This is a genomic window from Exiguobacterium sp. HSB13 (assembly GCF_056764755.1).
Genome location: NZ_JBUZOM010000003.1, coordinates 111,724 through 168,638, shown reverse-complemented (window position 1 = coordinate 168,638; position 56,915 = coordinate 111,724). Strand labels below are relative to the sequence as shown.

The window sequence follows — 56,915 nt, the reverse complement described above, 5'->3', positions numbered from 1 at the left end:
GTGTCGGCGTTCGCTTCGATGCGTTGAATCATCTCAGCTAACGTCCGTTGTTCTTCAGCAGAGAATCCTTCGAGTAGGTTCTCGAGGAACTCATCTTTTTGTTCGCGTAATCGTGCAATGCGCGTCGCCCCTTGCTCCGTCAAGGAAACAAGAATCACCCGATTGTCAGCAGCTGAACGTTCACGAGCAATCATCCCGGTCGATTCCAGGTGCTTCAGGTGACGGGTCACTGCCGCATGATCGACATTGACGCGTTTTTGCAGTTCCTTTTGACTGATCGTTTGGTCGACTTGCAGTTGAGCAAGTAAGTCCATTCGAGTCTGACTGAATCCATCCGTACAGAGATCGAATTTTTGAGCAATCGTCTTATTGACGGAGACGAGTGCATAGATCAAACGTCCTTTTTCGTTGCAGGAAATACTCAATCCATCACATCCTTCCCTTCGTTCGAAGAAACCTTTGACGTATCAAAGATTGATATGTAAACGAATATAACGTGTTTATTTTGGTGACGCAACTTATCTGCTTCTGACATAAAAAAAGATATCATTCACGCAGAATGATATCGAGTCAGGCGACTTAACTAATTTGGCGTTCAGACGCTGAAAGTCCTTTTGCATCAATCGCTGCAATGATCCGGCGGAAATAGAACAACCAAAATTGCAGGAACGGTCCGATTAAGAAAATCGAGAGGATCGTACCGAAGAAAACAGGTCCCCCAAGCAACCAGCCAATGCCGCATGCCGTAACTTCCATGATCGTCCGCATCAGACGAATCGACGTTCCAAAGCGCTCTGCAAGCGTCAGCGTCAACCCATCACGTGGACCAGCCCCGTATCCGACAGCGACATACAGACCAGCGCCCATTCCAATGATAAAGATCCCGAAAACGAGCCAGAGTGTATTCAACCAGATCGATTCAAAAGACGGTAAGAGATGAGAACCAAGAACAAGATTCATGAAGACACCGACGAAAATCGCGTTGACGAGCGTTCCGATTTGCGGTGTGACACGGTCTAACGCGTATTTAACGAACACGAGTAAGAGACCAACAAGCAAGATGATCGTTCCGACGGATAGTGGTGTCTTCTTTTGAAGACCGAGATGCAACACGTCCCACGTCGAGACACCGAGTTCAGCCGTGATCATCATCGATGAGCCGAGAGCGAGTAAAAATAAACCGAGTAGGAAGAGTCCCCACTTTAACGTAGCGCGTAACAACCAGGAAGCGCGATGACGCGTCATGTCTGGCACCTCATTTCTTAAAAATAATTGATTCGTTAACTGTATCATGAGGAAAGTGGAAGAAGAAAGACGAAATTTTCCGTTTTTTCCATCTTAAGAAGGAGGGGAAGGTCAAAAGAGAAACGTATACTGAAGAAAAAGGAGGGATAGAATGAAAGCGATCCGGCACCTGATTCGTTTTACATATATAGAAGCCGTCTGTTGCGTCTTTCCCGTGATGATTTTCGCAGCGCTTGCTCTTTCACGTTATCTTCCTACTGAACCGGTTGCTCGATACGATCTCCTGTTGCTCTGGTGTATTCTCGTCCAAATCGTCTTACTCGTCACGCGTTATGAAACGATGGAAGAATTCAAACTGATCTTATTGTTTCACGTCATCGGTCTAGCACTTGAACTGTTCAAGGTGAACGTCGGGTCTTGGAGTTATCCGGAAGACGCTTTGACGAAAGTGGCTGGTGTTCCCTTATATGCAGGATTCATGTATGCAAGCGTCGCGAGCTATGTCTGCCAGGCGTTTCGGCGATTTCAATTACGATTCATAGCATTTCCTCCCCCGTGGCTTGCGATCAGCGTCGGCAGTCTCGTCTATCTCAACTTCTTCACCCACCACTGGATCTTCGATGCACGCTGGCTATTGATGGTCCTCGTCGTCCTTGTCTTCTATAAGTCTTGGGTTCATTTTACGATCGAGCAGACGATCTACCGGATGCCGCTCGTCCTGTCCTTTTTACTGATCGCCTTTTTCATTTGGATTGCAGAGAATATCGTGACGTTCTTTAAAGGCTGGGTCTATCCGCATCAAGAAGGAGGCTGGGCAGTCGTTGATCTTGGAAAATTGTCTTCTTGGTTCCTGCTTGTGATCATCACGGTTTTAATTGTCATCGTTGCAAAATATAAGCGTCAGGATCCGGCTGTGGAAATTCAGCAACGTACCTAAATAAAAAAACAACCCGGTTATTTTTTTGAACTACTTCCACGTTTTTTCGTTGCTATAGTGAAAAAAACGCAAAGGAAGTGGTTACGGATGATGCAACAGGTGTTGGAACGAGCAACTGAATTGGTACAGATGAAATTAGCAGTCGTGGAGCGGTATGAAGATTGGCAACTCTGGCTCGACGAAGTGAACGGAATCGACGAATGGGTCAAGATGTCAGCGTATTATGCACCGCGCGACGTTCAAGAAACACTAGTCATCGACGAAGTGAAACGAGAGAAACAGACCATCGTAATGCCACCACAAGTACCTGTCGAGCCAGTACGCACGCAACGTTATGCCTATACGTTTCAGCGGGGGTTAAAAGGCGGTACTTTACTAGAATGGTCCGGCAGTCATATTTCAGAACGAGACGTCCGCGATTGGAATCTCGAGCACGGCATGGAAGTCCGGGTCCGTGTCGATCGTCAGGATGATCAAAAAACGATGTGCCGTGTTGAAGCCGTCGTCTCGACGGAGCGAATGAGAGAAAATCCGGAACGTGTCGTGTTTGAACAAGCTATCGTCAAGGCACATGGAATCATTGAGGAAACGGTGAATGGTCCACTGCAAGATGAGTCGGGCAGACCGTTTTATTATGTCGTACCGGTAGAAGACATGCGCTATTTCCGACTAGAAGCAGGACAACTCGTCGATCTCGTCATGTGGCGCGGACGGAAAGATACACTAACGATTGCTTGGAAACATCCGTTCACGTATGAAGAGCCGATCGTCAACACATCATCAAACCGTCCATCTGAGGTCAAGCAACCGGTAGTGAAGACGCCTGTGACAACGAAAAAGTCAAATCGGTATGCACGAAAAATGAAACGACAAACGGTGCCGAAAGCTAAAAAAGCGCAGCGTCGCATTCGCATTCAAAAAGAGCAAAAGATTGAACCCATCGTGACGACAGCCGTCCCTGGACAATTGATGGACTTCATCGATAAGACACCGCTAGATTTCACGCGCTTCACAGGAATGCGTCTCATCATCGTTGGAAACGAACAACAGACCGCTGTCTATCGTGAGTTCTTTGCGCCGACGGGGATCGAATTGATTCATCTAGCAGGGGACGCACAGTCCGCGAAAAAGATTGCCTGTCTCGCCAAAAAGACGGATGCGATCGTCGTCGTAACGAGTCGCGTTTCTCATGCGGCGAGTGCACATGTCATCGCGCAGGCGAAAAAGCATGGTATTCCATTCGCGATGGAACGGCTCGACGGTCGACGCTCGTTATACACGGCGTGTGAACGACAGCTTAAGCGTGCCTGGCTCAACCAGCAACGAGACGGGAAATTATTGAAAAAAGAGTGAAACATTAGAAGAATTCGACCGTAAAGTAAGGTGAGAACTTATTTTTCAAGGAGGACCTTACTCATGTCATCTCAATTAAAAAAAGCAGCGAAGGAGTCGCTTAGCGGTCGTTGGGGATTTGCCATCCTCATGTTCGTACTGTTTTCTATCATCCAGAGCGTTCCGACGTTCATCGGACCAGATCCTAACGAAGATCTAAATGCGATGAGTGCGGTCAGTATCATTCTTTCGATTTTATTGATCCCAATCGCAGCGGGTTGGACGTGGGTCGCGATGTCGCTCGCACGCAATGAAGAAGTCAAAGTAGCTGATTTGTTCGAGCCGTATAAAATCTTCGGAAAAGTCATCGGCGTCTCGATTGTGCAAGCGGTCTTCTTATTCCTATGGACACTACTTTTGATCATTCCAGGGATCATCAAGTCGTTCTCTTACCTGTTGACGTTCTACATCCTTCGAGATGAACCATCGGTCGGTATCCTCGAGGCGATCACGCGTTCACGCCAACTCATGGATGGTCATAAGATGGAAGCATTCTTACTCTTCCTATCATTCATTGGTTGGGCATTACTTGTGATCGTTACACTTGGTCTTGCTGTCTTATGGGTTGGACCATACTTCAGCGTCACAATGGCAAAATTCTATGATCGTGTTCGTGGTGAACAAGCACCAGAACCAACATCAGATTTCGTCGCACCATATTAATACCGAATCCCGACATTGCGTCGGGATTTTTCTTTTGGAATAAATCCGATAGGAAAAGACGGTTTAATGGTTGCTTTAGTTCACTGAATTCTGTACGATGAATGCAACACATCTTATCTAGAGAAGTCGAGGGACTGGCCCGAAGACACTTCAGCAACCCCGCTACGGCGGAAGGTGCTACTTCCAGGAAGGGATACCTTCCGAAGATAAGAGCGGACAGGACAAGATACCGTCGCTCTTTTCGAACTTCGAAAAGAGCGTTTTTTTATGATAAGGGGGACGATGGAGTGGAGTATGGTTTTTGGTTACCGATTTTTGGGGGATGGTTACGTAACGTCGAAGATGAACAGATGCCACCGACATTCGATTATGCAAAACAAGTCGCACAAACAGCAGAACGGATCGGCTTCTCGACGACGTTGATCGCGGAATTGAACTTGAACGACATCAAAGGTATCAAGGAACCGAGTCTTGAGGCATGGACGACGGCAGCTGCGATTGCTGCAACGACAGAACGCTTAGAAATCATGACAGCGGTTCGCCCTGGGTTCCATAATCCAGCGACGACGGCGAAGATGGCGGCAAACATCGATCAGTTGAGTGGTGGACGCTTTACGCTCAACGTCGTTTCGGCGTGGTGGGCAGAGGAAGCCAAACAATACAACGGTATCTTCACAGCACACGATGAACGCTATGCTCGGACGAAAGAATTCGTTACGGTCATGAAAGGACTATGGGCAGATGCGTCACCGTATAGTTTCTCCGGTAATCACTACACGATCGAGCAGGCGGAACTTCATCCGAAGCCCGTCCAGCGTCCAGGCATCAAGCTCTACGCTGGTGGAGAGAGTGAAGCTGGAAAGCGGACAATCGTCGAACACTGTGACGCTTATGTTATGCATGGGGGCACTGTTGAAGAAGTAGCCCATAAAATCAACGATATGAAAGTACGCCGTGAAGCGACGGGACACGAACCGCTCGAGAGTTTCGGTCTTGCTGCCTACATCATTTGCCGGGATACGGAAGAAGAAGCACTGCTTGAGTGGCAACGCATTACGGACGTCAAGGAAGACAGTGCCGGTTATGCCGGTTATCAGGATTTCATTAGTAAATCGCAACTGGAGCAACAGGTCGAGCGAAACGATTATTCCGTCTCGAACCGTGGTCTACGACCGAATTTGATCGGAACACCAGAACAAATTGCAGAGCGCATTCTAGCGTTCGAAGCCGTTGGTGTCACGTTACTCTTATTACAATTCTCACCACAACTCGAAGAAATGGAACGCTTTGCTCGTGACGTAATGCCACTGGTCGAAGCGAAACGAAAGGTAGGTCAACAATCATGACAAAAATTCATATTCTCCACGAAAACCAAGAATGGACGGACCATCTCATCAAACGTCTCGAAGAACTCGAGTTACCGTATGAAGAGTGGCATCTAAATGAAGGAATCGTTCCACTCGATGAACTGCCGCCAGAAGGTGTCTTTTACAGCCGTATGAGTGCCTCTTCGCATACACGCGGGCACCGTTACGCGCCGGAGTTGACGGAAGGGGTCCTTGCTTGGTTAGAAGAACACGACCGGACTGTCTTTAACGGAACGCGTGCGCTTCGTCTAGAAGTCAGCAAAATCAATCAGTATACGGCACTACGTAAAGCAGGCATTCGTGTACCGAAGACGACGGCTGCCGTCGGACGCGATCAAATCGTACAAGCAGCAAAAGAGATCGGCGTTTCGTCATTCATCACGAAACACAACCGTGCCGGAAAAGGTCTCGGCGTCCAGTTATTCCACTCGATTGAAGCACTTGAAGCTTATCTCGATGGTCCGACATTCGACGAACCAGTTGATGGCATCACATTGATTCAAGAGTATATTCAAGCACCAGAACCGTACATCACGCGTTGTGAGTTCGTAGGTGGAAAGTTTGTCTACGCGGTCCGAGTCGATACGTCAGAAGGTTTTGAGCTTTGCCCAGCAGATGCATGTGTGATCGACGACTTGTTCTGCCCAGTCGGAGAAGAAGCACCGCAAACTCCAATGAAGTTCCAAATCGTTGAAGGCTTCGATGACCCAATCATTGAAAAGTACGAAGCGTTCCTCCAAGCGAACCAGATCGCGGTCGCAGGCATCGAGTTCATCAAGGATGCGTCAGGTACGATCTATACGTACGACGTCAATACAAATACAAACTACAACTCGGACGCTGAAGCAGCTGCAGGACGCTACGGTATGCTTGAACTAGCGAAGTTCCTCGGTGCAGCCCTTGAAACAAGCACAGTAAAATAAGAATCTGCTCCTACCCTGTTACCGGACGTTACAAGACCGGATGACAGGGTATTTCTATTAAAAAAGGGGGCAGGTGTATGATTACGTGGAGAGAAGAACGACAGCTCGATATTCCGATTGAGGAAGCATGGCACTTGTTTGATCACACGCGACTGCAACGTCTGATTCCGAACGTCGTCCAGCATGAGGTGATTGAACGAAAACCGGGTGTCGTCGGTTCGACATATCGTCAAACGTACATGCAGGGCAACCGACTCGAAACCTATATCGTGACTGATTTAGCCTATACGAACGAACCCGACTTCAAACAAAATACGATTGGATTCACATTAGCACGGATCTTCAAAATCGAAATGACCTTTACGCTCAAACCGCTCGGACCCGATCGGTGCCTGTTGATCTATACGGGAAAAAACGAAGGAGCCAACTTTGTTGGAAAGAGTCTGTTGTCGCTTGGAGGCGAGCGAGAAAACGAGAAAATCGTTCACGGTCTATTGCAACGTGTAGAAGAAGAAGCGGCGAAACAAAAGAAGAACAATGCATGAAAAAACGGATTCCCGCACTTGGGAATCCGTTTTTAGTATCTTATCGATTCGTATACGATTTATGACCGCTCGGTAAACCAGATAGGTAACCGACACCACCTGTTTTTTGAATCCCGATGCCGTCTTTCATCGCTTGTTCGAGCGCTTTTGGATCGACGGCTGTGATTTGTTTCCCTGTCAATGCCTCACCTGGGTGCTGGTAGTTGCTCAAGAGATAGCTATACTTCCCAACGTGGTCAAGTGAACGAAGACCAGTCGCTTCAGCTCCGACTGGGACCGAAAGGATACGCGATAACTTTTTCGTCTTCAGATTATAAGCCCAAACGAAATTGTTCGTGTGCAAGGAGCTGTCTTCACCGATGAAGAGCGTATCAGATGTCGCGGAGTAGGCGAGGTTATCTGGATTCGCGACGAGGTCCGGATTCGCTGTGTTGCCGTAAGCATCCGGCTTCTTCAGATCTTCACCAATGACAAGTGCTTGCATATTCGTTGGTACGTAACGGCTATTGATGCCTTTTGCACGACCCAGATCGATTTCGAATGTCGCACCCGATTCGCGTTTTTCAAGCTGGATGTCGTCTTGGACAGCACCTTCTTGTTTTTCGGTGCTACCTGACACATATGACAAGGCGATGTAGGCTTTTTTGTCTTGTTCGTTGACCGTGATGCCTTCCATTTTGTTGAACTCTGACGTCGCACCAAGCAACGCACCGTAACGACGTGATTCGAGGAAGGCAGCTTCTTTTTCCTTACCAGGCTTCAGCTTCAAGTATTCGACTTTTTTGCTAGCAGCTGTTTTGACCGCTTTAAAGCCCGGTGTCGGCGCATCGGCTGTCTCGAAAATGTCGCTGAATTTCGTTCCTTTATCAATCAAGCGTTTGACTTCTTTATCGGAAGCATGACCGAGTTTGATCCACTCGAGATCACCAGCCCCGCCTTCTGTCGCGCGAGTTTGATTGAACTTCGCAGCGTAAAGTGTTCCTTTTGAGAAATCGCGCTTTTTATCCGCGACGTACATGAACATCATCGTGTTATTGCCGTCGTCACCAAAAATCGCTGTCTTTTGATCCGGTAGAATCTGCATCATCTCGTGCGAGAAGCGACCTGTGCTGTAGTGTTTGATCGCTGTCGCTTTCCCTTTTCGGTCGACCGAGATTTCAGGCGTATACCCGTAGAAGTACGGATTCGCTTTTTCGGTCGTTCCGAAATAACGCTCAGCGAAGGCATTTACTTCTTTATAAGCAGCTGACGTTTTGTCTGACTCAAACGCACGGGCATCTGGTTCATATTCCTCTGACCCAAGGTGCGTTCCCCATGGCGTCGTCGAACCGTTACATGGTGTCCAGAGTCCATTGACGTTCTCAAAATCAATCTTGCTCGCTTTTTTAACGGCAAGTTTTCCTGTCTTTTTATCTTGTACGACTTCCGTTAATGTCATCGATGCCGGAAGACCTTTGACTTCGTTTCCAGCATTGTCGATTGAATCATACTCGAAGTGAGAGACCATGTATTTTTTTCCGTGGACTTCAAGCAGACTGTTCGAGTCCGGTGCATCTGAGACGAAAGCTTCCGGTTTGTCCGGTACACTGCGGTCGATGATCGGATTACCTTTGGCATCGATCGGTGTACCTGCTGCAATCATCTCGCCTTTGTTTTCGACGATTTTATCTTGCGACAGGAATAATTGATTATAGTTCAACGGCTTCACTTCTGTTTTGCCGTTCGTATAGGTGACTTTGACTTTTGCTTCTGTATAAGTTTTTACCATCTGATCGATTTTCGTCGGTGCATCCATCGACAAGAATTCGACCTTTTTGATGTTGCGTGTTGTATGAGAAGAGCTATGGGCATCCGCGAACATCGGGACCATACTTGATGACAAGACCGCTGCTGATAGACCAACCATGAGTGTTCGTTTCATTTTCGTTTCCCCCAAATGAGTTTGTGTTGTTGCTACATTTCCATTTAATCAATCGATTATGTAGGGAGTGTAAAGAAACCTGGTCAGTTTTATCTCAGTTAGTTAATTTTACCTTTACAGTAAGGTCAGTAAACGAGCAATCTGTGGATCATCTTGAAGCTCCCTTAACGGTCGGAAACGGACGGTTCGTAATTCTTGTTGATCAAGTGGGAGTTCGGGATCGATCCCGAGTCGAGGTACAGAACTGCCTAAGGCACGTCGAACGAGAAAACACGTCTCCGTTCCTTGATTGATTGAAATCTCATAGAGTTGACGTTCGATTGTGATGTGAAGATGCGTTTCCTCTAATACTTCGCGCACGACGGCTTGTTCTTTTGTTTCACCACGCTCGACACCTCCGCCCGGTAACGTCCAAAATGTCCGGGAAGGCGTGTGTAATTCAACCATTAAGATCTGTTGCTCTTCGATCAACGCAGCGCATACGCGGTGCCGCATGTCGCATTCCTCCTTTAATGTATTCAAAAAAGAGACCGAAACGACAGTTCCGGTCTCTTTTGACATCATTGTGCGTATAACGCTGTTAATTGCTGTTGGATCGTATCATTGTTCAAGTACTCATCGTATGTCGTTTCTTTATCGACGATACCGTTTGGCGTCAACTCGATGATCCGGTTCGCGATTGTTTCGACGAACTGATGGTCATGCGAGCTGAAGAGCATTGCGCCTTTATAAGCGATCAAGCCATCGTTGAGTGCCGTAATTGATTCGAGATCCAAGTGGTTCGTTGGATCGTCGAGTACGAGGACGTTAGCACCGCTGAGCATTGCTTTTGAAAGCATACAACGGACTTTTTCGCCCCCAGATAAGACAGATGCTTTTTTCATGACTTCTTCTCCTGAGAAGAGCATCCGTCCGAGGAATCCACGTAGGAACGTATCGCTCTCATCTGCCGGTGAATACTGACGGAGCCAATCGAGGATCGTCTTATCCGAGCCTTCGAAGAATTCCGAGTTATCTTTTGGCAAGTACGACTGCGAAGTCGTAACGCCCCATTTGAACGTACCGCTGTCCGGTTCCATCTCACCCATAAGGATCTTGAAGAGAGTCGTGATGGCGATGTCGCTCTGGCTGATGAACGCGACTTTATCTGTCTTGTTCAACGAGAAGCGGACGTTATCAAGGACTTTGACACCATCGATTGTCTTCGAGATACCGTCGACCATCAAGAGATCATTTCCAATTTCACGTTCTGGTGTGAAACCAACGAACGGATAACGGCGTGACGATGGGCGAATGTCATCGAGTGTGATTTTATCAAGCAATTTCTTCCGCGACGTTGCTTGTTTCGCTTTTGAAGCGTTTGAGCTGAAACGTGCGATGAAGGCTTGAAGTTCTTTGATCTTCTCTTCTTTTTTCTTGTTTTGGTCATTTGCCATACGTGAAGCAAGCTGACTTGATTCATACCAGAAATCGTAGTTTCCGATGTACAGTTGAATTTTACCGTAATCGAGATCCGCCATGTGCGTACAGACGTTGTTCAAGAAGTGACGGTCGTGGGAAATGACGATGACCGTATTTTCGAATCCGATCAGGAATTCTTCGAGCCATTTGACGGCTTTCAAATCAAGTCCGTTCGTCGGCTCATCAAGTAAGAGAATGTCTGGTTTACCGAACAATGCTTGCGCAAGCAAGACTTTAACCTTTTCCGATCCTGTCAGCTCAGCCATCGTCTTCGAATGAAGGTTTTCTTTGATGCCGAGTCCTTGAAGAAGCATTGCAGCTTCCGACTCTGCTTCCCAACCGTTCATCTCAGCGAATTCACCTTCGAGTTCAGCGGCACGCATGCCGTCCTCGTCTGAGAAGTCTTCTTTCATATAGATCGCATCTTTTTCTTTCATGACTTCATACAGACGTTTGTGTCCCATCATGACAGCTTCGATGACTTGGAATTCTTCGTATTCGTAATGGTTCTGACGGAGGACGCCTAAGCGTTCGCCTGGTGTGATGATGACATCGCCTTGTTGTGCTTCGATGTCACCAGCGAGAATTTTCAAGAACGTTGACTTACCGGCACCATTCGCACCGATTAGACCGTAACAGTTACCTGGTGTGAACTTGATGTTGACGTCTTCGAATAATTTTCGGTCTGCAAAGCGAAGACCGACGTTTTGTACTGTAATCATATAGAGATGAACCCTCGTTTCTAGTAAGTGATGTGCTCATTCGAGTGTACCACAAATCGTGATCTGTCGTAGAGCAGGCAAAGTTCCCTCCATATTAGGACAGAAATTAAAAATAAGCAACCAGACATTTAAAAAAATGAAACATTTTCCAGATAGATACGTAGAAGAAAGTAAGGAATTCGTTAGAGGAGGGGTTAGATGGCCATCTTTTTCACATTATTGTTTTTCGCCCTCATCGTTTTGCTTGGCATGGAACTCTACCGCTATATCCAAGAAAAGATCGATAAAGGAGATTCAGAATGAGAGAAATCAAACCAAAGAAAAAAATTCGCCCATCGATGATCATCGCTGGTGTGCTCGTACTAGCGTTGCTCGCAACAACGCCGTTCATCGTCGAACAAATCGAACCTGGACAAGTTGGTGTCGTCTATACACCATCAAGTGGTGTCAAAGATGAGACATTATCGCAAGGCTGGCATGTCGTTTCACCAATCACACGTGTGACGGAGTATCCGATTCGGACACAGACAAAAGCACTTGAAAACATGACGCTTGCGACGAAAGACGGGAAGAACATCGTCGTTGACTTTACATACAGCTTCTCCGTCTCACCGGATAAGGTGACGAAAGTCTTCAACAAGTTCGGACCGATCGAAATCGATGAGATTGCAAAAGGTTATCTGAAACAACGTCTCTATGATGCATCGCGTGAGCAAATCTCAAAAGTCACCGTCCTTGAACTGTTCGGTGAAAAATCAGGGAATGTCTCGACGAGCATTCAGACGCAGTTTGCAGAAGACGTCAAGGAGATTGGTTTCATCATCGAAGATGTCGCACTCGGTGCGCCGAAACCAGATGAAAAGACACAGGAAGCGATTGACGCACGTGTCAAAGCGTCGCAAGAACTTGATAAAAAGAAAACAGATCTTGAAATCGCTAAAGCAGAAGCGGAACGTCTTCGCGTAGAAGCAAAAGGAGCAGCAGATGCCCGTTTGATTGAAGCCCAAGGTTTGGCAAAAGCTCAAAAAGAACTACAGAAGACATTGACAGAAGAAATGATTCAATACGAAGCTGTCAAGAAGTGGGACGGGAAATCACCACTCGTCAGTGGGTCAGGTAGTATGGTTCAATTACCGATTCCAGATGCTACAACAGAAGAAAAGAATTAAAAACTCGATGTGCTTGGAGACAAGCACATTTTTTTATTTCGTCATAATAAAATGACTGTACTAATGCTCTTATGGCATTAAATTTTAATATACCAATAAATAATGATATATTTTATATCTTTTAAATCCCAAATTAATGGTTTATTTACCTTATTTAGAAGGTAGATAGAGATACAGGTCAATGGAAATAGGTCATAAGGATGGGAGGGGTGTATTTGTATCGAAATCGATCACCGAATCTTTTTATCATCTTAATGATTCTACTGGCAACAAGCTTTCCGATTCCGCACAGTCATGCGACGACTGAGGAATTCGAGATTCCAGAGCCTTTGACGTCATCGTTTTGTGAAGAGACGTTGAATGATCCAAAGAAAAAGGACTTGTTGGAAAAAGAAGAAATTGAAAAATGCGAAGAAGTCATAGAATTAGAGAAGATGCCTCCAGCTGAGAATGAAAATCCACCAACACCCGAGACATCTCCAACCGAGAGTGAAGACCCACCGACACCCGAGACATCTCCAACCGAGAGTGAAGACCCACCGACACCAGAGACACCCCCAACTGAGAGTGAAGACCCACCGACACCAGAGACACCCCCAACTGAGAGCGAAGACCCACCGACACCAGAGACACCCCCAACTGAGAGTGAAGACCCACCAACACCCGAGACACCTCCAACCGAGAGCGAAGACCTACCGACACCAGAGACACCTCCAACTGAGAATGAAGACTCACCAACACCAGAGACACTTCCAACCGAGAATGAAGACCCACCGACACCAGAGACAGCTCCAGATGAAGAGGACAATGAAGTTTCCGAGCAGCCTGATTCTGAAGAAGAATCATCGAGCGAAATTGAAGCACCTGTCTTAAAGGCAATTAAATCAAGACAAGAGAAGCAACAAGCGGTTGCACCGATGCTTGCTGGAGTAGCACTTCTCGGAACATCAAGCTTAGATGCTTCCTATAATGGAACGACTAAAACGATCACATTAGAAAATACTGTTTCTGGATTGTTGAGCTTAAATCTATCAAGTGGATATATTATTTTTCGACTACCACCAGAAGTGATACAAAGTATTGAAACGAGTTCCGTCCAACTGCAATATCGCTATAGTGGATTACTTGGGGTTGGATCACAAACGAGAGATGTGACAGCAATAATTGATCGAACAAATAACCAAATCTATGCAGATGTTAGCTCTTTATTAAAGCTATCTCTTCTAAGTAACGATCGATTCACCTTATCTTTTAAAGTTGGAAATTTACCAGTCGGAGTCGATAAAGTCTACACATTTCGAAGTGTTTTAGCAGATGGGTTAGTTGATTTGAATGTTTTAAGTAGTGGTACGGCGGCAGCAACACTTGGAATCGGACCTACATTCAACTTAATTGTTCCGAACACACTAGACTTTGGAAGTCATGAAGTGACAGGACGTGAGAAAATCATCCCTCGCTTATCACCAATGACGATTTCTATTTCGCATGAAAATGCAACAGGTTACAACTGGAAGCTACAAGCAAGTCTCAGTCGTCCTTTGACGAGTACAGAGAATGATGTATTGAAAGATGTTCTTTATTTCAAAACAGCTTCGAAAACCCAACTATTGCAATCGACTGCTATTGAAATCGCAACGGGAACGATGTCGACAAGTTCGAATCAGACACCATTAACCTATGCAGAAAGTGAAGGAATCATTCTCGATTTAACCGGAAAATATCCAAAACCTTTATCGTATAGCGCAGATATTCAATGGAGTCTAATCAATGCACCATGAAAAAGGAGAGAACAGAGATGAAAAAACGATTCGCTGTTTCGACGGTATTGATGAGTACGGCTTTGGTTTTAGGCACAACAACTGCATGGGCGGCGACTTCGACTGGCGAGTCGACAGCAAAAATCACATTCACGACGAATGAAGCTCCGGTCATCGTGGATCCAGATGATCGAGATCCGAATAATCCATATGAACCAGACAAAAACGGTGGAAATACACCTACGGGAAAGACAGGACCATTGACACTCGACTATGCGCCTAACTTTGATTTTGGATCAAACGAATTGCTTTCTAACAAAGCAGAATTTAATGCGACCGATCAAAAACCATTTCTCCAAGTAACGGATCGACGGGTCAATCGGACAGAATGGGAAGTAACCGTGAAGTTGGGAGACTTTATAGATGAAGGTGGAAAACCCTCGTTAATAGGTTCGACGTTATCGATCGATGCCGGTACTGTTCAAACATTAGTGAATGTTTCAGGATTCACGGCACCTACGACAGGAGACATAACATTGACACCAGGAAATGCAGGGGATGCGCAAACGATATTAACATCCCCAGAAGGAACGTTCTCAACTTGGCAAATTTACTGGAAAGGTAACGGAACCGATAACGATTATATCAAACTCAATGTACCCATTAACGTTCAAGTGGAAGGAACACATACCGCGACACTGGACTGGACACTTACAGATGTCGTGAATTGATTTGAAAGTAGGTGGAGATAAAGATGAAACGATGGGGAATCGGTTGTCTTGTAGCATTATTTTATGGGCTGCTCGTTTGGACAATACCGTCTGCTAGCTTCGCGAAAGATCGCGTCAACTTTTCGATTGAAACCGTTCCGAATGCCTACCAAGTCGATTCGGGTGTCTCGTACTTTGACTTACGTATGACGGCAAAACAAAAGACGAACATTCAAGTTCGGATTTTCAATCACGGACCTGATGATCATACGTTTTTGACATCAATCCGGAATGCAACGACGAACGATAATGGTTTGATCGTTTACGATCAAAAGAAACCGGTCCCGTTAGCTCCGACTTCGTTGACGGATCTCATTCAACCGAACGCGACATCGACGTTCATCAAGGGTGGCGAATCGAAAGTCGTTTCTTTACCACTTGAGATCGTGAACGATTTAGACGGTACCTTGTTAGCTGGTGTTCGGGTCGAGAAGAAACCAGAAAAAGAAACAGCTGAAAAAAATACAATCGGTATTCAAAATCGTCACTCTTACATCATCGGTTTGAAAGTCCGATCTTCGATTAAAGATCTGGCGCCCGAGATTACGTACGAAGGGGTAGAGGCAAAGTCGTCTTTTTCTAGACCGACCGTCTTTGTTAAGCTAGCCAATCAGGTACCGACGATCAGTCAGCCCATGAAGTTCGAAGCCGTCGTCACGCAAGGCAAAAAAGTCGTCGTTCGTAAAGAGATGGAAGTTCGATTTGCTCCGTCGATTTATATGAAAACACCGATTGAAACGACGGGAATCTTAGAACCAGGTACGTATCACATTAATATCCGTGTTGAAGGAGAAGAAAAAACGTGGAAGTGGAAAGACAACTTTAAAATCACGAAGCGCCAAGCAGACCGGATGAAAGAACAGATGCCTGAGCGAGAGATTGAGGAAAATTCCAACTCCTTCGTCGGTGAATGGTCGAAGGAACTCATGATTGCCTCGACGTTGATTATCTTTTTGCTGATTGGTTACATCTATCGCTTGAAAAAACAACAACGCCAGACATGAAAAAAAGCAGATTCTCAGCGCTGAGAATCTGCTTTTTAATTAGCGCGAAGCTTGTTCAAATCCTTGAGCGATGGCAATGATCACTTGTGTTGCTTTGACCATATTATCGACCGAAATGAATTCAAACTTGCCATGGTAGTTCTCGCCACCGGTAAAGATGTTCGGTGTCGGAAGACCCATGTATGAAAGTTGTGATCCATCCGTTCCACCACGAATTGGCTTAATAATTGGTGTGATGTCAAGCGACTCCATCGCTGCATGAGCGATATCGACGATGTGCATATGGGGTTCGATTTTTTCGCGCATGTTGTAGTACTGATCGTGTAAATCGATTTCGACACTGCCGGCGCCATACTTTTTGTTCCACTCATCGACAAGGGCAGACAAGAAATGTTTCCGTCCTTCGAACGCCTCACGATCGAAATCACGAATGATGTAGTCGAGCGTCGTTTTTTCGACAGAACCATCAAACGAAATCAGGTGGAAGAATCCTTCGAAACCATCCGTGAATTCAGGAGACTCTTCTCCAGGAAGACGATCGTGGAATGCCATCGCATGTTTCTGTGAATTGACCATCTTATCTTTTGCTGTTCCCGGATGGACATTTGTTCCGTGGAAGACGATTTTGGCCGCCGCCGCATTAAAGCTTTCGTATTCGAGTTCACCCAACGGACCGCCGTCGACCGTATAAGCATACGTGGCATCGAACGCTTCGACATTAAAGTGATGCGGTCCACGACCGATTTCTTCGTCTGGTGTAAAGGCAACACGAATGCGACCATGTTTGATTTCCGGATGTGAAATCAGATAATGCATCGCTGTCATGATTTCTGCGATTCCGGCTTTATTATCGGCACCAAGTAATGTCGTACCATCTGTTGTCATTAAGGTATGACCAACATAGTTGTGTAGTGCCGGAAAATCAGTTGGCGACAGGATGACGGACGGTACTTCACTTAACGTGATTGGATTTCCGTCATATGCTTCCACGAGTTGCGGACGGACATTCGTACCTGTGAAATCCGTCGCTGTATCCAGGTGAGCAAGGAAACCAATTGTCGGAATGTCCGCATCTGTATTGGCAGGTAACGTCGCCATGACATACCCATTGTCATCGACCGTGACCTCTTCCATGCCAATTGTCTTTAATTCTTCTACGAGCAAACGAGCTAGTGTCCATTGCCCTTCAGTTGTTGGAACCGTCGTACTCTCATAGTTCGACTGTGTATCGACTTTCACGTATGTAGTTAGACGATCAATCAATTCTTGTTTCAAATCAAAAACGTCCCTTCTCGTCATAAGATACCTTCATCATAGCATGAACGCCTAATGTGAGAGAATTCTGAATCATGGTAGACTGATAATGAAAAAGGGGGAATTCTTCATGAGAGCATTCGTAGTCGATCAATACGGAAAAGACGCATCACTTATAGAAAAAGACGTCACACCTGAAAAAGCGGGGAAACACGAATTACGGGTTCAAATCGAGGGGTCAAGCATCAATCCACTTGATACGAAGATGTTCTTCGGACATGTGGCGGCGGCTTCGACGACTGGAATTCTCCAGGGGGATGTAACGGGGAAAGTCATTGGGATTGGGGATGGTGTGACGTCTTTTTCTATCGGCGATCGCATCGTCGCATTCGGCGGTGGACTTGGAACACGTGCCGGTGCGCTAGCGGAAGAAATGCTTGTGCCTGAACAGATGGCAGTCTTACGACCGGAAGGGGTCTCGGCTAAGGTGGCTGGTTGTTTACCGGTGATTGGGTTGACGGCGATGGAAATATTAAAAGAGCGAATTGCGATTACTCCAGGCATTCGTGTATATGTAGCAGGTGGAACGGGTGGAGTAGGACATCTTACCGTTCAACTCGCGCGTCATTATGGGTGTGACGTCACAGCGAGCGCCTCTTCTGACGAGAAGGCAGCTTGGTTAGAAGCGAAAGGGATTCGCGTTCATCAGTATAAGGAAGAATCAGCTGAAGCGTTGCTAAACCGACTAGATCTGGACGGATTCGACGTCATTATTGATACAGTCGGTGGTGACCATTTACAAGAATCGTTCATACTCGCAAAAGAGCGAGGACGCATCATTTCGATCGCGACACGGACGACACAAGATTTAACGATGATGCATAGTAAAGCCTTGTCACTTGAAGCTGTGTTCGTCGCACTTCCATTGCTGAAAGGAAAAGTAGATGAGATGAAACAACAGCAACGTCACTTATCAGAACTCATTCGTTTAGTGGAAGAGGGAACGATTGAAATTCGGATTGAAGAGCAGATTCCTTATGAACGCGATGCGTTAAATGATCTCTATCAACGATTTGATCAAACATCACACTTTGGTAAGGTAAGTGTCTATCCAACTCATAAAAAATGATTCTCCATTCATTTTACATTTCCTGTTAAAAATATAAAAAAATCCGTTACTGAAAAATTCAGTAGCGGATTTTTTAGATAACAGGTCATTTACGACGAACGAGAATGCTTTTTGGGGCGAGTTGTGGCATGGAAGGAGGAGTCGGGAAATCTTTCTGCTCCGGTTGCTCCCACACGACTTCGAATTTTTGACGCAATTTGTTGAAAGCCTGCTCGACAGCTTTTTTCAATTGTGACGCATCAAGAGCAGGACTATCTGTCGTAATCGCAAGCAGTCCTCCACGATTCGTCAGATGAATGACTTTTTGGATCCAAAGGGCGAGATCCTGTTCGGTCCGAAACTGACGTGTCCGTGTATTGACTTGTACGGGAGGATGGAACAAGACGACGTCAAAACGAGTCTTTTTATCCGCCTGTTCGATGTAGTCGAACGCATCCTGAACTAAAATCTTCTGTTTCTCAGGAGAAAAACTATTCAACATCAGATTATCTTTTGTCTTATTTCGACTGCGTGTCGAGAAATCAACGCTTGTCGTTCGGGCAGCTTCACCATAAAGGGCAGCTACCGTTAACGTTCCTGTATCGGAAAAGAGGTTAAGTACGGTCTTTCGTTCGACGGAATCGAGAAGGATTCGGCGAAGTTCACGTTGGGCAATGTCAAAACCAGTCCGCATACCAGCGTCCAAGTCATATTCATACAACACACCATATTCTTGTGCGACTTCAGGAAAATCGCCTCGTTCCCCCTTCAAGAAGTCGTCACCTTTGACCGGTTGAAGATCGACGAGGAAGTCTCGTTTTTCATAAATGCTTCTATAATTCAGTAGTGATTCAAGAGCTTCAAGAATCAGTGGACGGAATGTATAGATGCCTTCATTTTCGAATGTAATGAGGTAATGATGATCATAACAATCAATCGTCAATCCACCGATACCATCTCCAGCGCCGTTAAAAATACGGAAGGCTTCTGAGTACTCTTCAAAAAATTCATTTCGTTTGTCTAACGCTTTTTCAAAAAGTTGCTTGAAGAAGGCGACATCGATTGGTTCTTGCTCGTCCATTGAGAGAGTCCAACCGACACCTTTTTCCTGCTTGCCAAAATAACCAGTTGCAAGGTATTCTTTATGTTCTGTCATTAGATGCAGCAGTCCGCCTGCCTCTTTTACATGTTGCAGAGCTTCGAACATCTCCTTACGTAAAGCGGGATAATCGCTTCGAATCGATTCAATCCATTCTGGTTTGACGACGATCGGATAGAGTTCACGAGACATGTTAGTTTCCTCATTTCTACTTGTGGATAAGTGCCATAAGTATACCATAAATGGAGTTATCCACATGTGGATAACTGGTATATAAAAAAGACGACGTCTTTAAAATCAATTATTCTACGATTTAATCAGAACGCTGGCCTTTTAACGGATGCTCGCTTATAATAAAGGCAAGAGGATGTTGCCAGGAGGTAAACCTATGAAATTAAATGAACGAGGACGAGCAAAGTACCGTCCTTTGACTGAATATGAAGAAATCGATGTAAAAAATGTACTGTTCGAAAAAATCCAGGAAGAAACAAATCGTATTTTCGAAACAGACGATACCGCTTTTTTTTCTGATATCAAACGCTCAACAAAAGCACATAGTGTGATTAGTCTGTTTTCTGGAGCAGGAGGATTAGATTTAGGATTAGAGCTAGCTGGTCTTATCAGTCTGCATGGAGAAGATGTTATCGAACGAGTCTTTCAATCAAAAGAAGCTTTTGAGGAGTTAATATCAAAAGGAAACGTAACAGAGACGATTTTTTCGAATGATATGTTTCGAGAATCCGCTATCACATATAAAATGAACTTTTCGACAGAGGTCTTTCAAGACGGTCGAGACATACGGAAAATCAAACACTTTCCTGAATGTGATGTCATACTTGGGGGATTTCCTTGTCCTGGATTCAGTTCAGCAGGTCCACGCTTGATTGATGATGAACGAAACTTTTTGTATATCCATTTCATTCGAGCGATTATGCAAGCACGACCTAAAGTATTCGTCGCTGAAAACGTAAAAGGGTTATTAACCTTAGGGAAAGGGGAAGTAGCGCGCCAAATCATTGAAGACTTTGCTGCAGCGGGATATGAAGTGAATTACCAACTGGTCAATGCTCGAGACTATGGGGTGCCACAACTTCGGGAACGTGTCTTTATCATCGGTGTACGAAAAGATGTTTCATTCAGATATACATTTCCAGAGCCTACGCATGGTCCTTTAGGAAAATATCCTTACGTGACTTTAGAAGAGACGATTTCAGATTTACCGAAGGAACCAGCTGATGTGTATAGTGGTGGCTTTTCTCCGATGTATTTATCTCGCAATCGTAAAAAGAAGTGGACAGAACAAGCCTTTACGATTCAAGCATCTGGTAGACAAGCACAATTGTGGCCAGGCGGAGAAGCAATGCAAAAAATAGGAAAAGATGAATGGAGCTTAGTGGGTTCTAATCGTCGTATGAGTGTTCGGGAATCGGCCCGTATCCAGACGTTTCCGGATTGGTTCGAATTTTATGATGGTGGTAATATGAAAACGCAATTAAATAACCGGTTAGATAAGCAGTATAAGCAAATTGGAAATGCTGTGCCTGTACTCTTAGCGTTGCGTATTCTGCAACCCATCACAGACTGGTTGAAATCAGAGGAGTTAGTTGCAGAGCAATCAGAACAACAATTGAAACTTTTTTAAACGTGAAACGGACCTGCTCTTTGATGAGTAGGTCCGTTTTTTTAGTATTATGTGACGGAGCGTTCGCACGATAATTTAAGGGACGACCATCCATGAGAGGCACCAGCACTGAACTTGACTCGAAAGTTTAAGTATTCGTTACCGTTAGACCAAGTCAAGCGTGTCGTAGTCGATGAATGTTGAGATACACGAATATGCCCTCCGACTTCAATCGGTGGATGAATGGAGCACGTTAAATTTTGATAAAAAGAGACAATCGATAAGTTCGTTCCAATCATTTTTTTCAATCCAGAAACAAGAGACGTTTGTGAAGCGATGGAAAGGTGTTTTGTGATTTCGTTTGATACTTCAGAGAGTACTTCCTGACGTGAAATCAAACCAATCAAATATTTTTCTTTTATCTTTGCAATGAACTCCTGCATTTCGTCGAAAACATCAAAATATTGATAGGAAAGAATCGTACCAGCACCTGGATTTTTAATTGTCATGACAGAATTATGAGCTTTTAGTGCTTTTAAGGACAAGGGAAGCTCAATCAAGTTTTGTTCGTATCGAAGAGTGAGTAAGATGTCTGCTGTTTCTAATTTATTCGCGACATAGCTATCTGATACGAGTTGAACTTGTTCAATTTGAGACTGACCATATACATTTTTTAAGTAATCAAGTAACACGGAAGTTGTAACGTGAGCACTATCAATAAGCTGTTGCAATACGTTTGGTTCAAGATACGAATAGTAAGCTGTTAATGTCTGATGAACTTGAGTAGAATCGACTAAATGAATCGTTGGATCGTGTTTGATGAATTGATATAGCGTAAGGACTTCATGACAGCGACCGATTGCATTACTTTTATTTGAATGAGTAAGTAATGTATGGGTATGTAGAGAATCTTCAAAAGCATTTAACCACTTTGCATTAAGTTGCTTCGTTTTTTGTTGAAATTGGTTCGTTAGTTCACGAGTATGCGATAGTTTCGTCGCTAATTTAATGGAAGATGTTAAAGAAGACTCGAATTTGAATCGAAGTTCGAGCTCATAATCATCCACTAAGATATGAATCGATGAATTGTTCTTTTTCAATAGATGTACGGATTCGAATGTTTGGATCATCTGTTGTTCTAGTTTGATCTCAGAGGTTTCTTCGATGAATATAACTTTATATTCTTCAATCATCGATAGATGCTTGAAACCTTTGAAAAAATCAGATTGATGCTCATTTAGACTCTTAAGAAGGAGCGAATAACAATGATCCCGAATACCTTCTAAGAATCTTCTACGATAGGCTTTAAGTATGGTCTCATCTAACTGCAATGCATGAATTGATTTTTTTAACGTTGCCTCCGATACATATAAATCGGTGATCCCATGGTGAAACGCAATATCTTGAAAAAGGTTAGAGCGCATTTGATCCAGTAATGCATTAAATGTATGTTGGGATTCCGTTAAACCAAAATACTTATGTAAGAAGGATTTAGCACCAGGATTTTTAGGTTGAATCGTTGTATTTTTCTTAAGGGAAAATAAATGAATCGGATAAATGTGTTCGTCTTGATAAATATATAAATCAGCATGATGATCAGCACGTTTAAAATCGAATTTAGTTTTGACTTCACTCGTTTTTGGAAATTGGGTGAATAGAAATTGAGCAACGATTGCTGCGGGATGTTGTTCTTGTGAAAGAGATGATTGCTCTTGAATCAATTGTTCAAAATACATCGCAACATCTTTCGTATGCTGGTCTCCTGATTTTTTCTGTTTTTTAATCATAAATGCAATCCTCCAAATGAAACGAGAGTAGGGATAGATCTTGCAAAAAGACATTGTAAGTGTAATGAAAAAGTTAACAAAAGAGTGGTTAAAATCGTTGTCTGATCAATATAATGTATCATTTAAATCAGAAAAGAATAAGCAAATTTTAGATGGGAAACGTATCGGAATAAGAGGGGCAACAGGTGGAATGTATGGCATCCGAGATACGAAAGTAACCGAATATGATTACCTAATTTTTTGTGTTACCAATGAGGAAGAATTAGTCAGAATAAACGATATACAATTTGTATGGCTGAATCAAAATGAAGTAATCAACTTAAAAAAAGATCTGAACGGATCAGATAAATCATTTAAACTGGAAAAATTTCATCCTTTTATGACCTTTGATACTTTCGAAAGCAAATTTAAAGAATACTTTGCTTTTCCAACAGAGTACTATACAGACGAGAGTGAAGTACTTAACTCGCATATTGCTGAAAGTCTACTGGAAGATGGGCGATATACAGAAGGCGAAAAGCGACTCGCCACGCATTACATAACAGAACGAAATACAAAAGTAGTTAAAAAAGCAAAAGAACAGTTTGCAATTGGACATGCTGGGCAATTATTCTGTGATATTTGTGAGATGAATTATGAGGAAGTTTATGGAGTTATCGGGAAAGGTTACATTGAAGCTCATCATAAAAATCAATTAAGTATAAGTGGCATAACAGATACTCAGACTGAAGACTTAGCTTTATTATGTGCAAGTTGCCATCGAATAATTCATAAATTAATGAGACAAGATGAGAATGCCTCTTACGAGATGCTAAAAAGAAAGATACAAGGTTCATTGAAAACTCCTTATCGTTATTGAATTCAGTAAAAAATACTCCTTTAACTGTGATTTAAAAAATACATAGTTAAAGGAGTATTTGATTTCTAATTGTTGAAAATTAACTTACACACGCTCCACAACAGCCTCAAGCGATACTTTTACATTACCAGCTAGTGCCCGCGTAATCATACACGAACCTTCCGCTTTTTCAGCAAGACGTTGCGCCTTCTCCAGATCACGATCCGACAGATCAGATGGTAATAAAAGTTTCGGACGATGAATGATCGCGTCGTACGTAAAGACACCGTTCGTGACATCCACGATGCCTTCAGATTCCATCGTTAACGAGACCTTTGGAATGTGGCTACGCTCAAGCATCGCGGCAAGCGTGATGATATAGCACGTAGCAGCTGCCCCAAGTAACATCTCATCTGGATTCGTACCAACTCCTGGACCATCCATGGCGTCCGGAATTGAGATTTTTGTTTTTAGTTCACCCGTCTCGATCTGACCAACATCATTGCGATTGCCCGGCCAGTTTGCGGTTAAATGAAAATGGTGCTTCATGATCAATCGCCTCCATGCCTCCATCATACGAAGTTCAGCATGATTTTTCGCCTATTCTGCTCATGTGCATAAAAAGAGAACGATTAGCTAAAAATTTGGTCGATCTTTTCGATATCCTCTTGCGACAACTGAACGTCTAATGTACGCAACGTATCCGTCACCTGATCTGGTCGTTTTGCACCAGGAATGATGGCGTCGATACCGTCCTGTGCCAAATACCACGCGAGTACGATGTGTGCGACTTCTGCATCGTGTGCTTCTGCAATCGGGCGCAGTTGATCGACTTTTGCGAGGTTTTGTTCGAAGACATCTTTTTGGAACAAGGGATCGTTTTTTCGTAAATCGTCAAATGTCGTCTCTTTCGTATATTTCCCTGCCAATAATCCAGCAGCGAGTGGGAAGTACGGGACGAAGGACATACCGTTCTCAACGATGTACGGGAGTAACTCTTCTTCCGCATCCCGTTTGAATAGGTTGTATTCCCCTTGATAGACGTCGACGTGTCCGTCTTTGTTCGCTTCCTTCAGTTGTTCGAGTGAGAAATTCGAGACACCGATTGCGCGAATCTTTCCTTCTTTTTTCAGTTCAGCGAGTGCGGCGACGGCTTCGTCCTTTGGTGTCGATTCATCCGGAAAATGAATGTAATACAAATCGATATAGTCTGTCTGAAGACGTTTTAAACTCTCTTCGACCGATTGACGGAGAAAGTCTGGTGAATTGTTCATGACGACGTTTCCGTCAACGAACTGATGCGCACCTTTCGTCGCGAGCACGACATCTTCTCGAGCGACTGTGTCGTTCCAGACCTCACCGACGAGTTCCTCCGAACGTTCTGGTCCGTAGATGAAAGCTGTGTCGAGGAAATTGATTCCTTGCTTCAAAGCGACACGGACGAGATCGCGTCCGGCTTGCTCATCGAGATTTGGATACAAGTTGTGTCCACCGACAGCATTCGTACCGAGACCGATGGGGTGAACGAATAAGTTAGATTGACCGAGTTGAACATGTTTTGTCATGAAAATGACCTCCTTAAACGATATCGAGTGGTTCTTTTTTTGTTGGTGCTGGGAATGCTTGATCAAGTGCAACCAACTCTTCCTCTGTCAAATTCAGGAGCGCGGCGCGACCGTTGGCTTCGACATGATGTGCTTGTCCGGCCTTAGGAATCGCGATGACATCACCTTCACGAATCGCCCATGCAAGTAGAATCTGTGCCGGTTCAACGCCATGTGTCTCAGCGAGTTCCTCGACGGTCGGATGATTCAGAAGTTGATCACGTAATGAACCACCTTCTGCTAGTGGGCAATACGCCATCACTGGTATACCATGCTTACGTAGTAACGGTAATAGTTCATACTCGATTCCGCGTGATCCAAGGTGATAGAGTACCTGATTGACAGCGCATTGATCACCATTTGGCAGTGCCAACAGTTCTTTCATGTCTGATACGTCAAAGTTAGACACACCCCAACGGCGAATCTTTCCTTCTTGTTTTAAAGCTTCCAGTCCTTCGACGGTTTCTTTCAGTGGAATGTCGCCACGCCAGTGCAGAAGGTACAAATCAAGGTAATCGGTACCAAGACGTTCAAGTGTGTTGGAACAAGCCTGCTTCAATGCTTCCCCACCAGCATGATGCGGATAGACTTTCGAAACGAGAAAGACTTCCTCTCGTCGATCTGCGATCGCGTCGCGAATCAATTCTTCAGAAGCACCTTCCCCGTACATCTCTGCCGTATCGATGAGTTCCATTCCGCTATCAAGACCGACACGGAGTGCTTCGATTTCTGCTGCGTGCTTCTCCGACTCTTCTCCCATCCGCCACGTACCTTGTCCGAGTGCCCGAACATGCGTCTGATCGGGAAACGTCACCGTTTTTTGCTTTAATGCAGCAAGTATCAACGTCTTTTCTGTTGCGTTCATCGTTCTTCCTCCTTTAGTAGAGAGACAATAGTAGGGTTTACCACGTGAACTCCGAACAAAAACGTCTTCTTCAATAGAAGGAGACGTCACCAATGCTCAAACAAAGGACCGTGATCACCGAATACAGGATCTTGAGTTGGGCGCATCACCTGACGAATACGTTGAAGATTTTCCGGTCGTTCACTTGTTTGACCTGTCAGCGTATCGTAGTCTTGACCATCCGGATAGGCACCGATCACTCGAAAGTGTCGACTTGTATCAAGTGCTTTATGTCCCGTACCTGCAGGAAGTAAAAGAATATCTCCGCTCGTCAAAGTGAAGGTCTTACCGAGCGGACCACCCAGCTGAACGGTTGCATGCCCTTCAAGAATCCCGATCACTTCATGAGCGATACTATGATAATGATGAAAGTCAAAAATCCCATCCACCCAGCTGTTACGCCAGTCATGTGCATGGAAGGTCTGTTCGATGTGTGATGGCTCTGCAAATGCGTGCCGATAAATCAACACGGGGAATGTCGGATTGTTCGGAATGTGCCCGTCATCCTCAAAATAAAATACCTCAACGCGCATCTTCGTTGCTCCTTTCTCTGATGTGGCACAAAGTAATAATTACATCTGTAATTACCCGTAATTAAATATCATCAATCGTCCGAGCATCTTTATGGCGTAACGAATTCGGAGGTGCTAAGATGCTTAAGTTAACGAAATTACAAAGGAGGCTTTCCGATGATCGCCATCGAAGCAAAATTAGAAGTACAACCCGCAAAACGAGAAGAATTTTTAGAAGCAACTAAAACACTATTGGCAGGATCACGTGCTGAAGCAGGTAACATCAGCTATGACTTGTTCCAAAGCACAGAAGACGAAAATGTCTTCATGATGATTGAAAAATGGGAAGACCAAGCTGCAATTGAAGCACACAACACGAGTGCCCATTTCGGACAATTCGTTGCGTTTGCTCAAACGGCTCTTGCTAAACCATTAGACGTTCAATCGTTCCAAGCATAATCATAAGAGATTGACGTAACACATAAGGAAGGTATTCTAGGTTCATGGCCTAGAATACCTTCCTTTTTTGTTTCATGCGACACGGTCGATCTATTTTTAACGAAACTTTAAGTTAGCAGTATTCCACTTTTCTTTTACAATCATATGACATTTCATTGAAACTGTTAGTTTTTCCCTGATTAGGGCATTATCCTTATAAAGACACAAAAAGGAGGCTTTTATCATGAATGAACGAACGAATGCACCAGGGTCGAAGCGATCATTCTTCAAGATGCCTCATACATATGCCATTATCATGGCAATTCTCATCATCTCAGTCATCTTGACGTATACACTTCCAGCAGGACAATTCGATCGTGAAAAGCAAGACGGACAGACTGTCGTCATCGATGGTACATATCGCGCGGTAGAGTCTGCGCCTGTCAATCTCTTTGGTTTATTTGAAGCAATCCCAAAAGGCATGGAAGCAGGCGCCGCAATCATCTTTTATATTTTCTTAGTCGGTGGTGTTTTCGGAATCATTCGTCAAACAGGCGCCATTGAAGCAGGAATCAATCAATTGATACGCCGGTTCGGTCAAAAAGGACACATTATGATTCCGATGACGATGTTCGTCTTTTCGATTGCCGGGGCGACGATCGGCATGGCAGAAGAAACGATCATCTTCGTACCGATTGGGATCATGCTCGCGCGTGCGCTCGGTTATGACGCGATGACAGGAGCCGCGATCGTCAGCTTAGGGGCGGCCGTTGGTTTTGCCGGTGGGATGTTGAATCCATTTACGGTAGGTGTTGCTCAATCGATTGCTGAAGTTCCACTCTTTAGCGGTCTCGGTTATCGAACCGCCGTCTATGTCGTCTTTTTAATCGTAACGATTCTTTATGTCATGAACTACGCACGGAAAGTCAAACATGATCCGGCGCGCAGTCTTGTTTATGATCTAGAACAACGTCGTTCGGAAGAAGCAGCGACGACGATTTCGCGCTTTTCGAAACGTCATGCTTTCGTCTTACTGGTTTTAATCGGTGGGATCACGCTCAATGTGATCGGAATCTTTGAGTGGGGCTGGTATTTGACGGAATTAACCGCATCCTTCTTGATCATCGGGATGATTGCGGGAATCGTTACGCTTGGTGTGAACGGTACGTTCGAGAGTTTGATTGACGGCGCAAAAGCCGTAACGTTCGGCGCGTTGATTGTTGGATTTGCTCGTGCGATTGTTGTCATTCTCGAAGAAGGACGTGTTATCGATACGGTCATTTACGGCTTATCGAATGCCGTAGGACATTTACCGACGTTCTTTGCCGTCATCGGGATGTACGCCGTGCAATTGATTACGAATTTCTTCATTCCATCGGGAAGTGGACAAGCGGCGACGACGATGCCCATCATGGCACCATTGTCGGATTTACTGGGAATCGAGCGTCAAGTGGCTGTCTTAGCATTCCAATATGGAGATGGACTGACGAACATGATTTTCCCGACGAGTGCTCATTTGATGGCATTTCTCGCAATCGCAGGCATTCCGTACGAAAAATGGCTTCGTTTCGTCTGGAAGCTTTTCGCGATCTGGATTGCCTTGGCATGTGCCGCCTTACTACTTGCCGTGACACTTGGCATTCAATGAAGTCTACCTTCCGGACAGATGTTCGGAAGGTTTTTCAGTTGCAGGAATCGGGAAGCGTTATCACGAACGGAATAGGTAATGACTAAAGGGGGAACTGAAGTGACATATTCAATCGTTGGGTATTGTGAAAAAGAACAAGCATGGGGCGTTGCCGTTCAGTCGAAGTTTTTAGCCGTCGGGAGCGCTGTTCCGTTTGCGAAGGCGGGAGTAGGTGCTGTAGCGACACAATCGTTTGCAAATACGACGTATGGTCCTGAAGGATTACGGATGATCGAACAAGGGGCTTCAGCAGACGAAGTACTGCGTCGATTGACGGAAGCAGATGAAGGACGAGCGGATCGTCAGGTCGGAATCATTGATGCGAATGGCAAGAGTGCGACATTCACGGGAGAGGGATGTAACGACTGGGCAGGCGGTATTGCCGGGAAACACTTTGCAGCGCAAGGGAATATTCTTGTAGACGGTAATACAGTGAAAGAGATGGCACGTGTCTTTGAATCAACGCAAGGTCCGCTTGCAGAACGTTTATTGCGTGCGTTAGCAGCAGGTCAAGCAGCAGGTGGGGACTCACGCGGAATGCAGTCAGCAGCACTTCTCGTCGTCAAGGAGGGTGGCGGATACGGTGGATTCAACGACCGCTATATTGATTTACGCGTTGACGATCATCCGAGTCCGATTGAAGAACTCGAACGCATCTATCAACTGCATACCCTTTATCTACAACCGAGTAAGCCGGAAGAAATCAAGCCGATTGATGACGCATTAGAGTCAGAGTTGATGGATAAGTTGTTATCGCTTGGTTACCGCGGTGATTTCGAAGACGCGTTCCGAACGTATCTGCATACGGAAAACTTCGAGATGCGCGAACAAGCGGATCGTGCGATTGATACACGTGTTCTCGCATATATTCGATCTCAATGAAAAAATGACAGGATGGACCGCAGTCCATCCTGTCATTTTGTTCATACTTGTGTCGACTGGGCGCGAATCGGTACTTTGAATCCGGTCGCGATGAATCGTTCCATTTCCGGTTCCGATTTAGCGTTCAAACCGACTGTTCCGTCTCCTTTTAGTGCTACGTTCGTCAGCTTGACGTGAGTGATGTCTGGACCGATCGTAATCCCATGTTTGGCGGAATCTTCAATGCGGATATCACGAAGGCGCACGTCTTCAGCCCCGTTTTCTCCACCAAAGATTTGGATGTCTGTTTTCGCGTGACGGAATCCGCTCATCTTCAACTGACTGATCGTGACGTTCCGTGCCTTATATTGAATCCCAATCATCGGTTGTTCTTGATAGTCATAATACGGATCACCGAGCACCGTGAAATCATGAATGACGACATTACGATAAGCAGAAACGACGAGTGCGCGCGGTTTTGAATTCGCATATAGCTCCGTATATTGAGGTGTCTGAGCGATCAAACGCGTTGCGATGATATTATAAGCCGTCTGAGACGTCGGATCAGTTGCTTGATGATGTCCGATGTGTCGGAAGTTAAAGGCGCGATGATCATCAATCGATAGGTGTCCGACGATTTTGACGGTCGAGGCAGCAGAAGAGGTCGCATGTGCCTTAATCTCAAGTCCACCGAAACAACGACTTGTTGCGTTGTTGAACAACCAGACGTCGCGTGATCCATCATCGATCTCGATTCCATTTGAATTGGAGAAGCCTTCTGCATGGGCACGTCCACTTGGATCATGCATGAAACAGTTCGAGATGAAGAGGTGATCACTATGATGCGTCGTAATCCCGTCATCTCCGAATCCAGAACCGGTCAATCCATCGAACCAGATGAATGAACTACTTAAATTTGCTCGAGCTCCGTCTCCATTGTAATTGTAATACGGTGTCGAGATATCAAAACAGTGAAGTCCCGGGTTGACGGCCTCGACATCAAAGACCCAGCCATAGGTGACATGCGCATACGTAAGACAACTGGAGTGATTGCCCCATGTGCTACTTTTTTTCGCGTCACCGATGCGCTTAATGTTCCAGTCAAGTGTCATTTTCTCGACGAGTAGGTGATGATTGCCGAGAAGATAATTTTGGTTCGTCACGAGACGACGGCCTTTTGGTGCGTCATCGTGCATCTTTAAAATCGTTTTCCCTTTGCCGGCTCCTGTTAAGATCGTATAACTAGGCAAACGAATTCCCCGAACGATGTACGTACCAGCTGGGATATGGACTTGTCGATGTCCATCACCGAGTGCGTCGATGAATGCTTGTGTATCATCCGTTTGTCCATCACCGACTGCTCCAAAGTCAGTGACATCGACGGTTTCGACATCGCTGATCAAACGTTCGAACTCATGATTGAGCCGGCCGAACCAACTTGGTCGAATCTCATCGCGTGGCGTTACGAAAGCCGGTGTCAGCGGTAGAATATGTTTATCACGGTTCGTCAAAAATAACGGTGAGATCATCGAACGAAGTGTCCGACTAAGATTAGGATCACGTCGTGGTGCGACGAATGCACTATCATGTAGCAGTTGTTCTGCTTGCCGAACAGCTTGTTCATTGGTTGACGTTTCAACGTATTCCTGAATCAACGCCGCATTTTGATACGGATCATGCGTGTGATCGAGTTTTAACATGAAATGGTTCCCCTCTCTGAATAGGTCTGTCTACCTTTTCCCCTCTCCTTACACAATCATTCCTCGTTTCGAGACATCCATAAAAATACACGGAAAATTCTTAAATGGATTATAATGGATGTTAAAAGGGGGTCTTCTGATGTCACTTCGCAAACGACTCATAACGGGTATCGGACTGATTTTGCTAATCTTAGGGATTGGTAAGCCACTGACAGAAGCGGCTGTTCAAGCACTGAAGCCAAAAGCGGTTCAGACGTCTGTGGTCGAAACGAATGGATCGTGTAAACCGAACTGCAACAAAAACGGCAAGCTGTTAAATATTCCGTTTCTTTCGTGGTTGCCTAAAAAGCAAATGAAGAACGATGAAGATCTACGTGTTTGGGATACGAAGGAAAAGCCAAAGAAACAGAAAGACCTCAAACCGAAAAAGAAAAAGAATAAGCTCATCGTTGTAGGGGTTGAAAATGCTAAGCGAGGTACGAACGAAAAAGGAGGATCGTCCTCATCGATGTTACTGATGAGCCTGCTTGTTTTACCTCTAGTCATAATAGGTTATATCGTTTGGCGAAAACGTCGAAAGACCAAGAAGCAGGACGAGGAATCGATAAGAGCCGACATCCCGTTACAGCCCTTATCCAACGACTTTGGTTTAACTGAGAATCCAGTCGAGCTACCAGATGCCTGGATTCGCAAACAACTCATTCAGTTCAATCACATACTCCCGGCCCGCTCACGACGACATGATACAGAAACACTTCAGGAATGGTGCCTGCGGATCGGATTCAAACCGTCACATATCCTAATAAAAGCCTACCTCTTAGAACGCTACACAGAACGAACTGCTACGATATCGGAGATGGACAAGCAAACGATTCAGGGAGAATTTGGTGCCTTTGTCCATCAGTTTGATTGAAACCTTTTGAAAGGAATGACGTAAATGGAACAGGAAAGGGGAGATGATGATGTACCTAGCAGATGCCGTGAAACTAAAGAGTATTTTGAGGAAGCAACTCGATCAGCTAATCGAAGAAATGGATCGCGTCGCGTTCATTGATTTAGAAAAGGGAGAAGCACTCCCCGCGCAACAAGGACGGACTTTAATCGACGTCGAAGCCGCGATGGACATCGTGCGTCACGATATGCGAGTCTTGGATCGTCTCGTCTATTCAGCGAATCTAAACACTGTGATCGTGACAGATGAAGGAGAAATGCCGCTCGTCGAAGCAATCGAATGGGCTACCCAATTACGAGCGAAAGCACAAAATTACCAGATGCTTGCAAGTCGACCGAAACGCGAGTTCCAATATGGATTCGAAGGGACGACGGTCATTCGCCATGCCTTATTCGATCCCGATACTTATCGCCTAAAGGCGGAGGAAGTGGAGCGACAAGCGCACAAAGTATCAAATGCGATTAATGCCGCGAACTACCAGACGACGATCGATTTTGATGGTGGACGTTACATGTAGCTCCTTGGCGTGGTGAGACTCCGCGTCAAGGGGAGGGGACGGACCTCAATTTTCCTCTGTGGAGAAGAAATGGCGACGGCAAACCGATGACCACGAACCATTGACAGATTGACCTGTTACCTTTGACCACCTATGGAACCCTGATGCTTTTTCCGTCCCCGATCCCTGCCGTTTCTTTGAGAAACGGCAGGGATTTTTAGTGTGTCGATGGAAACAACAGGGTATAGAGAAGCACAAGCGAAAGGAGAGAGATCATGGAACACACTTTTTCAGCCTTCGTCGTCCGCGAAGTGGACGGATCGTATGAGGGGAAAATCGAGATGAAACACATCGATGAGTTACCGGAAGGAGACGTCCTGATTCGTGTCACGCACTCATGCGTCAATTATAAGGATGCTTTATCGATGACGGGTAATCGAGGGGTGACGAAATCCTATCCGCATACACCAGGCGTTGATGCAGCAGGATACATCGAACAGACAACAGATGAGCGTTTTCAAACGGGTCAAGCGGTCGTCGTTAATGGCTTTGATTTTGGAATGAACACCTCGGGAGGTTTTCAAGAATACATACGTGTGCCGGCCGATTGGGTAACGCCACTCCCGGAAACAATCCGTCCGTTAGAAGCGATGCAATACGGAACGGCTGGATTGACGGCAGCACAATCGGTTGATGAATTGTCACGAATCGTCTCGAAGGATGCAGGACCAATCCTTGTGACGGGAGCGACGGGTGGTGTTGGTACGATTGCGATCGCCTTACTCATTCGCTTAGGCTATACGGTACATGCCGTGACCGGTAAACGCGCAGAACAAGAACGGCTGCTAAAAAAGGGTGTGGCTGAGGTGATAGACCGCACTACGTTCTTAGACGAAACGGACCGTCCATTAAAAAAAGGAACATATGCTGGTGTCATAGATACGGTAGGAGGACCATTGCTCGCGTCCGTCATTCGCTTCGTACAATATAGTGGTGTCGTCACGACGTGTGGGAACGTCGGTGGGGCAGAAATGACGTTGACAGTCTATCCGTTCATCCTACGTGGCGTCCGCTTGATTGGAATCGATGCGGTACAAACACCAATTGCCTATCGCGAAGAGCTATGGCAACGTTTAGCGAGTGACTGGCAGGTCGATCTTGCGTCAGAAGTCGATGTCAAAACACTAAACGATTTATCTGAAATCGCAGAAGCCTTGCTGACTTCACGTCATCGTGGTCGAACTGTCATCGAAATTTAAATCTTTCGAGTAAACATTGGTGGTATAGTGGGGAAAAACTGTGTCGACTTTTTCAGGAGGAACCATACATGAGTGAACACCAACAAGAACAAGAACGACAGTCTCGACAAGAAAGACGGAAACAAAAACGAAATCGTCGAGGGATTGCCTTTGGTGGTATTCTCGCGACATTATTCATCGTCGGTGGTTGGTTGTATATGTTGACGAATAACGATGCTTCTCAAGCAACATCAACACTCGAGAAGCCGAAAACGACGGATCAAGCAACGAAAAATGATGAGTCGAAAAAAGAAACAGCAACAACGGATGATAAAAAAGAAGCGAAAAAAGAAAAGAAGAAATCAAAGAAAAAAGCAGCAGAGTATGCGCAAGCGGCTTGGGTAACGCGTCCGTTTGCGAACGTCTACGGCGATGCGAGTCGTAGTAGTGTCATCTACAAAGCAGATTTAGGTGATGTCTATGAGGTACTGGATGCGAAGGACGGTATGGTCCATCTCAAACTTAATGACAGCATCGAAGGATACTTACCGGAAAGTGATGTTCGTTTGGAAGCACCAAAAGGGACGTCAGACGAAGCCGTTCTTGCGGCGCTCTCGCAAGCAGTCGCCAACCAACCGATCGACAAGCCGGAGCAATATCTCGGAAAACCGATCGCTGAATTCGAAGCGAAGTATGGTGCTGTCGGTAATACACAACAGGATGCTGTCAATACGTATTACTTCTCGAATGCTGGATATCTGCTCGTCGTTTCGGATGGAATCATTGAAGCGATCGACTGGACGAATGCTTCGACTGGTGGATTATCGACACTGGGTGAACCCGTCGTCGATACGAGCTACGGTACGTGGTACGAAGGAGAATCCTTACAACTAAAAGTGTTCCCGGATAACGGAAAGATGCGTTTACGTCTTGCGCGTGATCCTGGACAAGAATGAATGAAAACGGCGGATTCGCTTCAAGCGAATTCGTCTTTTTTTGCGCAAAAAACCTCCCGAGTCCGACACTCGGGAGGAAATATGAAAATCCTTTGGGAGGAGATTTTCTTAGTAGACGCCTACTGCATCAAATGATTTCGCTGCAGCTGTTGCTTCTGCACTTGTTGAACCGTAAAGGTCTTTCGCCGATTGAACGACTGCTGCACGGAGTGAGCTGAAGTTCGAGTTCGGAGTCAAGTACACGTTAAGGGCACGGTAGTAGATCGCACCGAGTTTCGGTACGCCGATTCCTGTGACAGATACGTTGTAGAATGTTCCACCGTTACCGAGGAGGTAAGCGGCTTTGTTGATGATACCAGAGTTGATGTGGACACCACCGTTATCTTGTGTGCCTGTGTAACGTTTAGAGTAGTGATCAGGATCGCCGTATGCAGCTGGGTTCGACATCGAACGGAGTGCGTCACCGCTGACTCCAGGTGTGTAGATGTCTTCTCCTACGAGCCAGTCGAAGTTCGATCCGACTGAGTATTCAGCAACCGTACCCATGATATCTGAAACCGCTTCGTTGATTGCTCCAGATTCGTTTTGGTATACGAGACCAGCTGTGTATTCTGTGACAGCGTGCGTCAATTCGTGTGCAACGACGTCGAGTGCGCCTGAAAGTGCGACGAATGTCGTGCCATCTCCGTCACCGTAGACCATCTTCGTGCCATCCCAGAATGCGTTGTTGTAGCTCGTTGAATAGTGGACCGTTGAGTTTAAGGCAGCACCTGCATTGTCATAGCTGTTGCGACCAAAAGTGTTTTTATAGAAATCATATGTTTTTGTAGCGTTGACGTGTGCGCTGACAGCAGCGCGATCGTATGTCGCATTGAAGACGTTATCAAGGTCAGCCCAGAGTGTTCCTGGGAGTGACGTGCGGTTCTTAGCGTCATATGTGTAGATGCCTTTACCACGTGTAGAATCTTGGAGATAGTAGTACGAGCCACTCTTCACTGTATTGAATGATGCGCTTGTGCCAAGAACCGTTGTTCCTGTACCGACCGCATTTGTTCCCGTAACTGTGTTGACCGGCTTCGCATGTGCAAGTTGGTCAAACTTGTTAAGTACTTTACCTGAGTTTGCATCGATGAAGTATGTCCAGCGTGATGGCTCTTTACCAGCAAGGACCGTCGATGTTACTTTGTACGCATAGACAGCATCATCTTTTACTGGATAGATGACGAGTTCTGCTTTTGGAGCGACTTCGAATTCAGAAGCCTTGATTGCTTTTTGATAAAGTTTGATGGCTTTCTTTTCAGAGAGCGTTGCTTTTTTCGCGAGACCTGGTTTTCCTTTGACGTTGATCGCATCGTTTACGACTGCTTTCAAAGTACCGTCTTTCGCGACGTTCCCGACGACGACACTACCAAAGACAGGGACGCCATCCACTTCTTGTTGGAGACGTACGATCTGTGAAGATCCGTCTTTTTCGACGTTCTGAACAGCAAAGTCACCTTTTTTGTTCACGAAATCTTTAACGATCGTTGCAGCTGGTTCTGACGAAGCTTTCGTGAGCTTACCAGACTGAAGACCTTCTGCACCTACTACCGTAGGAACGACAAGTACACTTGCGACAAGCGATGTAGCGAGAAACTTTTTCAAAATAAATCGCCTCCTTGTTTGGGTTGAGTCTAACTATGCCAAAGAATGAGGAAAGCGAGAATAAGTCATTCGAATTAAATCGAATTTTCTGAATATAGTCCGTAGTACCTGGACTGAATTATTAAGTGTGAAAGATATTTCAACGCAAAAAAAGAACCATTCAAGAGAATGGTTCATCGAATCCGTTGATAGAGATGATGCACATCATCTCGTGTCTCATCAATCTTAAAGTCATGAGGATCAAGTTCAATCCCTTGCTTTGAGGCAAAGCGTTGAATCTTTTCGAATGACTTCCAAATTTCGATATCGGGTCCTTCATGTTTCCAAAAGACATAACGCGCAGCAGGGATCCGGTGACCTTTCATTCCTTTTGGAATACCGTCGAGTGATGAGACGGGGTACCCGACACATTGCGAGTATTTGGTTCCGTTTCGTTCGAGTGAGATATCGAGCGGATAGCTATCTGGTTTTGCGGGAATCTCATGTGAACGTCTTGAAAATTCACGCCAGAGTTCCGGCATCAACGTATGCAGTTCGTTTTCTTCACATGTCAGTCCAAGACCGACAAAATAAAATTCATGACGTTCCACGATTTTAGGATGCATGAGAAACTCCTTTCCGTACTTATGACACGTCTTCGATCGGCGAACGTTTCAAGTCTAGAAAAAGACGCGTAAAGGTGGCGTCCCACTGTGTACCCATGCCCTCTTCCAAGATGGATAAAGCTTTTTCCACTGGCATTCCTTTTCGATAAGGACGATCGGATGTCATCGCATCATAGGCATCAGCAATCGCCATGATCCGACCAAAGAGTGGAATGTCCTCTCCTGCGAGACCTTCCGGATACCCCTTTCCGTCATAGCGTTCGTGATGGTACTTTACCCCAGGAAGAATCGGTTGTAACGTCTTTGGAAGCTGAACTTGCGATAGAATGTGCACACCGATGACAGGATGTTGCTGAATGATTTGGAATTCTTCGTCAGTCAAGCGACCTTCTTTTAATAACACATCGTCACGAATACCGATTTTTCCGATATCGTGCAGCAAAGCTGACTTGCGCAATAACTCGATTTGTTCGTATGGCAGGTTGGCAGCCGTGGCGATTTCAACTGAATAAGCAGCGACACGTAGCGAGTGGCCTGCCGTGTAAGGATCGCGGGCATCTAGTGTCGCAGCGAACAAGGTAAACAAACTATCAAGTAACTGTTCGTTTTCCGCATCACGCTTTTTGATACCTTCCATCATCAAGTTGAAACCAGAAACGAGGTGGGAGAACTCGTCTGAATACGGATTCGGTAACGAGACGAGTCGATTGCTTTCGACATCTTGAATCCCTTGTTGCAGGGTAGCGATTGGTTTACGGATGTTTTCATAGAGAAGAAGACTACAAAACGTCGCAACGGATAAGATGACGATTAAAATGAGTGTCGCCCAACTCCAGTAAGAGCGAAGGCTTTCATTTTCCGTTAACTGGACAGCTGAGGCGAGAACGAACAGCATGACGGGAAAAACACCGATGATCAGTGTACTGATCAGCATTTTTTGCTTTAGTGTGACGACCGTCGTTTTTTTAGGAAAATCAAATCCATGTTCAAACGCATAGTTTTCTAAAGTGAGTAGCATGCGTTCGGTAACACGATAAGTGAGAAAAAACTCAATCAAAGCATGAAGGATGGCGACGAGGACCGCACCAAAACAAGCAAGACCAATTAAATAGTACGGCATCTGTAACCACCCTTGAGAGATCGCCAGGGCTGTCAGAAGTGAAGCGGGAACGGAAAGACCTAAAAAGTGTGGTCCCATGATGCGCTGGACAGTCAGTACCGGAAAACGATGTGTCGTTTGATAGGCCTTTTGAAACGAGACGAGAGAAGGAATATCGTTTTCGAAAAAGCGACGTAAGGAAGCGACATGTCGGGAGTAGAGCATGTATTCCAGTGAAAACATCAGGCTGACGGACGCAGCCATGATGCCGATTAAAATCAATTGTTCTATTCCGGTGAAGGTAAGCGTCTCAAAAATAAATAGGCAACCGACGCCGAAGACAGCAACGAATGAACCAATCAGGTAATTTCTAAGTAAATGACGTTCAAAATGTTGTAAAGCGCTCATTGGATCCTCCTTATGGTAATCAGAGTGCCTTCAGCGTACCGTTTTCTAAAATGAGAGAAGCGTATTTTTTTGAAAAAGAGGTGAAAGAATCCTTTGAAAATCATTTAAAACTACTACTCAAAAATAGGTATGGTTAGAAAGCACTAATTGTCTTAAAAGCAATTGATTAACGAAATAAAATAATCTATGATTTGAATATTCAGAAAAGTATAGTAATCACATGCTTTTCACTACTACATAGGGGGTCAATTCACGTGGGAAAAAAGAAACAGCTTAGCCTAGCCGTTCTATCTGGAATTACGGCAGCTGCATTTGCTGTTGGTCCGGTCTTACCTGGTGGGCAGGTAACATCCGTACAAGCAGCAGAAAAAGTAGCACCTGGTGCACCGATGGATTTAAATACGGTCGATCAGGATCGATTAGCAAAAGTGCTTGAAAAACGTGGGGTCATCTCAAAAGCCGCTTCAGCAGAAGCAAAACAAAAAGCGGTTCAAAAGTATTTGGACAAAAAAGCGAACGGAAAACCGGCTGTCGATCATGACCATGATCACGATCACGAATCAAGTAAAGAAGCTGCATTTGATAAAAAAACAAAGGACTTCCTAACGAAGCAAAAGGAACAACTTGCTAAGCAATTGAAGAAAAAACATGACAACTATAAAAAAGGCAACCCGAATGGCTTCGTCAAAGTGGATAAAGCAAAACAGGCAGCCTATAACGGCGCAACACGGACGGATAAAGTCCTCGTCCTTCTCGTTGAGTACAGCGACTTCAAGCACAACAATGTCGTTCAAGAGCCTGGATATATGTATTCAGATGACTTCAACCAAAAACATTATCAAGATTTAATGTTTGGTGATCAAGAGTTCGAACTCTTCAACGGAGACAAAGTAAAAACGTTCAAACAGTTCTATGAAGAACAATCAGGTGGTAGTTACTCGGTAGATGGTACGGTGTCCAATTGGTTGACTGTTCCAGGAACAGCTAAAGATTATGGTGCTGACAGTCCTGTGAGTGGGAATGATAACCTTCCTGGCGCAAAAGGCCCACGCGGTCTCGTCAAGGATTCCTTGAATGCAGCTGTTAAAGCCGGCATCAACTTAGCAGATTACGATAAGTTCGACCAGTACGATATGGACGGCGATGGCGACTTGAATGAGCCAGATGGTCTCGTCGATCACTTGATGATCATTCATGCTGGTACAGGACAAGAAGCAGGCGGCGGTAAGCTCGGTGACGACGCGATCTGGTCACACCGCTGGACACTTGGTAGCGTGTATCCTGTAGCGGATACGACAGCAAGCGTCAACTACTGGGGCGGAAAAATGGCTGCTTATGATTACACAGTTCAACCAGAAGATGGCGCGGTCGGTGTCTTCGCGCACGAATTTGGTCATGATCTAGGACTTCCTGATGAGTACGATACACAGTATACAGGTCAAGGTGAACCGGTCGCTTCATGGTCGATCATGAGTGGTGGTAGCTGGAATGGTAACATCGCCGGAACAGAGCCGACAAGTTTCTCGCCACAAAACAAAGAGTTCTTCCAAAATGTAATGGGTGGAAACTGGGCGAACATCCAACAGATTGATTTTGATTCACTCACTAAGGCAGGAACGGCATCGTACCTCGACCAAAGTGTTACGAAATCAAAAAATCCAGGAATCATTAAAGTCAACTTACCGAAAAAACCGGTAAAAGGCATCACACCGGCTTACGGTAAAAAGTATTACTACAGTACGAAAGGTGACGATCTTCATACGTCGATGACATCACCAGAGTTTGATTTGACGAATGCAAAAGAAGCGAAGTTCGACTTCAAAGCTTACTATGATGTTGAATTTGATTACGATTACTTGACAGTCACAGCTACTGCTGACGGTCAATCGAAAGTCATCGATAAAATTGGTGATCAAGATACAGATGGCGATCAGCGTGCCGAATCAACAAAAGGAGCATGGGTCGATAAATCATATGACCTGAGCGAATTTGCGGGTAAAAAAGTCACGTTGAAATTTGAATACGTGACAGATGGTGGACTTGCACTAGACGGATTTGCACTTGATAACGCGAAGTTGACAGTTGACGGTAAAGTCGTCTTTGAAGATGATGCAGAGGGTACTCCTAAGTTCACTCTAGATGGTTTCGTTGCTTCAGACGGTTTCTCTTATGCAGATAACGCGTACTACCTCGAATGGCGTAACTATGCAGGCTCGGATAAAGCACTCGAGCATGCACGAGGCGTTAAGTACAACACAGGTCTTGTCGTCTGGTATGGCGATTCAAGCTTCAACGATAACTGGGTTGGCGTACACCCAGGTGAAGGATTCCTCGGAGTCGTCGACTCACATCCTGAAGCAATCGTTGGAACACTCAACGGTAAGCCGGTCACGACAGGAAGCACACGTTACCAGATCGCAGATGCTGCTTTCAGTTATGATAAAGCACCTGCATGGCTCATCGATTCGCCATCACGTGGACTCTATGACTACAAAGGTCTCCCTGGTGTGACGAAGTTTGATGATTCGAAATCGTACATCAACCAGTTGATTCCGGACGCAGGGAAATTGCTTCCGAACAACGGGCTGAAGATTCAAGTCATCGGTGAAGCGAAAGATAACTCTGCTGGAGCAGTCTGGATCCACCGTTAAAAACAGAAGAACAGGTTCAGTTTCGGCTGAACCTGTTTTTTATTTTGATTATGTATAAGAAGTGGAATCAATTGGAAAAAACATTGGTCTGACAACTTGACTTTTAAAGCGCATCCATTCTATACTTACGTTAGCTTAATATTGTTATTGTCATTACGGATTCACATCGTGTCACGAACAATCTTTTCGTTGCTCCATGTATTTCGGGACAATAATGAATTCTTTTCATATGCCCAGCATATGTATTAAGTAATTTATTTTTGGAGGTTGTTCCCATGAACACAGGTAAAGTAAAATGGTTTAACGCAGAAAAAGGTTTCGGTTTCATCGAAGTTGAAGGCGGAGAAGACGTATTCGTACATTTCTCAGCAATCACTGGTGAAGGCTTCAAAACTCTTGACGAAGGTCAAGAAGTTGAGTTCGAAATCACTGAAGGCGCACGTGGAGCACAAGCTGCTAACGTCGTAAAACTTTAATTTCAACTATTCAATCGTCCCTTTTCGGAGGGGCGGTTTTTTATTAGACTAATATCTTGAATTCAAGATAAATATGAGATATACTCCAATTACCAAATCATTGACAAGGAGTGAGGAAAATGGAATTACTCGGAATTCATCATGTATCGATCTTAACAGGCATGGCGGAACGCAATTATCAATTCTACACACAAATACTTGGCATGCGTCTGATCAAAAAGACTGTCAATCAAGATGACACGACATCGTATCATTTGTTTTATGGAGATGCGGAAGGGAATCCAGGAACAGACTTGACGTTTTTTGATATTCCGCATCTTGGAACGGGCGTACCGGGGGCATCGAGTATCTCTTCGACATCGCTTCGTGTCAGAACAACGGCTGCACTTCATTTTTGGAAACAACGTTTTGAAGCGAAAAATGTGGATCACGATGAAATCGTCGAACGAGCAGGGCGTCGAACACTCGCCTTTCGCGATCAGGAAGGAACACGTTTGATTCTTGTTGCGGAAGATGGTGAGGTAGGTGTCGCAGGTGGTGTACCGTGGCCGCAAAAAGAGATTCCATCGGATTATGCCATCGTTGGACTGGGAGCCGTCACATTGACGGTCAACGATCCGACATTGACGATTCGTGTACTGACGGAAGTCATGGGATTCCGAAAAGTAGGTTCTTATCCATCTTTAGCAGGTGACTTTGCACCGATTGAAGTCTATGCAACGGGAGAAGGTGGTATCGGAGCAGAGGTTCATGTCGAGGCACGGCCAGATCTCGATCGAGAACGTCTTGGTCGTGGTGGCGTGCATCACGTCGCATTCCGAGTGCCGAACAGTGATGAATATGAAAAGTGGGTCGAACGCTTGAATGCCTATCACTTACCGAACTCCGGTAAAGTCGATCGTCACTATTTCCAAGCTCTTTACTTCCGGGAACCGAACCATATCTTATTCGAACTCTCGACGGATACACCGGGGTTCGCGACGGATGAGTCCGTTGAAACGTTAGGGGAGACGCTTGCGTTACCACCGTTTCTTGAACCAAAGCGAGCTGCCATCGAAGCGCGGTTACGTCCACTCGAAATCTGACAATCCTGTGACACAGGTCACAGAAGGATCGTCCATCCCGTATACTAAGAACAGGAATCAAGAAAAAGGAGTGACGGGATGTTAAGAACTACGCTTGGGCAATTCCGGATGATTGCGATACTAGAAGGAATCTCGTTTTTAGTCTTACTGTTGATTGCAATGCCGTTGAAGTATATGGCGGATATTCCGCAAGCTGTTTCGGTCGTGGGTGCACTTCACGGTGTCTTGTTCGTCATGTATGCACTCTGGCTCGCGGTCGTGAAATTCAAATACGATTGGTCGATCGTCAAAGCGGGGATTGCGTTCATCGCATCATTCATCCCGTTTGGTACATTCGTACTCGACTGGAAGCTAAAACAGGAAGCAACAAACGCGTAAATTGTGTATACTGAATAGAGCACGGCTGTGGATAACTGTTTTTGTCTATGCGAAGCAGGTTATCCACAGCTTTTTTCTGTGGATAATTTTTAGGAGGATATATCATGTCAACATTTGAAACATTACACATCAGCGACCTGTGGATAAAAAAATTACAAAAACAAGGCATCAAGGAGCCGACACCGATTCAAGAACAAGCGATTCCGTCATTACTCGACGGACGCGACTTGATTGGACAGGCGCAAACGGGAACAGGAAAGACGTTAGCGTTTCTCTTACCAATCCTTGAGCAAATTGATGTCGAATCACAAACCGTTCAAGCATTGATCGTCGCACCGACACGCGAACTTGCACGTCAAATTGCCGATGAGACGCATAAACTGATTCGGAATACGGAACAGTACCGTGCGCTTGCTGTATACGGCGGACAAGACGTCTTTAAACAGATTCAACGTCTCGGTCGGATGCCACAAATCATCATCGGAACACCAGGACGAATTCTTGACCACGTCGGTCGCGGTACACTTGATTTAAGTGAATTACGGACGCTTGTTTTGGATGAGGCGGACCAAATGCTGCAAATCGGTTTCTTGCCAGAAATCGAGGACATCATCGAGGCTGCACCGGTTGATCGTCAATTCGTCATGTTATCTGCAACGATGCCACCGAAAGTAGAGGAACTGGCGAAAACGTATTTACGTAACCCGGTCGAAGTTCAAGTAGAAGCGGAAAGTATTACGGTAGAAGCGATCGAGCAGTTCGTCGTCGAGACGACGGATCGCCGCAAACAAGCGACACTGCGGACGATGCTTGACGAGATGCGTCCGTACGCAGCAATCATTTTCTGCCGTACACAACGTCGCGTTAGTAAATTGAACGAAGAAATGCAGATGCAAGGGTATCCGACGGATGAATTGCACGGTGGACTAACGCAAGGGAAACGGGAAAAAGCGATGGCGAAGTTCTATCAAGGAAAAACACAATTCCTGATCGCAACAGATGTCGCTTCGCGTGGACTTGATGTGACAGGTGTGACACACGTCTTTAACTATGATTTACCGGATGATGCGGAAAGCTACGTTCACCGGATTGGTCGGACAGGACGTGCTGGGAACGACGGCATTGCCGTTTCCATCGTGACGCCAAAAGATGGTCGGACGTTCCGTGATATGGAGCGGGAATTGAACATCTCGGTCACGCCGATTGTCGTCGAATTGTCTGAAGAGGCGATTCGCGCACAGCACGATCAAAGTAAAGGATCACGGAAGACGACAGAAGGACGCGGAAACACGCGTCGTTCGAATAACCGTCGCCCGGGACGTGCACATCGTAAATAAATCGAAACAACATACAAGAGCCGGTCTACTTCTCTGATAAAAAGAGAAAATAGACCGGCTCTTGTATTATTTGGCATAGACCATTTGACCACCGAGATGACCAGTATAAGCAAGTAGTCCGCTGCCGACGATGGCAACGACGAAACTGAGTAATAAAAACATTTTTTTGTTCGAGCGGTAACCCAACAAAAGAAATAACAGTGAGACACCAAAGGCAACCAGACTAAATAATGCGAAATGCTCATGATTTTCAATGGCGGCATGTGTGACGCTACTTAAATTTGTTTCCGCATACTCTTCTGCTCCGTCTCCTGAGAGATAGGCGGCGACTCCAGAAATCAGACCGACGACCAACGTGAAGAGAGCGAACAATTTGAATTGCGTCCATTTCAGACTGATGAGTAATAAGATCGTCGCAAATAATAAAAGTGCAATTGGTGCATGAACAAGAAGTGGATGAAGCGGTACGTTCCCCAACATATCAAAAACCTCCTTGTATAAGTATGGTAAAGCATAATTTCACTTTACCCTGCTTATCTGACAGTTAACTGACACCGTTTTAAAGAGTTGGGAAATGAATGATGAACCGTGTACCTTCACCTAATGTGGAATCAATGGAAATCGTTCCGCCATGCTGCTCGACGATCGACTGGGCGATCGATAATCCAAGACCGGTTCCTGTTCCGTGACGTGAATGGTCACCCCGGTAAAAACGCTCGAATATTTTAGCTTGTTGATCGGAAGCGATACCGATTCCGCGGTCCTGTATCGTCAACTGGCGTTCTGTAGTAGTTTCTTCGAGGGAGACATCAATGATGTCATCGCTGTAGACATGAGCATTCTCAAGAAAGATCGTCAATAAGCGATTCAATTGATGGGCATCCCCCTTCATGCGTAAGTCAGGCATTATCGAAGCGTGGATGACGCGATCTGAGTAGGCGTGCTGAAAACGTTCGACAGTCTTTTGGACGAGTGAACTAAGGTCAACTTCCTGTTTCGGTGAAGGTTGTCCTTCTCGCGCAAGCAATAGTAAATCAGAGACTAAATACTGCATGCCTGCCGTTTCTGCTTTGATATCCTCTAGAATCGTGCGTCCTTCATTCGAAAGTGATTCCGCTTCTAACAATTCAATTCCGCTATAGACGATTGTTAGAGGTGTCCGTAGTTCATGTGAAGCATCGGACGTAAAACGACGTTGGCGATCGAATGCTTGTTGCACCGGAATGACGGCTCGACCAGCAAGGATGTATCCGACTAGTGTCAGGACAATCGTTGCGAGCACCGCAATCCCCGCAAGAACGGCAATCAATCGCTGTAAGGTATCTTCGGTCGGAGAGATGTCCTTCATCAGTAGTAGTCGTCCTTCTTCGGTATTCCGTTGATACAGTAAGAAGTGTCGATCCTCCCACTCCACTTGTTTCGTCGTATCATTCGAACTTAAAAAACGGCGCAGTGTTTTCGTCTCGACGTCTGGCGGCAGACTTGCATAGCGTTCGTTTCCTGAATCGTCGAGTAACTGGAAGTAGATCGGATTTCGGATGAATTGATCTTCCCCGTGCTCGATCCGTTCGAAGATATCTCGATCAGATACGCCTTTCAATTGATTCAATTCCATTCGATTCAGCAATTGAGCATTCGTGACATACACACCGATCAGGATGAGGACTAGTACAAGAAAGAACGAGCCGCTGAATAATAAGGTCAGTCGTTTTCGAATCGATTCAAGCATGCGGATTACCTAAACGATAACCGAACCCACGAATTGTCCGAATCAAATTAGGAGCCCCGACCGCATCTAATTTTTTTCGAACGAGTCGAACGAGTGCATCAAGGGCGTTATCCGTAATATCAGCCCCGATCCCCCACACGACTTCGATAATCAATTCACGACTCATCACTTGTTCAGGTCGTCTTAACAGTAAGGAAAGAAATTCGAATTCACGTCGCGTTAAATCGATTGGCTGTCCTTCGTAGGAGATCGTTTGCGAGGACAGATCGAGAACTAGCCCGTGAAAAGTGACCGTTGAAACAAATGCCTTTTGCTGGCGGCGACTGAGTGCGCGAAGTCGCGCCAAAAGTTCATTCGATTGAAATGGTTTAACGAGATAGTCATCCGCTCCACTATCGAGACCATGGACGAGATCGATTTCCGTATCGCGAGCAGTCAGCATCAAGATGCCGCCTTCAAACTGTTCTTGCCGTAAGGTAGCGGCGACTTCGACTCCGCTCTTGCGAGGCATCATCCAATCGAGAACGAGTAAGTCATAGCGATACGTCTGACATTGGAGGAGCGCTTCCACTCCATCCTGTGCAACATCTACCTGATATCCTGCCCGCTCCAAATGGAGGCGTAACATCTTCGCAAGACGCTGATCATCTTCTGCTACCAAAACGCGCATGCACATCGCTCCTCTTTTTTTCTCATTATCCCATAGTTGCCGTCAGTTAGTTGTCAGTTTTTTTCGATACAGTAAACGTAACAAGAAGGGAGCGGAAACAGATGAAACCAAAACCATTTGCGAAATGGCTTGTCGGACTTAGCAGTTCCGTTTTCATCGGACTCGCCATTGGTCAGTTGAGTGTCAGCTCGAACGATTCCTCGACGACACCTGTTTCGACAAGCGATACGTATTCGAATGATACGACGCTACCATCTCAAGGAAATCAATATAGCGATGATGATGAAGGCGAATACGAAGAGGATGATGGATATTACGAAGAAGACGATGACGATCAATGGCAAGGTGATGAATCGTCTGGCTTCAGTCAACCGGGTGGATCGAGTGACGGTCAGTCCAGCCATTCGAGGTAAGGAGGAGGAAGATGGAGCGACAATTGTATGCGATGCATAATCAGGTGCGGTTCGTGACGGATCGACCGATTGATGAAGCAGAGTGGGAGGAACTTGTCCGATTCTTTCATTATGTGGATCGACAGTGGTCACGCTTTGATGAACAAAGTGAAGTCAGTCGATTGAATCGCTTACGGATCGGCAACACGTTATCTGTGTCCTTACCGTTAGCCCGTCTACTTGCCCGCGCCACACGATACTTCGAGCAGACCGAGCGTTATTTTTCCCCATTTCTGTTAGCACAACAACAAGCCAATGGCTACCGCCAATCATTTCCCTTCACAAAATCCGTCGCTTATGAAGAGGTTGCTCCACCAGAAATCGCCCCGTTCATCATCGAAGGGTGTGACGTGACTCGAGTCGGAGGCGGTTTTATCGATCTAGGTGGCATCGGAAAAGGAGCTGCCGCGATGATCGCAGCGCAGCGACTACGAAAAAGCTGGAGTCGTGGATTGATTGAAGCGGGAGGTGACGTCATCGTCTGGTCCGAGGAGGAACCTTGGAATATCACAATCACGCATCCTGAGACCGAACAACGCGTCGCTGATGTGCAATTACGACAAGGCGCGATTGCGACATCGAACCGTGTCTATCGATCATGGAAGACGGACGGACAGACGCATCATCATTTGTTAGATGGACGAACAGGGCGTCCGACGAAAAGTCCGATTCTTCAAGTGACCGCATCAGCGCCACAACTCTATGAAGCCGAAGTTATGACGAAGCTTGCCTTTCAGATGACAAAGGAAGAACGTCAAGAAAAGCTATTTCGTTGGTTTCCGAAAGGACGATTATTGATCTTGGATACTGCTGGGGAATGGCGAAGTGAACAGAAAGGAGTGAGTGAGATATGGACTGGATGAAATGGTTGTTCTCGACATGGACGATGATTCGATTGAGTGGATTAAGTGGGCACTTCTTCATGACGATTTGTGTCTTAGCTGGATTGCTCGGTTCCTACCCGGCACTCAAAAAACAAAAAGCACGACTGCATCACGTGCATTTATATAGTGGCTGGGCAGGTTTACTCGCAATCGTCTTACATGCGACGCTCATCATCGTCGATTCATACGCACCACTGACGATTTTTGAGGTCCTGATTCCGGGGCAAGCTTCTTATGAACCACTCTGGAATGCGTTAGGAACGATCAGTCTCTACTTATTCGGGTTCGTTCTTGTGACTTCGGATTTCTTAAAGGAGACGCTAGGCAAGACGCTTTGGAAATTGACACACTGGCTCGTCTTACCTGCTTGGCTATTAATGACGGTACACGGTCTATTCATCGGTACGGATACGGGAACTCTGTTTACGACGATTTGGTACGCTGTCTCAACACTGACGATGTTTACGCTCGTCCTATACCGGATGCGGATCCGTCCTGTTCAACGGACTCGAACTTCAGCAAAAGAGCGCTCAGTCGTACGCTGAGCGCTCTTTTCATTGTCGTGCGAGCCAAGACGTCCATTCGTTAAAGGCAGCATCCCGATTCTCGATATAGTTGTGATCACTATCGACGATCGCTTCCTCGAACGGGCTGTCTGATAGTAGTAAGTCATGATGGAGTGCTTTGATCGACGTTTCGTCCCGTTCTGACGTCATAAGCAACATCGAGCGATTGGCTAGACGTTCTTTTAGCGTCAGTAAGTTCCAAGTCGTATGATGGTGCTTCAACTCGTCGAGTAACGCGTCAGCATCGGCATCATTCAGGAAAGCAGCTCCTCGCTCGAGTACACCGTGTAGCGCAGCTTCGTATTCTGGATGTTCAAGGACGAGCTGACCGACGAGACCGAAATTAAACGGAGAGATCCCGACATAATGCGCAGCCTCTGGTGTCTCAGCAAAAGCATGCAGACCGGCGAAGCCACCCATGCTATGACCAACGACGGTGATCTGATCTGCCTTGATGCCATGTTCGGTAGTGAAAGACTCTGAGCAGACGTACTGTAATGTGGCAGTTGCGTCTTCCAAAACATGCTGGAATCGGAATGTTCCGGGACTTCCAATCGTTCCACGATATGACGTGACGAGTACATGGTATCCTGCGCTTTGAAGTTGAACTGCCCAGTCCATATTCAACTGTTTCCCGGGAAATCCGTGGAAGAGGACAATCAGTGGAGCATCCTCTGTGTGTTCAGGTGAATAGAGACGGGCAATCAACTGTTCTGAACCACCGCTTGGAACATGGAGATAGGATAGTGTTGCTTTTTTCGTGATCGTTTCCAAAAAAACACGCTCCTTCATAATCATTTTCTAAGTCTTAGTGTGCGTGAAGATGCACAATCGTGCAATGATTAAGTGTGTGAACTAAAAAGATGGGATACCCTTTTGGGCATCCCATCTTTTGTAAAGCGTCGCTTAGAATACTTTTGTCGTCCATGATTCACAGTTCCATAAGTCTGTCGCAACAGCTTCATAGAATTCTGGTTCGTGTGAGATCAACAAGACTGTTCCTTTGTACTCTTGTAACGCACGTTTTAATTCTTCTTTGGCTTCGACGTCTAAGTGGTTCGTCGGCTCATCGAGTACGAGGATGTTCGATTCCGTGTTCATCAATTTACAAAGACGGACTTTCGCTTTTTCCCCACCGCTGAGCACTTCGATTTTCGATTCGATGTGTTTCGTCATCAAACCACACTTCGCGAGCATGGCGCGCACTTGTTGTTGTGTCAGAGACGGGAACGTATTCCAAATCTCTTCGATACACGTATTCGAGTTCTTCTCTTTAACTTCTTGTTCGAAGTAACCGATGTGCAGATTTTCTCCTCGCTCAACGACACCCGAGACAGCTGGGATTTCACCGAGCAAACTCTTGAGCAACGTCGATTTCCCGATCCCGTTCGCACCATGCAAGGCAATCTTCTGTCCGCGTTCGATCGTGAGATCGAGAGGACGCGAAAGTGGCTCATCGTATCCGATGACGAGACCTTTTGCTTCGAACATCAATTTACTTGGTGTCCGTGCTTGGAGGAAGTGGAATTCTGGTTGTGGACGTTCTTGCGCGAGTTCGATGACATCCATCTTATCGAGCTTCTTCTGACGTGACATCGCCATGTTCCGTGTCGAGACACGGGCCTTGTTCCGGGCAACGAAGTCTTTCAACTCAGAGATTTCCTGCTGCTGACGCTTGAACGCAGACTCAAGTTGCTTTTTCTTCGCTTCATGGATCGTGACAAAGTTATCGTAGTCACCGACATAACGATTCAATTCTTGATTTTCCATATGGTAAATCAAGTTGATGACACTGTTGAGGAATGGAATATCGTGCGAAATCAAGATGAACGCATTCTCGTATTCATTCAAGTAACGTTTCAACCATTCGATATGCTGGACATCGAGATAGTTGGTCGGCTCATCGAGTAAGAGAATATCTGGTTTTTCGAGTAGTAGTTTTGCGAGCAAGATTTTCGTCCGCTGTCCACCACTGAGTTCCTGTACATCTCGGTCGAGTCCGATCTCATCAAGACCAAGACCACGCGCGATTTCTTCGACTTTTGCATCAATCGTATAGAAGTCATTGTTCGACAGAATATCTTGTAAGACACCAACTTCTTCGAGCATCTTTTCGAGTTCTTCTGGCTCGACTTCGCCCATTTTACCGTATAGATCATTGATTTCCTGTTCGATGTCGAACATGTACTGGAATGCGCCTTTAAGTGCATCTCGAATCGTTAATCCTTTTTCAAGGACAGCATGCTGATCCAAATAACCAACACGGACATGCTTCGCCCATTCGACTTTTCCATCATCCGGCTCAAGTTGCGACGTAATGATGTTCATGAACGTCGATTTTCCCTCACCGTTCGCACCGACGAGACCGATGTGCTCGCCTTTTAACAGGCGGAAGGAGACATTTTCGAAAATGGCGCGGTCACCGAATCCGTGACTTAAGTTAGATACCGTTAAAATACTCATAATTACTCCTTATTTCATGAATTCCTGTGATTTAGACGCCTGTCCGTTTTTTCTGGTTGTTTGCTTTTTTCGTCTGTTGGCTCGTCAATTGTTTTGTTTGTGTCCCTTGTAAGCCAGTCGGACGTTTTGTTTGCGCTTGTTTTTTTGCTTTCAAGCGTTCGACCATTGCTTCTTGCAATGATAGTTTTTTTGGTTGTTCACTCATGTTCGTTCACCTCGATTGATTCGTTCTTACCTTCTAGTATGCCAAAAAAAACGTCTCTTGGAAATGAAGAGACTTGATTTTACTTCTTAAAGTGTATCTGCGAGATAAACGACGTAACAATTGCGATCGATATCGATTTCACAGCTATCACGCTCGAAAATGCCGTGACCTTCGACTTCGATCTTGTCCTTGATCAAGAAACGCATCGCTTGAACATGGTTCGGAACCGTTGATGTTTTTAAAAGCGGTTGGGCACTATCTGATAGATACTTTCTGAATTCAATGTGGATTTGATGAGGTGGATACACGCGCTCTTCCGTTGCACGGGGCGATGCTTTGATATGGTCGACGATCAATTGATCGTATTCGCCTGCCATTTCATTGGAACGAAGCTCATATTGATGTCCTTCGATGATATGGAATTCACAGAGTTGATGGGCGATGATCTCTTCTGGCTCAATTGCATAGCGATCGTATTGATAAATCGGATGGAATTCATCATTTTCTTCAACATAATAGGCAAGTGACATGCGTAAATCCTCCTTTTTGTTCTATAGATACTATTACCACGTTCGGAGAAAAAAAGTTCCGGTAGAACAAAGAAACTTTTCTCTCTGAAAAAGCGTATACTATCCATAACGAGAGTAAATGGAAAGGGGACTGAGACGGTGAATTGGATGAAACAAGCGACATTAGCTGCAACACTGTTAATTGGAACGACACTGAGTGGTTGCGGATCGGATGATGCACGAGCGGAACGACCAGACGATCCGGATTGTGATGACTATGAATACGATAATGATGAAGGCGTTTGGTACTGTGATGATAGCTCGTCGACCCATTCAGGATTCTATTACTGGGGTGGTAGTTATTTCGCATCCCGTGCCTTGATGCATAGTGCGATGCGAACAAAAGGATATACCCCGAAATCAAAAGCAGTGAAAAGCTATAACACGAAGACAAAAGGATTCGGAACAGGCTCGTCTTCCGGCTTTTTCGGCGGATGAACAAGCGGCAAACGTTTTATGGAGACATTGATCGTTTTTGGGATGTGCTGGACGGGGAACCGTACGCTGTGACGGAAATCATGCCCATCTCGGACGAACGAATCGATCAACTGCATATCGCAGCGCAAGAAGTTTACCAGATATTTGAGAAAGTGCTTCCGATTCTTCGGTCGATGGATGATGAGGCGCTGCTCGAGCTTGGCTTTCCAGTTGAAAGTCTCGCTTTTTTACGACTCGAGACGATGCGACCGTTGACCGTCATCGGACGCTTTGATTTCATTGCGACGGCAAATCGTATTTCACTCATGGAATGGAACGCGGATACGCCGACTTTCATTAAGGAAGTATTTGAAGTCAATGATGTCGTAGCGGAAAAACAAGGTTTTGAACGGGTCAACGATGGGGAAAACAAATGGCTGAAGGCAACGGTCCGTCGTGCGATCGAAGCCGCGACACATCGGACGAAACAGCATCCGCACGTCGTCTTCACCTCACATGGTGACCATATCGAGGATCGGTTGACGGCTGAGTATTTGCAGTCGTTTTGGAGTGATGCGACCTACTGTCCACTTCATGCTTTAGAGATTCGTCCGGAAGAAGGTTTGTACGATGAGGCAGGTAAAAGAATCGATATCTTATATCGTCAAACCTTTCCGATCGAGATGGCCTTACTTGACCGGGATGAGGACGGAAGAAATTTAGGACAATTACTCCTGCAACTCGTTGAGACAGGGCGACTCGAAATCATCAATCCGCCGTCTGCCTTTTTAATGCAAGCCAAGTCGGTTCTTGCATTGATTTGGATGTTGCATGAAACCAATCATCCGTACTTGAGCGAAACGGACCACATGATGATTGCGCGTTATTTTTTACCGACATACTTATCCGCTGATCCATTCATTTCAAGTCAGCGATCATTCGTTAAAAAACCGATCTTCGGGCGTGAGGGAGATACTGTGACGGTCCATGATGAACGCGGAAATATCATGCTAAAAAACGAACAGCATACGTTTCGTGATCAACCGGCTGTTTATCAAGCATATCAAGAATTACCGACGTACTCACTTCGGGAAGAGGGAGAAGTCGCGTATATGTACGGTGTCTTTATTTTAGGAGGAAGACCAAGTGCGATCGGTGTACGTGCCGGAGAACGGATCACTGGAAACCGTTCCTATTTCGTACCAATTGGTCGACAGCATGAAGGAGGGAGAAACGTATGAGAGCAGCAATTTTAGGAGCATCTGGTCTAGTCGGACAAGAACTCGTCGATCGTTTGTTGGCAGAAGATGCATACAGCGAGGTACATGTTCTCGTTCGCCGCCCGATGCGCCGTTTTCATCCGAAATTGGAAGAATGGGTGATTGATTTTGATCGTGTGACAGAAATTGAATTACCTGTCGTCGACCATGTCTATTGTGCACTGGGCACGACGATCAAACAAGCAGGATCGCAAGAGGCATTTCGTCAGGTTGACTACACATATCCGATTGAACTTGGTCGTGAATTGTTAGACCTCGGGGCGACACGATTTGCCTTGATTTCGGCGCTCGGTGCCCATCCGAATGCCAAAACCTTCTACAATCGCGTAAAAGGGGACACGGAAAACGGATTACGTGTACTCGGATATGACGCGTTATTGATTTTTAGACCGTCATTGTTGCTAGGGGATCGAGATGAATTCCGCTTCGGCGAACAAGCGGCTGCGAAAATTTCGACGGTCTTACGCCCCTTGTTGAAGCGGAGTGCCATTGCTCCGATCGAAGCTGGTCAAGTCGCTGCGGCGATGATCCGTGAAACGTTACATGCACCGCCTGGAATTACAATCATCGAATCGAAACAGATGCAATCCTGAGCAGTCGAGTAATCGACTGCTCTTTTTGTTATTCTTGTAACGTAAATAATATTTGACTCATCAAATGATTTGCGGTTGAATGGTAAAGTGCTGTCTCATATATAAAAAAAGAAGTGAGACAATTCAGGCAAAACAGTGTATTCGTATCCTATCTGTTTCGTCACGCTTATCGTTTGGGGAAAGCGGGAAAAGATGATGGATTATGCACTTATTTAGGATTGATGAAAGGAGCCGATCATATGGCAGAGTTTGATCGCGATCAGGTCTACAAGACCGTTCCGCAAAAAGGATTCTTCGGGAATCCGAAAGGGTTGTTCACCCTCTTCTTCACTGAGTTTTGGGAGCGTTTCTCCTACTATGGCATGCGTGCCATCCTTATCTTCTACATGTACGATTCAGTTGCCAACGGTGGTCTAGGTATCGATAAGACGACAGCTGCGTCAATCATGGCCGTTTATGGTTCGCTCGTCTACATGTCAGGGATCATTGGGGGATGGGTAGCTGACCGTTTACTCGGTACGTCACGGACCGTCTTCTATGGTGGTATCTTGATCATGCTAGGGCATATCGTCCTTGCTTTACCAGCAGGCATTACAGCCCTCTTCATCTCGATGGGACTCATCGTCATCGGTACTGGTTTCTTGAAACCGAACGTATCGAATATCGTTGGTGATTTGTACAGCAAGACGGATAACCGTCGCGATGCTGGTTTTAGTATCTTCTACATGGGGATCAACGCTGGGGCATTCCTCTCACCACTCGTCGTCGGTGAAGTGGCTGACCGCGGCGGATACCATGCTGGTTTCGCACTCGCTGCCATCGGAATGTTCGCAGGGCTCGTCGTCTTCGTCTTGACGAAAAAGAAGAACCTCGGTCAAGCGGGTACGTACGTCTTGAACCCATTAAAAGGGGACGAAAAGAAACGTTTCATCACGATTGCATCAATCGTTGTCTTAGTGATTGCTGTACTCGGTGTTGTTGCATCGATGACAGGACTGTTGACGATTTCTCGTTTTACTTTAATGGTTACGATTCTCGGGATCTTGATTCCGATTGCTTACTTCACAGTCATGCTTCGTAGTCCAAAGATCACGGATGATGAGCGCTCACGTTTGATTGCGTATATTCCGCTCTTCATCGCAGCAGCGATTTTCTGGGCAATCCAAGAACAAGGTTCATACGTCCTCTCCATCTTCGCAAGTGAACGGACGAACCTTTCATTCTTAGGATTCGAGATTCAACCAGCGTTCTTCCAATCGTTGAATCCGCTCTTCATCATCGTATTAGCACCTGTGTTTGCGAGCTTCTGGGTCAAACTCGGTGACCGTCAACCAACGACGATGCAAAAATTCTCGTTTGGTCTTCTGTTCGCCGGACTTTCATTCATCGTCATGACACTACCAGGTATCCTGTTCGGTGTTGAGACATCAGTTAGTCCACTCTGGCTTGCACTGAGCTTCTTCCTCGTCGTCATCGGTGAGCTCTTCTTGTCACCAGTCGGTCTATCGGCAACAACAAAACTGGCGCCGGCAGCCTTCTCAGCGCAAACGATGAGTTTGTGGTTCTTGACGAACGCAACGGGTCAAGCGGTCAACGCACAAATCGTTAAATACTACACGAATGACACGGAGATTTTGTACTTCGGTATCACGGGTATCGTTGCCGTCATCTTCGGATTACTCTTGTTCGCTTTCGCACCAAAACTTCAAAAATACATGCGCGGCATTCGCTGATGCATGAAAAAGACGCTTTCTCGATTGAGAAAGCGTCTTTTTATTAATCGTTCGTCCGAATATGGCGTAACCCTTCTGCAAGCAAGGCGACCAATGTTCCGAGGACGAGACCGTTCGACATCAGGGTCGTCACAAGTGGTGGTAAATCGGCCGTTGCTCCTTTCGGTAGTAACAATGCACCGATACCGACGAGGACCGGGAGACCAACCGTGATCATCGCCGTTTGGCGATTCAAGTCACGGGCTGCTTCCGTGACGCCGATGATTGCCATGCCGGCAACGATCGGTGCGACCATCGCATAACCGACAGCGACGGGGATTTTAGCGATCAATCCGACGAATGGTGTCACGATACTAAGGAAGAGACACGTGATGTTCGCATAGACGAACGCTTTGCGGTCTGTGTTATCCGTTGAGGCGATGAACCCAGCCGTGCCGGAAATGGCGACAGGACCGACCGTACCGAACAGACCAGCGAAGAGTTGTCCGATACCAGCCGTGATACCAGCTGTTCCGACTTGTCCTTTGACGGTCTCACCACGCTTGGCACTGATGATCCGTTCGATGACCTTGATGTTCGCTAAGACGTTCGTCATTAATAATAACGAGATGATGAGAGCTGTCGGTAATAAGCTCCAGTCGACATGAATACCGCCGAACGGCAACAAGCTCGGTAAAGTGAACAGTGGACCATCAAAGCTTGGCATCTCGGCACGACCGATTAATGCAAACATACTCCAA

At 45.7% G+C, this 56,915-nt stretch carries 56 protein-coding genes and 1 riboswitch (2 of these 57 only partly in view); of the genes, 32 read left to right on the top strand and 24 right to left on the bottom strand.

Annotation, left to right across the window (positions count from 1 at the left end; translation table 11 throughout):
* Both ACZGCQ_RS14420 and ACZGCQ_RS14415 read right to left on the bottom strand, forming a co-directional pair.
* On the bottom strand, positions 1-425 hold the 5' portion of the coding sequence (locus ACZGCQ_RS14420) for a MarR family winged helix-turn-helix transcriptional regulator (protein WP_029342970.1). 31 nt of this gene lie to the left of the window's left edge; the window shows 425 of its 456 coding nt (coding positions 1-425); it begins with the start codon at positions 423-425; its stop codon lies beyond the left edge, outside the window.
* 154 nt (positions 426-579) lie between these two features.
* Complete coding sequence (locus ACZGCQ_RS14415; protein WP_481266679.1) at positions 580-1,245, bottom strand: YczE/YyaS/YitT family protein; 666 nt, start codon at positions 1,243-1,245, stop codon at positions 580-582.
* A 151-nt stretch (positions 1,246-1,396) separates the two neighbouring features.
* Here ACZGCQ_RS14415 and ACZGCQ_RS14410 point away from each other — a divergent pair, with 151 nt between their 5' ends.
* The 6 genes from ACZGCQ_RS14410 (at position 1,397) to ACZGCQ_RS14385 (ending at position 7,072) form a co-directional block, all read left to right on the top strand.
* Positions 1,397-2,182 carry a DUF817 domain-containing protein gene (locus tag ACZGCQ_RS14410; RefSeq protein WP_029342968.1) on the top strand — a complete coding sequence of 262 codons (786 nt, stop codon included), beginning with the start codon at positions 1,397-1,399 and terminating at the stop codon, positions 2,180-2,182.
* 87 nt (positions 2,183-2,269) lie between these two features.
* Positions 2,270-3,535, top strand: coding sequence for a DUF2325 domain-containing protein (locus ACZGCQ_RS14405; RefSeq protein WP_481266678.1), 1,266 nt, complete (start codon positions 2,270-2,272; stop codon positions 3,533-3,535).
* Between the two features lie 63 nt (positions 3,536-3,598).
* Positions 3,599-4,237 carry a DUF975 family protein gene (locus tag ACZGCQ_RS14400; RefSeq protein WP_481266677.1) on the top strand — a complete coding sequence of 213 codons (639 nt, stop codon included), beginning with the start codon at positions 3,599-3,601 and terminating at the stop codon, positions 4,235-4,237.
* Between the two features lie 110 nt (positions 4,238-4,347).
* A riboswitch (SAM riboswitch) is annotated at positions 4,348-4,450 on the top strand.
* Between the two features lie 74 nt (positions 4,451-4,524).
* Positions 4,525-5,583: an LLM class flavin-dependent oxidoreductase gene (locus tag ACZGCQ_RS14395; protein WP_481266676.1), complete on the top strand. Its 1,059-nt coding sequence runs from the start codon at positions 4,525-4,527 to the stop codon at positions 5,581-5,583.
* Positions 5,580-6,527, top strand: a complete 948-nt coding sequence (locus tag ACZGCQ_RS14390) for an ATP-grasp domain-containing protein (RefSeq protein ID WP_481266675.1) — start codon at positions 5,580-5,582, stop codon at positions 6,525-6,527. The genes ACZGCQ_RS14395 and ACZGCQ_RS14390 overlap by 4 nt, the downstream gene beginning before the upstream one ends.
* Before the next feature lie 77 nt (positions 6,528-6,604).
* Positions 6,605-7,072: a hypothetical protein gene (locus tag ACZGCQ_RS14385; RefSeq protein WP_350464469.1), complete on the top strand. Its 468-nt coding sequence runs from the start codon at positions 6,605-6,607 to the stop codon at positions 7,070-7,072.
* 40 nt (positions 7,073-7,112) lie between these two features.
* Here ACZGCQ_RS14385 and ACZGCQ_RS14380 read toward each other — a convergent pair whose 3' ends face one another.
* The 3 genes from ACZGCQ_RS14380 to ACZGCQ_RS14370 all read right to left on the bottom strand — a co-directional run bounded on the left by ACZGCQ_RS14380 (position 7,113) and on the right by ACZGCQ_RS14370 (position 11,176).
* A complete protein-coding gene (locus tag ACZGCQ_RS14380) occupies positions 7,113-8,993 on the bottom strand; it encodes a PhoX family protein (protein WP_481266674.1) in 1,881 nt (626 codons plus the stop codon).
* A gap of 114 nt (positions 8,994-9,107) precedes the next feature.
* Entirely contained in the window at positions 9,108-9,488 is a 381-nt protein-coding gene (locus ACZGCQ_RS14375; protein WP_481266673.1) for an NUDIX domain-containing protein, read from the bottom strand.
* 65 nt (positions 9,489-9,553) lie between these two features.
* Complete coding sequence (locus ACZGCQ_RS14370) at positions 9,554-11,176, bottom strand: ABC-F family ATP-binding cassette domain-containing protein (protein WP_050678786.1); 1,623 nt, start codon at positions 11,174-11,176, stop codon at positions 9,554-9,556.
* A gap of 299 nt (positions 11,177-11,475) precedes the next feature.
* On the opposite strand from ACZGCQ_RS14370, the gene ACZGCQ_RS14365 reads away from it, so the two are divergent.
* The 4 genes from ACZGCQ_RS14365 (at position 11,476) to ACZGCQ_RS14350 (ending at position 15,876) form a co-directional block, all read left to right on the top strand.
* A complete protein-coding gene (locus ACZGCQ_RS14365; protein WP_481266672.1) occupies positions 11,476-12,345 on the top strand; it encodes a prohibitin family protein in 870 nt (289 codons plus the stop codon).
* A 215-nt stretch (positions 12,346-12,560) separates the two neighbouring features.
* Positions 12,561-14,123, top strand: coding sequence for a hypothetical protein (locus ACZGCQ_RS14360; RefSeq protein ID WP_481266671.1), 1,563 nt, complete (start codon positions 12,561-12,563; stop codon positions 14,121-14,123).
* 17 nt (positions 14,124-14,140) lie between these two features.
* On the top strand, positions 14,141-14,833 hold the full coding sequence (locus ACZGCQ_RS14355; protein ID WP_481266670.1) for a WxL domain-containing protein: 693 nt from the start codon (positions 14,141-14,143) through the stop codon (positions 14,831-14,833).
* Positions 14,834-14,856: 23 nt separating this feature from the next.
* The gene (locus ACZGCQ_RS14350; RefSeq protein WP_481266669.1) at positions 14,857-15,876 is read left to right on the top strand and encodes a WxLIP family cell surface protein; all 1,020 of its coding nucleotides are present in this window, start codon (positions 14,857-14,859) and stop codon (positions 15,874-15,876) included.
* A gap of 39 nt (positions 15,877-15,915) precedes the next feature.
* Here ACZGCQ_RS14350 and pepT read toward each other — a convergent pair whose 3' ends face one another.
* A complete protein-coding gene (gene pepT, locus ACZGCQ_RS14345) occupies positions 15,916-17,151 on the bottom strand; it encodes a peptidase T (RefSeq protein WP_336798665.1) in 1,236 nt (411 codons plus the stop codon).
* A 109-nt stretch (positions 17,152-17,260) separates the two neighbouring features.
* Here pepT and ACZGCQ_RS14340 point away from each other — a divergent pair, with 109 nt between their 5' ends.
* Positions 17,261-18,259 (top strand): zinc-binding dehydrogenase, encoded by a 999-nt coding sequence (locus tag ACZGCQ_RS14340; RefSeq protein ID WP_481266668.1) that lies wholly within the window; start codon positions 17,261-17,263, stop codon positions 18,257-18,259.
* Between the two features lie 85 nt (positions 18,260-18,344).
* Here ACZGCQ_RS14340 and ACZGCQ_RS14335 read toward each other — a convergent pair whose 3' ends face one another.
* Complete coding sequence (locus ACZGCQ_RS14335) at positions 18,345-19,529, bottom strand: class I SAM-dependent rRNA methyltransferase (protein WP_481266667.1); 1,185 nt, start codon at positions 19,527-19,529, stop codon at positions 18,345-18,347.
* Positions 19,530-19,725: 196 nt separating this feature from the next.
* Between ACZGCQ_RS14335 and ACZGCQ_RS14330 the strand changes: the two genes are divergently transcribed.
* On the top strand, positions 19,726-20,979 hold the full coding sequence (locus ACZGCQ_RS14330) for a DNA cytosine methyltransferase (RefSeq protein ID WP_481266666.1): 1,254 nt from the start codon (positions 19,726-19,728) through the stop codon (positions 20,977-20,979).
* 47 nt (positions 20,980-21,026) lie between these two features.
* On the opposite strand, the gene ACZGCQ_RS14325 is transcribed toward ACZGCQ_RS14330, so the two are convergent.
* Positions 21,027-22,745, bottom strand: coding sequence for a hypothetical protein (locus ACZGCQ_RS14325; RefSeq protein WP_481266665.1), 1,719 nt, complete (start codon positions 22,743-22,745; stop codon positions 21,027-21,029).
* A 64-nt stretch (positions 22,746-22,809) separates the two neighbouring features.
* Between ACZGCQ_RS14325 and ACZGCQ_RS14320 the strand changes: the two genes are divergently transcribed.
* Positions 22,810-23,604 (top strand): HNH endonuclease, encoded by a 795-nt coding sequence (locus tag ACZGCQ_RS14320; RefSeq protein WP_481266664.1) that lies wholly within the window; start codon positions 22,810-22,812, stop codon positions 23,602-23,604.
* Positions 23,605-23,688: 84 nt separating this feature from the next.
* Here the strand turns inward: ACZGCQ_RS14320 and ACZGCQ_RS14315 are convergent, their stop codons facing one another.
* The 4 genes from ACZGCQ_RS14315 to ACZGCQ_RS14300 form a co-directional block, all read right to left on the bottom strand.
* Positions 23,689-24,135, bottom strand: a complete 447-nt coding sequence (locus tag ACZGCQ_RS14315) for an OsmC family protein (protein WP_481266723.1) — start codon at positions 24,133-24,135, stop codon at positions 23,689-23,691.
* 80 nt (positions 24,136-24,215) lie between these two features.
* A complete protein-coding gene (locus ACZGCQ_RS14310) occupies positions 24,216-25,148 on the bottom strand; it encodes an aldo/keto reductase (RefSeq protein ID WP_481266663.1) in 933 nt (310 codons plus the stop codon).
* A 13-nt stretch (positions 25,149-25,161) separates the two neighbouring features.
* On the bottom strand, positions 25,162-26,052 hold the full coding sequence (locus tag ACZGCQ_RS14305; RefSeq protein WP_481266662.1) for an aldo/keto reductase: 891 nt from the start codon (positions 26,050-26,052) through the stop codon (positions 25,162-25,164).
* A gap of 86 nt (positions 26,053-26,138) precedes the next feature.
* Complete coding sequence (locus tag ACZGCQ_RS14300) at positions 26,139-26,624, bottom strand: cupin domain-containing protein (protein ID WP_023469764.1); 486 nt, start codon at positions 26,622-26,624, stop codon at positions 26,139-26,141.
* Positions 26,625-26,780: 156 nt separating this feature from the next.
* Here ACZGCQ_RS14300 and ACZGCQ_RS14295 point away from each other — a divergent pair, with 156 nt between their 5' ends.
* The 3 genes from ACZGCQ_RS14295 (at position 26,781) to ACZGCQ_RS14285 (ending at position 29,610) form a co-directional block, all read left to right on the top strand.
* The gene (locus ACZGCQ_RS14295; RefSeq protein WP_481266661.1) at positions 26,781-27,062 is read left to right on the top strand and encodes a putative quinol monooxygenase; all 282 of its coding nucleotides are present in this window, start codon (positions 26,781-26,783) and stop codon (positions 27,060-27,062) included.
* 223 nt (positions 27,063-27,285) lie between these two features.
* Complete coding sequence (locus ACZGCQ_RS14290) at positions 27,286-28,689, top strand: YfcC family protein (protein ID WP_481266660.1); 1,404 nt, start codon at positions 27,286-27,288, stop codon at positions 28,687-28,689.
* 99 nt (positions 28,690-28,788) lie between these two features.
* On the top strand, positions 28,789-29,610 hold the full coding sequence (locus ACZGCQ_RS14285; protein ID WP_047390650.1) for a DUF1028 domain-containing protein: 822 nt from the start codon (positions 28,789-28,791) through the stop codon (positions 29,608-29,610).
* A 41-nt stretch (positions 29,611-29,651) separates the two neighbouring features.
* Here ACZGCQ_RS14285 and ACZGCQ_RS14280 read toward each other — a convergent pair whose 3' ends face one another.
* Positions 29,652-31,289 carry a glycosyl hydrolase family 28-related protein gene (locus ACZGCQ_RS14280; RefSeq protein WP_481266659.1) on the bottom strand — a complete coding sequence of 546 codons (1,638 nt, stop codon included), beginning with the start codon at positions 31,287-31,289 and terminating at the stop codon, positions 29,652-29,654.
* A 139-nt stretch (positions 31,290-31,428) separates the two neighbouring features.
* Here ACZGCQ_RS14280 and ACZGCQ_RS14275 point away from each other — a divergent pair, with 139 nt between their 5' ends.
* From ACZGCQ_RS14275 to ACZGCQ_RS14260, 4 genes are all read left to right on the top strand, one after another.
* The gene (locus tag ACZGCQ_RS14275; RefSeq protein WP_481266658.1) at positions 31,429-32,202 is read left to right on the top strand and encodes a hypothetical protein; all 774 of its coding nucleotides are present in this window, start codon (positions 31,429-31,431) and stop codon (positions 32,200-32,202) included.
* A 49-nt stretch (positions 32,203-32,251) separates the two neighbouring features.
* Positions 32,252-32,758 (top strand): hypothetical protein, encoded by a 507-nt coding sequence (locus tag ACZGCQ_RS14270; protein WP_029342945.1) that lies wholly within the window; start codon positions 32,252-32,254, stop codon positions 32,756-32,758.
* A 254-nt stretch (positions 32,759-33,012) separates the two neighbouring features.
* Positions 33,013-33,996 carry a YhdH/YhfP family quinone oxidoreductase gene (locus ACZGCQ_RS14265; protein ID WP_481266657.1) on the top strand — a complete coding sequence of 328 codons (984 nt, stop codon included), beginning with the start codon at positions 33,013-33,015 and terminating at the stop codon, positions 33,994-33,996.
* A gap of 68 nt (positions 33,997-34,064) precedes the next feature.
* Positions 34,065-34,931, top strand: a complete 867-nt coding sequence (locus ACZGCQ_RS14260) for a hypothetical protein (RefSeq protein ID WP_029342943.1) — start codon at positions 34,065-34,067, stop codon at positions 34,929-34,931.
* A 108-nt stretch (positions 34,932-35,039) separates the two neighbouring features.
* Here ACZGCQ_RS14260 and ACZGCQ_RS14255 read toward each other — a convergent pair whose 3' ends face one another.
* The 3 genes from ACZGCQ_RS14255 to ACZGCQ_RS14245 form a co-directional block, all read right to left on the bottom strand.
* On the bottom strand, positions 35,040-36,575 hold the full coding sequence (locus ACZGCQ_RS14255) for a M4 family metallopeptidase (protein WP_481266656.1): 1,536 nt from the start codon (positions 36,573-36,575) through the stop codon (positions 35,040-35,042).
* 173 nt (positions 36,576-36,748) lie between these two features.
* A complete protein-coding gene (locus ACZGCQ_RS14250) occupies positions 36,749-37,180 on the bottom strand; it encodes a GyrI-like domain-containing protein (protein WP_023469755.1) in 432 nt (143 codons plus the stop codon).
* 19 nt (positions 37,181-37,199) lie between these two features.
* Positions 37,200-38,687, bottom strand: a complete 1,488-nt coding sequence (locus ACZGCQ_RS14245; RefSeq protein WP_481266655.1) for an HD domain-containing phosphohydrolase — start codon at positions 38,685-38,687, stop codon at positions 37,200-37,202.
* 254 nt (positions 38,688-38,941) lie between these two features.
* Between ACZGCQ_RS14245 and ACZGCQ_RS14240 the strand changes: the two genes are divergently transcribed.
* The 5 genes from ACZGCQ_RS14240 (at position 38,942) to ACZGCQ_RS14220 (ending at position 44,614) form a co-directional block, all read left to right on the top strand.
* Entirely contained in the window at positions 38,942-41,338 is a 2,397-nt protein-coding gene (locus ACZGCQ_RS14240) for an immune inhibitor A domain-containing protein (protein ID WP_481266654.1), read from the top strand.
* 275 nt (positions 41,339-41,613) lie between these two features.
* A complete protein-coding gene (locus ACZGCQ_RS14235; protein ID WP_023469752.1) occupies positions 41,614-41,814 on the top strand; it encodes a cold-shock protein in 201 nt (66 codons plus the stop codon).
* A gap of 119 nt (positions 41,815-41,933) precedes the next feature.
* On the top strand, positions 41,934-42,899 hold the full coding sequence (locus ACZGCQ_RS14230; RefSeq protein WP_481266653.1) for a ring-cleaving dioxygenase: 966 nt from the start codon (positions 41,934-41,936) through the stop codon (positions 42,897-42,899).
* 78 nt (positions 42,900-42,977) lie between these two features.
* Positions 42,978-43,277, top strand: a complete 300-nt coding sequence (locus tag ACZGCQ_RS14225; protein WP_023469750.1) for a DUF3817 domain-containing protein — start codon at positions 42,978-42,980, stop codon at positions 43,275-43,277.
* A 104-nt stretch (positions 43,278-43,381) separates the two neighbouring features.
* Entirely contained in the window at positions 43,382-44,614 is a 1,233-nt protein-coding gene (locus tag ACZGCQ_RS14220) for a DEAD/DEAH box helicase (protein ID WP_023469749.1), read from the top strand.
* Positions 44,615-44,680: 66 nt separating this feature from the next.
* On the opposite strand, the gene ACZGCQ_RS14215 is transcribed toward ACZGCQ_RS14220, so the two are convergent.
* The 3 genes from ACZGCQ_RS14215 to ACZGCQ_RS14205 all read right to left on the bottom strand — a co-directional run bounded on the left by ACZGCQ_RS14215 (position 44,681) and on the right by ACZGCQ_RS14205 (position 47,013).
* On the bottom strand, positions 44,681-45,094 hold the full coding sequence (locus ACZGCQ_RS14215; RefSeq protein ID WP_481266652.1) for a DUF2231 domain-containing protein: 414 nt from the start codon (positions 45,092-45,094) through the stop codon (positions 44,681-44,683).
* Positions 45,095-45,173: 79 nt separating this feature from the next.
* Positions 45,174-46,343 carry a sensor histidine kinase gene (locus ACZGCQ_RS14210; protein ID WP_481266651.1) on the bottom strand — a complete coding sequence of 390 codons (1,170 nt, stop codon included), beginning with the start codon at positions 46,341-46,343 and terminating at the stop codon, positions 45,174-45,176.
* Positions 46,336-47,013 carry a response regulator transcription factor gene (locus ACZGCQ_RS14205; RefSeq protein WP_481266650.1) on the bottom strand — a complete coding sequence of 226 codons (678 nt, stop codon included), beginning with the start codon at positions 47,011-47,013 and terminating at the stop codon, positions 46,336-46,338. Before ACZGCQ_RS14205 ends, ACZGCQ_RS14210 begins: the two co-directional genes overlap by 8 nt.
* 101 nt (positions 47,014-47,114) lie before the next feature.
* Between ACZGCQ_RS14205 and ACZGCQ_RS14200 the strand changes: the two genes are divergently transcribed.
* From ACZGCQ_RS14200 to ACZGCQ_RS14190, 3 genes are read left to right on the top strand one after another with little or no spacing between them, the layout of a single operon-like run.
* Positions 47,115-47,426 carry a hypothetical protein gene (locus tag ACZGCQ_RS14200; RefSeq protein ID WP_481266649.1) on the top strand — a complete coding sequence of 104 codons (312 nt, stop codon included), beginning with the start codon at positions 47,115-47,117 and terminating at the stop codon, positions 47,424-47,426.
* Between the two features lie 11 nt (positions 47,427-47,437).
* Positions 47,438-48,328: an FAD:protein FMN transferase gene (locus tag ACZGCQ_RS14195; RefSeq protein ID WP_481266648.1), complete on the top strand. Its 891-nt coding sequence runs from the start codon at positions 47,438-47,440 to the stop codon at positions 48,326-48,328.
* Positions 48,316-48,894, top strand: coding sequence for a hypothetical protein (locus ACZGCQ_RS14190; protein WP_481266647.1), 579 nt, complete (start codon positions 48,316-48,318; stop codon positions 48,892-48,894). Before ACZGCQ_RS14195 ends, ACZGCQ_RS14190 begins: the two co-directional genes overlap by 13 nt.
* A 9-nt stretch (positions 48,895-48,903) precedes the next feature.
* On the opposite strand, the gene ACZGCQ_RS14185 is transcribed toward ACZGCQ_RS14190, so the two are convergent.
* The 4 genes from ACZGCQ_RS14185 to ACZGCQ_RS14170 all read right to left on the bottom strand — a co-directional run bounded on the left by ACZGCQ_RS14185 (position 48,904) and on the right by ACZGCQ_RS14170 (position 52,113).
* The gene (locus tag ACZGCQ_RS14185; RefSeq protein WP_481266646.1) at positions 48,904-49,689 is read right to left on the bottom strand and encodes an alpha/beta hydrolase family protein; all 786 of its coding nucleotides are present in this window, start codon (positions 49,687-49,689) and stop codon (positions 48,904-48,906) included.
* Positions 49,690-49,821: 132 nt separating this feature from the next.
* A complete protein-coding gene (locus ACZGCQ_RS14180; RefSeq protein WP_053452073.1) occupies positions 49,822-51,378 on the bottom strand; it encodes an ABC-F family ATP-binding cassette domain-containing protein in 1,557 nt (518 codons plus the stop codon).
* A gap of 31 nt (positions 51,379-51,409) precedes the next feature.
* Positions 51,410-51,583, bottom strand: a complete 174-nt coding sequence (locus tag ACZGCQ_RS14175; RefSeq protein ID WP_197499335.1) for a hypothetical protein — start codon at positions 51,581-51,583, stop codon at positions 51,410-51,412.
* A gap of 86 nt (positions 51,584-51,669) precedes the next feature.
* Positions 51,670-52,113: a hypothetical protein gene (locus ACZGCQ_RS14170; RefSeq protein WP_029342932.1), complete on the bottom strand. Its 444-nt coding sequence runs from the start codon at positions 52,111-52,113 to the stop codon at positions 51,670-51,672.
* 147 nt (positions 52,114-52,260) lie between these two features.
* Between ACZGCQ_RS14170 and ACZGCQ_RS14165 the strand changes: the two genes are divergently transcribed.
* The 4 genes from ACZGCQ_RS14165 (at position 52,261) to ACZGCQ_RS14150 (ending at position 56,175) form a co-directional block, all read left to right on the top strand.
* A complete protein-coding gene (locus ACZGCQ_RS14165) occupies positions 52,261-52,590 on the top strand; it encodes a hypothetical protein (protein WP_029342931.1) in 330 nt (109 codons plus the stop codon).
* On the top strand, positions 52,587-53,810 hold the full coding sequence (locus ACZGCQ_RS14160) for a glutathionylspermidine synthase family protein (protein WP_481266645.1): 1,224 nt from the start codon (positions 52,587-52,589) through the stop codon (positions 53,808-53,810). Before ACZGCQ_RS14165 ends, ACZGCQ_RS14160 begins: the two co-directional genes overlap by 4 nt.
* On the top strand, positions 53,807-54,442 hold the full coding sequence (locus ACZGCQ_RS14155) for a Rossmann-fold NAD(P)-binding domain-containing protein (RefSeq protein WP_481266644.1): 636 nt from the start codon (positions 53,807-53,809) through the stop codon (positions 54,440-54,442). The genes ACZGCQ_RS14160 and ACZGCQ_RS14155 overlap by 4 nt, the downstream gene beginning before the upstream one ends.
* 239 nt (positions 54,443-54,681) lie before the next feature.
* Positions 54,682-56,175 (top strand): peptide MFS transporter, encoded by a 1,494-nt coding sequence (locus ACZGCQ_RS14150; protein ID WP_481266643.1) that lies wholly within the window; start codon positions 54,682-54,684, stop codon positions 56,173-56,175.
* A gap of 43 nt (positions 56,176-56,218) precedes the next feature.
* Here the strand turns inward: ACZGCQ_RS14150 and ACZGCQ_RS14145 are convergent, their stop codons facing one another.
* Positions 56,219-56,915 carry the 3' portion of a purine/pyrimidine permease gene (locus ACZGCQ_RS14145; RefSeq protein ID WP_481266642.1) on the bottom strand. 575 nt of this gene lie beyond the right edge of the window, so 697 of the gene's 1,272 nt are visible here — the last part of the coding sequence; its start codon lies off the right edge, out of view — the gene reads right to left on this strand; it ends in the stop codon at positions 56,219-56,221.

What these genes read in the sequence shown, in the direction of transcription:
- ACZGCQ_RS14260 (WP_029342943.1), top strand. Translation starts at nt 34,065, where the DNA reads ATGAGTGAACACCAACAAGAACAAGAACGACAGTCTCGACAAGAAAGA.
- ACZGCQ_RS14385 (WP_350464469.1), top strand. Translation starts at nt 6,605, where the DNA reads ATGATTACGTGGAGAGAAGAACGACAGCTCGATATTCCGATTGAGGAA.
- ACZGCQ_RS14190 (WP_481266647.1), top strand. Translation starts at nt 48,316, where the DNA reads ATGGACTGGATGAAATGGTTGTTCTCGACATGGACGATGATTCGATTG.
- ACZGCQ_RS14355 (WP_481266670.1), top strand. Translation starts at nt 14,141, where the DNA reads ATGAAAAAACGATTCGCTGTTTCGACGGTATTGATGAGTACGGCTTTG.
- ACZGCQ_RS14290 (WP_481266660.1), top strand. Translation starts at nt 27,286, where the DNA reads ATGAATGAACGAACGAATGCACCAGGGTCGAAGCGATCATTCTTCAAG.
- ACZGCQ_RS14235 (WP_023469752.1), top strand. Translation starts at nt 41,614, where the DNA reads ATGAACACAGGTAAAGTAAAATGGTTTAACGCAGAAAAAGGTTTCGGT.
- ACZGCQ_RS14390 (WP_481266675.1), top strand. Translation starts at nt 5,580, where the DNA reads ATGACAAAAATTCATATTCTCCACGAAAACCAAGAATGGACGGACCAT.
- ACZGCQ_RS14350 (WP_481266669.1), top strand. Translation starts at nt 14,857, where the DNA reads ATGAAACGATGGGGAATCGGTTGTCTTGTAGCATTATTTTATGGGCTG.
- ACZGCQ_RS14215 (WP_481266652.1), bottom strand. Translation starts at nt 45,094, where the DNA reads ATGTTGGGGAACGTACCGCTTCATCCACTTCTTGTTCATGCACCAATT.
- ACZGCQ_RS14280 (WP_481266659.1), bottom strand. Translation starts at nt 31,289, where the DNA reads ATGTTAAAACTCGATCACACGCATGATCCGTATCAAAATGCGGCGTTG.
- ACZGCQ_RS14405 (WP_481266678.1), top strand. Translation starts at nt 2,270, where the DNA reads ATGATGCAACAGGTGTTGGAACGAGCAACTGAATTGGTACAGATGAAA.
- ACZGCQ_RS14415 (WP_481266679.1), bottom strand. Translation starts at nt 1,245, where the DNA reads ATGACGCGTCATCGCGCTTCCTGGTTGTTACGCGCTACGTTAAAGTGG.
- ACZGCQ_RS14150 (WP_481266643.1), top strand. Translation starts at nt 54,682, where the DNA reads ATGGCAGAGTTTGATCGCGATCAGGTCTACAAGACCGTTCCGCAAAAA.
- ACZGCQ_RS14200 (WP_481266649.1), top strand. Translation starts at nt 47,115, where the DNA reads ATGAAACCAAAACCATTTGCGAAATGGCTTGTCGGACTTAGCAGTTCC.
- ACZGCQ_RS14265 (WP_481266657.1), top strand. Translation starts at nt 33,013, where the DNA reads ATGGAACACACTTTTTCAGCCTTCGTCGTCCGCGAAGTGGACGGATCG.
- ACZGCQ_RS14205 (WP_481266650.1), bottom strand. Translation starts at nt 47,013, where the DNA reads ATGCGCGTTTTGGTAGCAGAAGATGATCAGCGTCTTGCGAAGATGTTA.
- ACZGCQ_RS14210 (WP_481266651.1), bottom strand. Translation starts at nt 46,343, where the DNA reads ATGCTTGAATCGATTCGAAAACGACTGACCTTATTATTCAGCGGCTCG.
- ACZGCQ_RS14410 (WP_029342968.1), top strand. Translation starts at nt 1,397, where the DNA reads ATGAAAGCGATCCGGCACCTGATTCGTTTTACATATATAGAAGCCGTC.
- ACZGCQ_RS14195 (WP_481266648.1), top strand. Translation starts at nt 47,438, where the DNA reads ATGGAGCGACAATTGTATGCGATGCATAATCAGGTGCGGTTCGTGACG.
- ACZGCQ_RS14380 (WP_481266674.1), bottom strand. Translation starts at nt 8,993, where the DNA reads ATGAAACGAACACTCATGGTTGGTCTATCAGCAGCGGTCTTGTCATCA.
- ACZGCQ_RS14365 (WP_481266672.1), top strand. Translation starts at nt 11,476, where the DNA reads ATGAGAGAAATCAAACCAAAGAAAAAAATTCGCCCATCGATGATCATC.
- ACZGCQ_RS14340 (WP_481266668.1), top strand. Translation starts at nt 17,261, where the DNA reads ATGAGAGCATTCGTAGTCGATCAATACGGAAAAGACGCATCACTTATA.
- ACZGCQ_RS14225 (WP_023469750.1), top strand. Translation starts at nt 42,978, where the DNA reads ATGTTAAGAACTACGCTTGGGCAATTCCGGATGATTGCGATACTAGAA.
- ACZGCQ_RS14330 (WP_481266666.1), top strand. Translation starts at nt 19,726, where the DNA reads ATGAAATTAAATGAACGAGGACGAGCAAAGTACCGTCCTTTGACTGAA.
- ACZGCQ_RS14155 (WP_481266644.1), top strand. Translation starts at nt 53,807, where the DNA reads ATGAGAGCAGCAATTTTAGGAGCATCTGGTCTAGTCGGACAAGAACTC.
- ACZGCQ_RS14335 (WP_481266667.1), bottom strand. Translation starts at nt 19,529, where the DNA reads ATGTCTCGTGAACTCTATCCGATCGTCGTCAAACCAGAATGGATTGAA.
- ACZGCQ_RS14370 (WP_050678786.1), bottom strand. Translation starts at nt 11,176, where the DNA reads ATGATTACAGTACAAAACGTCGGTCTTCGCTTTGCAGACCGAAAATTA.
- ACZGCQ_RS14275 (WP_481266658.1), top strand. Translation starts at nt 31,429, where the DNA reads ATGTCACTTCGCAAACGACTCATAACGGGTATCGGACTGATTTTGCTA.
- ACZGCQ_RS14245 (WP_481266655.1), bottom strand. Translation starts at nt 38,687, where the DNA reads ATGAGCGCTTTACAACATTTTGAACGTCATTTACTTAGAAATTACCTG.
- ACZGCQ_RS14175 (WP_197499335.1), bottom strand. Translation starts at nt 51,583, where the DNA reads ATGAGTGAACAACCAAAAAAACTATCATTGCAAGAAGCAATGGTCGAA.
- ACZGCQ_RS14295 (WP_481266661.1), top strand. Translation starts at nt 26,781, where the DNA reads ATGATCGCCATCGAAGCAAAATTAGAAGTACAACCCGCAAAACGAGAA.
- ACZGCQ_RS14400 (WP_481266677.1), top strand. Translation starts at nt 3,599, where the DNA reads ATGTCATCTCAATTAAAAAAAGCAGCGAAGGAGTCGCTTAGCGGTCGT.
- ACZGCQ_RS14270 (WP_029342945.1), top strand. Translation starts at nt 32,252, where the DNA reads ATGTACCTAGCAGATGCCGTGAAACTAAAGAGTATTTTGAGGAAGCAA.
- ACZGCQ_RS14230 (WP_481266653.1), top strand. Translation starts at nt 41,934, where the DNA reads ATGGAATTACTCGGAATTCATCATGTATCGATCTTAACAGGCATGGCG.
- ACZGCQ_RS14375 (WP_481266673.1), bottom strand. Translation starts at nt 9,488, where the DNA reads ATGCGGCACCGCGTATGCGCTGCGTTGATCGAAGAGCAACAGATCTTA.
- ACZGCQ_RS14180 (WP_053452073.1), bottom strand. Translation starts at nt 51,378, where the DNA reads ATGAGTATTTTAACGGTATCTAACTTAAGTCACGGATTCGGTGACCGC.
- ACZGCQ_RS14160 (WP_481266645.1), top strand. Translation starts at nt 52,587, where the DNA reads ATGAACAAGCGGCAAACGTTTTATGGAGACATTGATCGTTTTTGGGAT.
- ACZGCQ_RS14165 (WP_029342931.1), top strand. Translation starts at nt 52,261, where the DNA reads ATGAAACAAGCGACATTAGCTGCAACACTGTTAATTGGAACGACACTG.
- ACZGCQ_RS14220 (WP_023469749.1), top strand. Translation starts at nt 43,382, where the DNA reads ATGTCAACATTTGAAACATTACACATCAGCGACCTGTGGATAAAAAAA.
- ACZGCQ_RS14300 (WP_023469764.1), bottom strand. Translation starts at nt 26,624, where the DNA reads ATGCGCGTTGAGGTATTTTATTTTGAGGATGACGGGCACATTCCGAAC.
- ACZGCQ_RS14170 (WP_029342932.1), bottom strand. Translation starts at nt 52,113, where the DNA reads ATGTCACTTGCCTATTATGTTGAAGAAAATGATGAATTCCATCCGATT.
- ACZGCQ_RS14250 (WP_023469755.1), bottom strand. Translation starts at nt 37,180, where the DNA reads ATGCATCCTAAAATCGTGGAACGTCATGAATTTTATTTTGTCGGTCTT.
- ACZGCQ_RS14305 (WP_481266662.1), bottom strand. Translation starts at nt 26,052, where the DNA reads ATGAACGCAACAGAAAAGACGTTGATACTTGCTGCATTAAAGCAAAAA.
- ACZGCQ_RS14310 (WP_481266663.1), bottom strand. Translation starts at nt 25,148, where the DNA reads ATGACAAAACATGTTCAACTCGGTCAATCTAACTTATTCGTTCACCCC.
- ACZGCQ_RS14325 (WP_481266665.1), bottom strand. Translation starts at nt 22,745, where the DNA reads ATGATTAAAAAACAGAAAAAATCAGGAGACCAGCATACGAAAGATGTT.
- ACZGCQ_RS14320 (WP_481266664.1), top strand. Translation starts at nt 22,810, where the DNA reads ATGAAAAAGTTAACAAAAGAGTGGTTAAAATCGTTGTCTGATCAATAT.